Here is a 45,531-nt window from a genome sequence, read left to right on the forward strand (position 1 = left end):
TCCGGCATCACGGATATCCCGGCCTCCGCAAGCGACCTGCCATTCCTTTCCTTCCTGCCTTACGCCATTGCCACGGCGCCGTCTTTCCTTCCCTTCATCCCCTTCCTTCTCTCGTCGATACTCGTGCTCGGCGCCACAAGGCCCGGGACCCTGGCGGCGAAGGCGCCCGTGCCCAAATTCCGGCGCCTTATTCAGATCGTGTTTTCGATAATCGTCGCGGGGACCGCGATGCTCCTCGCCGGCCTCGCACCCGGGGGCATTTACGCCTTGGTCCTAAACGGCTTCGGGCAAATTGGGTACCCGATCGCCTTCTTCCATGACGGCGCGCTTACCACCACGACCGCGGGAAACGTCTTCACAGCCCTGCTTCTCGCGCTGCTTGCGGGCGGAACCTTGATATCCGTTTGCTCCGCCGTCCTATCGACCGCAACGAGGCGCGTCCTCGCGGGCCCCCTTACCTCCGCGCTGCTTGTCGCGGCCCCGGCATTCCCGTTACTGTCCGATTCGGCACTAGGGCATAACGCCGCGCTCAATCTCCTGCCGCTGCCCGTATTCTCGCCTATCGAGGCAACGGGTTACGTAGGATGCTTCCCGACAGAATTCATTGGCTCCTGTTCAGGCAGCGCATCGATGCTTGCCGTGGCCCTGGCATACGTCGCGGTCTTTTTTGCGGTCGGCGCCGTTGCGACACGTTCGCCCAGACAGCCTGGACCCGCGAAAAAGCACCATGGGCTCGAGCTTCTGGACGCGAGCGTGGGATACGGAAGCACGACGATACTTTCAATCGGGTCGCTTTTCCTGAGCCCGGGAACGGCGGCGGGCCTCGTTGCTCCCAACGGCTCGGGGAAAACCACCCTTCTTGAAGCGCTGTCGGGCCAATTTCCCACCCGCATCCGCTCGGGAAGCCTGGCGGCAGACGGAATCTGCCAACGTCGATCAGCAGAATTTGCAGAACTCGTCTACCTGAGCTCTTCGGGCAGCGCGGATCTCTATCCCACGCTATCGGCCATCGAGCACCTTGCTTTCGTTAGGGAGGCGTGGAAATCGGCCGCCGACATCGACTCGCTCTGCGACTCCCTCGGAATCTCCCCATATCTCGACAAACCGACCCGTAAACTCTCGACAGGAATGAAGCAGCAGGTAAAGCTTGCCATGGCGATAGCGACCGATTGCCCGTACCTCATCCTCGATGAACCGCTGAACGGCCTCGATCCGGGAAAACGGAAAACCTCCTGCGACGCGATGCGCAGCGAGGTGGCGCGGGGACGCAGCGTGCTCATTTCAAGCCATCTGCTCGACGACCTGGCAGACCTCACCAACTCGTTCTACTTCATCGAAGCCGGCACGCTCGTGGAAAAGATCAAGTCGTCCTCGCAGACGCTCAAGCAGGAATACCTCGATACATACGAGCGAGGTGAATGACATGATAGGCAAGAGCTATGCAAAGATAGCGATTGTTGGCTTTGTACTTTGTCTTGCAATGGTGCTATGTGCATCATTTGCGAGGTATAGGTCCGAGCAGTCGTTCATCGATGGCGCTGAAAATGGGTTTGGCATAGACGGGATGTATGTCAACGATGGCGCGACCAGGCCGTCTATGGCGATTCTTGCAGGCGAAGACATGGAATGGCAAATCTGTAATGACGATGGCTCTTGTCTGAGTGGTCGTTTGGCCGCAACGAGCGACCCGAATTCGTTCGATCTTCTCGACAATGATGGATCGGATTGCGGTTCAGTTCACCTGTCGTATGCATCACGAGATGGGATGGACGGCATTCTCTACGTCTCTCACGAGACTGGCGATTTCAAGATGCGCAGGGCTAACCGGGTGCCGGCTTTTATCGAGGAGTGATAGTTCCCGGCGGCCTGCCGATCAGGCCGCCGGGCTATCGAGCCCCGCATTCATCCGTACACACACGGATGAATGCGGGAAGTGTCCGGATGAAGTTGAGAATCAAGGAAACAAAGCCGATCTGCCTGGGACGGCTTTGGCTTGGACTTTAACTACAACATCGCAATCGACACTTATCAGTTCGCGCAACGCGCATGGCCAAATCTCGGACGCTGGTGCATGGAGGACCTTCGAGATTTACTGGACATCCAAAACGACGACGCGCACCGCGTGCTCGCCGACTGCGAAGACGAGATGGCTGTCTACAATGCGATCAGAAACGGCGTGAAGTCCGGAGAGCTTTCTGTGGAACCGCCGCGCCGTCGCGCGAGCCGACCGGGCAACCCGGGCAATCTGGTCCCGGCTCTCCCGGTCGTATTCCTACGATATCGCCCCTAGATCACCAATGTGTCAGATAAAGAATGAGGCAATGGCTATGATCACGCCTACGGCAGATGCAACGACTGCGCCTTTTTTCCTCTCCTTTAGTCCGACGAATAGGTTTGCCGTAAAGTAAAGGGCGGAAATGCAGGCTATGGCAAGCGAAACGAGTTCCTTGGGCGGTTTCAGCAAAAGGTCGCTAGCAAAGAGTAATGCAAGCAGGGCAAAGCCGATTGTGGTCAAGTATCTCGATTGATTTTGCGACAACATGGCAACTTCCTTTCAGAACATGCAAGTGAAAAGTCGGTACGATGTCATTGCGGTTGCAAAAAAGCCGCCGCTAGGACCGGTTGTCACGAGACCGGCGATAACTTCAGCGGTGCCAGCAAGGTAGGGATCGCGCAGGCAAGCCTCCTCCTTCGCGTTCAGCTTGACCTTGTGAGGGACGGTGCGGTTATTTGCAAATCCGTGAGAATCGCACCACGCCTTGGAATATGAATCCGTGCAGCGTCCGCGCTCAAAAAGGGATATATCGTATTTTTCGTCGTAGTTGTCTCCGACGTAGATCTCGCTGCTCTCGGCGGGAGACCCTTCGTCGGCATAGGCTGCCGCAACGGGCACAAATGGTGTCATGACAAGGGAGAGGCAAAGAGCTGCTGAGACGATGGAGGGCAGGCATTTCTTCATGGCTGGCTCCTTAATCTGGCCTTTGATAGTTACTTGATGTCGCCTCCTTCCGCTTTATATCCGTTGTATTTGGCGTATTTCTTTAATAAGGCAAGAGGTTCTTCCTCTCCTTCGGATAAGCCGATGATGTTTCCTTGATCATCCAGTATGAATACGGACGGAATATGCTCAAGTTCATATTGGTCATACACGGTCTTATCTTAATCTATGTATATGGGAAAGTCTCCTTCATGGACCGAGGCTTCTTCAATTGTGCTGTCCTCGGAAACAGTGAAAAGGTTCTTCCTTAAGGCTGCGAAATTATCAAGTTGTTGCATATCTTCTATGAGAGATTCGCAGTGCTGACACCACGATGCCCAGAACATCAAGATATTTTCCTCATTAGGTTTTAGCTTGTTAAAATAATTGACGTTTCGGCCGAGGCTGAAATTTTGGCCCATTTTAATGGACAAAGATGAGGGATAAGCATCGTGTTGCGGTTTGATATTGACGGCGATTAAGGCGGCGAAACACGTCAGAGTCGCCAGAGTCAGTAAGGCGATAACGCATTTTCTCGGTTTCCAGCTCATGACAGATCCCTCTCTCATGGTGAAACGTATACGTTTTGAAACGGGATACCGCTTCGATTCGTTCCGGACGCGGATGTGGACGTAACTGGTCTCGGTGCCAAGTGCGATTTCAGGGCTGTATATGACTTAACGGGAATGTCCGAGCAGTGCCGGAGTCTCCATCTGGATTGTTCCGACTGGAACATCAGCCCGAATACACTGCATAGCGACTCCAACAAGAACGTCCCCGGCGTAATCCTTCCCAAGGCATGGCAATAGACAAGTTCAAGTGAACGCATGAAGGTGGCTCCCGAACCATCGGGAGCCACCTTCGCAATTCAACCGATGGGAAAACCGACTGCTAATTCAATTTGACCCAGATGGCGGGGCGGACTCCGAGCAAGTCATCCTGCTCGCTCCCGTCATCGCCAAATTTGATATCGCCCATCTTGCACACGTAATTGGCTAGGGGCTGCCCGACATAGTAGAAATCACTATAGTCTGAGCTGCCGCTGTACTTCTCGACGGTAGAGGTCCACCAGTCCTTAACTTTATCGTCCTTCACTGACTTTGCGTACCGGAAATCGTCCGATAGCGCGGGTTCGCAAAGGAGAAAGGAGTTGAGAATCGTGACGTCTCCGTCGATGAGGCCCCGCTCGACATCGCTGAAGGCGAAATCCCTGAAGCTGCCGTTCAGATAGTCGTATAGCGAGCTGGACTTGAAATCGGTTGCGTCGCCTTGCGTATCGAACGCCATCTCGTCGATGCACTGCTGGGTTACGAGAAGGGCCCGTCCGTCCTCCTTGTCGACTACGATCCATCTGATCGGTCTGCCGGCGATTGCGGCGTCCTTGTAGGCCGCCAGCCCACCCGAATAGGTCCCGAACTCGACGGTCTGCCCAATCGACTTGCTGTCGATTACCTCCTGCTCCGCCTTCATGTCCGCCCGCGCTTCGAGCATGGACGGCAGGGGCGAGATGGCGACCATAACGGCAAGCAGGACGATGCCCGCGACAGCCGCGACGGCTATCTTCTTCCTCCTTTTCGAGAGGTTCGCAATCTTCGCGTCGGCCTCTCTTGCCTTCTCTCCCGAGTCCCCGTATCCCTGCTCGGCCAGCTTCTCGAGGCTTTCCTTGGCGGCCTCAGCTTCCTTCCTGTTGCCCTTCTCGAGTATCGCGACGCTCGTCTTGTAGACCCTGTCCCTTCTGGATTCATCCAGGAACGCGGCATCTTCCAGATCCGCCATTTTCTCGCGCACGGCGCCGCAGTTCCAGCAGGTACCGCGCTTGAGGTTCACCGCACCGCAGCCGCACTGCCACCACCCGTCGTGTTCGGAATGGACGCCCGCGCATTTGAAGGTATCGGCCCCCATCTCGGAGAGCAGGACATCGCGTTCCGACTCCTCGACCCCGTTGAGTGCGAGTGGCGCGGGGCTATCGATGTCGATCGGGTCGCCGAAGGAGGTCTCGCCGTCCGCTCGGGTCACAACGGCACGCGAGCCGGTGATAACAGACAGCTTGATTCTCACCGCCTTGGGCCTGAGCACCTCGCCGGCGGGCAGGTCGGCATCTAGGAGCGAGAAGTCGACGGTCTCCGTCTCCCCTCCCTCGCCCTCGAGCCCGACAGTGAACTCTATGCGGCTGATGGGTTTCGTCGATACGTTGATGATCTTTGTTTGGAGGAAGCAGGCTCCCGTCTCGGTGTCTCTGGAGACTTGGATGGCTAACATCCTGACAGGGCAAAGCTCCTGCCAGGAGGGGTTGGCGTCGCGGTAAACAATCTTGTATTTCGACATTACTACACCTCGGGCAGGGCGTCTTCGTCCCTTTGTGCGCTGGGCGCCGGTGCCGCTCGGTCGGGCAGAGCGCAGACGATCAGGCCGACCATGAGCGCCGTGCCGAAAAGGCCGATGAACCAGAGGATTCCCGCGCCATTGGTGTAATGCCCCTTGGCCCTGGCAATCTTAACGAGCTCCGCCACGCTGCAGATGTTGGCGGCGATCGCCAGGAAAGGCAGGAAGAAGATTATCAGCTCCAGGCTTCTCATTTTTGGTCCCTTTTTCTCGACCACCCGCTTCGACACCGGAGGTCCTCCGTTACTTCCGACATCACCAATTCTACTGTCCTCACCTGCGAATTTGTTGAGCAACAAATTCGATTGTGTGAGCGGTCGGTTGAGCTGCGCAGACGTTGAGCTAATTATTCTTTGCCGCTGCGGCAAGACCAGCACAACTTTTTGGAATAGTCCTACGCTCGGCAATGTATCTACAAGCCCTGAGCGAAGGGAGTCGCATATGCATGCAGCGGCAATTAACCTTCGGGGGGGGGGGTATCTCCTAGGAATACCCGCCTCCGAGGGCAGTCAATCATCGAGTACGTCCTGATCATCGCGGTCATCGGCCTTGTGATCGTGTTCGCGGGACCCGGCGTGGCCGGTGCCATCCGAAACCAGTTCAACCTGGTCGGCAACACGGTGAATAGCGGGGCCAGCGCTGGCATCGAGGGCGGCGGCGCATCCGGCGGAGGCTCCACTGGCGCCGATTCCGCGACCGTCCAGGCGGCGGTCGCCAAGGATGCCAAAGACTGGACGCTGGATGAGCAGAAGGCCGTGGCCGAGGACATCGCAGCCAAGGGCGAGGCGTCTCCCGCCTACGCCAAGGCGAAGGCCGCCATGGATGCGGGGACGAAGTTCTCCGTCAAGCTCACGAACCGAATCACGATGGAATATCGAATCATCGGCATCAACCACGACGACTTGGCGGACGGCACGGGCAAGGCTGGGTTGACGTTCGAGGCAATTAACAATGCAATAGGCCAACAGCGAATGAACGCCACCGACACCAACGCCGGCAGCTGGGAGAAGTCCGAGCTTCGTGGCCGCCTCAATTCCGGCGACCTCTGGGCTCTCCTGCCGTCCGAGCTCCAATCCAAGGCGAAGGCCGTCACGAAGATGACCGACAACAAGGCGGATTGCAACTACGGCGACCCCTCGGCCACGACCGATAAGGCCTTCCTTCTCAGCATGGCCGAGGTCTACGGAGATATCTATCGCGGCGGCGATCAGTACGAGTATTACAAATCGAGGGGCGTGACGGGCTCGAACTATTCCGGTGCTTCATCGGACTTTGGCCATCTGACACGCTCTGTGGGCGAGTTCAGCTCCACGACCTTCGACTGTGTCGCTAGTAGCGGTTACTTTGGCAGCTACGCCAAGGCATCGGGCCACGTCTGTGTGTTTCCAGCTTGGTGTTTCTAGTCTCATCTGCATCTACTGAAAGGCCCGTGCAATCCTGCTCGGGCCTTTCTTTTGGCGATTGCTCGAACAATTTGAGGTTCGTGGTGCAGGTAATCGGTCTGAGGAAGAATGGGGTCATACAGCGGCTCTAAGAGCGCCCACCGCACCCCCCCCCGCCATTACCCCTGCGGCGTCCTCATATGGAGCCCGTCCTGCTTGGCGTTTCGTTGCAACAGCCCACTTGTCCATCGATCAAGTGGACTACTGGAATAAATACAGCGACACGCTTGTTCGTTACAGTCGCTATATCTGTGTAAATCGCCGCGATAAATACAGCCCGTACTCGGCTGTATACCAGCTACGCGTATGTAGATTCATATCGCGTTAATAAATCGGCTCAACCGTGTGCAAAACGCGCAAGTAGCCGCAAAAGGCGGTTATCGCGTAGGTAGATTTTTGGCACCCTGTTGCTTAATCAAAATTAAGCAATTGCTTAAAACAAAAAAGGTCAGGCACTAGGTGCCTGACCTGCAAACTTCTGGTCGGGACGACTGGATTCGAACCAGCGACCCCTTGACCCCCAGTCAAGTGCGCTACCAAGCTGCGCCACGTCCCGAAGCTTTTGTTTGTTGCTCTGCTCTCGCTCGCAACAGGGAGTATATTAACCCGAAACTTTGCCCTTGTGCAAGAACTTTTTTACAAATTTTGAAGCAAGTCCAAAATTGTATCTGCGAGCTGGGGTTTTGTTAGAACGGGAAGTTCTTGCGTGCCCGCTGTGCTCACGATCCAGGCCTTGTTGGTATCGGTTCCGAAGCCCGAATCGGCGCGCGAGACATCGTTGGCGATAATGGCATCGCAACCCTTGCGGGCGAGCTTTCGCTGCGCGTACTCCACGACGTTATCGGTCTCGGCCGCAAAGCCGATCACGCACCGCTCTCCCTTTTGGCGCGAAAGCTCGGCCAAGATATCGACCGTCTCGACCAGTTCGATGCGATCCAGGCGCTCGTTGGCCTTTTTGAGCTTATGGTCGGCAGGGGCTGCGGGCGTGTAGTCAGCGACGGCAGCCGCACAAATGGCCGCATCGGCCGTCTGAAAGGCGCTCAGCGCCGCCTGCAGCATCTCTGCGGCGGTCTGCACGCACACGCACTCCACGCCGCGGGGAACATCGAGCGATGTCGGTCCCAGCACAAGTGTGACCGCAGCACCGCGGCGAGCAGCCTCCCCCGCAAGGGCGATGCCCATCTTGCCCGACGACCGGTTTCCGATGAAGCGCACGGGATCGATTGGCTCGTGTGTGGGGCCGGCGGTGATCACGATTCGCTTGCCCGCAAGGTCTTGCGGGACGGGGTACAGCACCTCGCAAACGTCCTCGACGATGTCCACGGGCTCGCTCATACGGCCCGTGTCCACGTCGCCGCAGGCAAGGTAGCCGCTGCCGGGTCCCACCACATGGACGCCACGGTCACGCAACGTGGCCATGTTGGCCTGCGTCGCCGTAGCCTTCCACATGCCGTTGTTCATAGCGGGTGCGATCACGATGGGTCGCGGCGTGGCAAGCAGCGTGGTGGAAATAAGGTCATCGGCGATTCCGTTGGCCATCTTTGCGATGATATTGGCCGTCGCGGGCGCCACGACCACCAGATCGGGCTCCTGCGCCAGCGAAATGTGGTGAATGGGGTCGGAGGGGTCGTCGAATAGACCAACGGCGACCGGCTCGTTGGTGAGCGCTCGGAAGGTGAGCGGGCCCACAAACTCGGTGGCATGCTCGCTCATAACGACCTTGACGCGCGCGCCGCGCTTTTGCAGCAGGCGCACGATATTGCACGACTTATAGGCGGCGATCCCGCCGGTAATACCCAGCAGGATCGTTTTTCCCTCAAGTTGCATTGAATTGTTGGATGCCGCCGTCATCATTTAGGCTTCCTTGTTGGGAAGCACCAGCAGGCGGTGGCAGTACGGGCAATGCGTAATCTCACTACCGTCGTGGTTGAGGTCGCTCATGGACGACGCCTGCAGTGCGGTGTGGCAAACCGTGGGGATGTTGCCCTTGATGGTCTCGACGGCCAGGCCGCGGAACTGCTTGAGCAGGCGCTCATAATCGGTGAGCACGTCGGTCGGCAGCGTGGCGGCAAGCGCGGTGCGCTCCTTGGTGGCGGCATCTATCTGGGCCTGGAGGTCGGCGGCCTTGGCGCGGGCGGCCTTGGTATCGGCCTTCACGCCCTCCTCGAACTTGGCGATGATGGCCTGCGCGCGAGCCTCGCGGTCGAGCGCCTCCTTATGGGCGACGACGACATCTTTGCGGGTGTGCTCGATCTTGTCCAGACGCTTTGCCAGGGTGGCAAGCTCATTCTCCAGGTCCTGCACCTCGCGGTAATCAGATCCGTCGACGTGACGCTTCTTGGCGGCCTCGATGGCGTTATTGGTCTGGATCTCGGTGGTGTTGAGATCGTCGAGTTCAATATCCAGGTCCTTGCGCTGGGCGTAGAGCTTGGTCATCTCGGCCTTGAGCTTAACGTAGGTCTTGCGCTTGGAAGCGAGCTCCTTGAGCTCCGGCATATTGGCAAGTTCGCTCTTGTTGCGGGCGAGCTCCAAATCGATCTGTTGCAGCTTGAGTAGCGTAGCGCCGGCGCTCATAGGTTCTCTCCTTTTGTCACAGTCCACCATTGGCAAGGGTTCAGTATTTTAATCGCATGACGGGGGTCGACCCCGGCGTCAACTGCAGAGTTCATCAATATATCAACGAACGGCTCCTCGGAGCGGTCGTGTCCGAGCAAGATCACCGGCAGCCCGCGCAAGGCAAGGTCTTGCGCCACGTGGTAGCCCGCCTCGCCCGTCACGACAACATCTGCGCCCGCGGCGATGGCGAGCTCTCCGAAGTCGCCCAGGGAGCCGCCCAAAATGGCGACGGTGCGGCACGGGCGATCGGCTTTGCCGCACACACGCGGGTCGCTGCCAAAGGCCGTGGCAGCACGGGTGGCAAGATCGCGCAGCGTGCACGAGTCGTTGAGCGTTGCAAGTGCGCCCAGGCCGGTGGCCTCGGGGTCGTCCACGTGCTCCAGTGAGCTCACGGGTGCGGCACCCAGCAGCTTGCTCAGGCAGACACGGGCTTCGTGCGAGCGGTCCAGGTTGGTGTGGAGCGAGATAATGCTCACGCCGCAACGCGCTGCCTCGTAGAGCGCCGCGCTGCATTGGGGGCGTGTGGCGTCTGCCGGACAAAAGGCCTCGGGCGCCTTGATGTATATAGGATGATGCGTCAACAACACGTTGGCACCGGCCTCCTGGGCGCGGTGCACGTTGGCTTCGGTCGCGTCGAGTGCGCAGGCCACGCCGGTAATTTCGGCGGCTGGGTCGCCAACGGATAAGCCTACGTGATCCCAGCCCTCGGCGTCCGTCTTGGGATAGCGTGCCAGCAGGGCGCGCTCGAGCTCGGCGACGATCATGCGGCACCTACGATCGAGAGCAGCGTCTGGGCAATCTCGTCCAGATCACTCGGATTCACGCGGTCATCGAACGAGATGCGCAGCGACCCCAAAGCCTGCTCGCGACCAATGCCCATGGCGCTGAGCACATGGCTCGGGTCCATGCTGCCGCTCGAGCACGCCGAGCCGGCCGAAACCTCAAAGCCGGCGGCATCGAGCTTGATGATGAGCTCCTCGGAGTCCATGCCGTCTACGTAGATTGAAACCATACCCGGCAGACGATCCGCCTGCGCGTAGTCGCCCATCGTGGCGTGAATGCGAGGATGGGCCGTAAGCGTGGCGTAGAGCTTGTCGGACAAGGTCTGCAGTTCCGCGCGCTCCTGGGCCACGTGGGGCGCCAGCGTGCTGGCGGCAGCGGCAAAAGCCAGCTGCGTGCGCAGATCCTGCGTACCGGCGCGACGGCCGGCTTCCTGTCCACCGCCAAAGATACGCGGACGCAGCGGCGTGCGGTTCTTAAGGTAGAGCGCGCCGGATGCCACAGGGCCGCCGATCTTGTGCGCGGCAACGGTCATAGCGTCGACGTCCAGCTCAGTGACATCGAGCGGAATATGCAAGTAGCCCTGGATGGCATCGGTATGAAACAAGGCGCCGGCGGCATGTGCGACGGCGGCCAGCTCGCGGATGGGCTGTACCACGCCGGTCTCGTTGTTGGCGACCATAATGCTCACGAGCGCAACGTCATCGCCTAGCAACTCGACAAGCGCGGCAGGCTCAATGTGGCCCGCGCGGCAGGGCTGCACCAGGTCGACGGTAAAGCCGGCGGCACGCAGCAGCGGCAGGTTGTCCAGAATCGAATCGTGCTCGATGGCCGAAACGATGACACGATTGCGCTTACGATCGCGTTGACGAGCTCCCTCGGCAAGACCGAGCAGTGCCAGCTGGTTGGCCTCGGTGCCGCCGTTGGTAAGGATGATCTCGGACGGGCGAACGCGAGCGCCAAAGCTGCGGGCGATCTCGCGACGGGCGACTTCCAGGCGTGCGGCGGCCTTGCGGCCAAGCGAGTGCAGCGAGTTGGGGTTGACGCCGGCAAGCTCACTGTCGTCATATTCGCGCTGCGCAAGGCGCGCCTCGGCGCGCATGGGCGTCGAGGCGGCATAGTCAAGATTCACTGGTATGCGGTTTTGACCTGCGGTCATAAGGGTTTATGCCTCCTGTGCGGCCTCGTTGCCCAGCTTCTGCAGCAGCGCAACCTCGGCGGCGGGATCTTCGGACTTAAATACAGCGGAGCCGGCTACGAGCACGTTGGCGCCGGCCTTGACGACCTCGGCGATGTTCTTGGAAGAAATACCGCCGTCGACCTCGATGAGGGGCGAAACGCCGTGACGCTCGCACATGGCCTTAAGCTCGTGCAGTTTGGCAATAGTACCAGGGATAAAGCTCTGGCCGCCAAAGCCAGGGTTCACGCTCATCAGCAGCACCATATCAACGACGTCGATGATGCTCTCGAGTACGCACACGGGGGTGGCGGGGTTGAGCACCACGCCGGCCTTGACGCCGCGCTGCTGCAGATGCGTGAGCGTGCGGTGCAGGTGTGTGGAGGCCTCGTAGTGCACGGTGATCATGTCGGCACCGGCGTCGGCGTACCAATCGACCGTCTCGTCGGGATTCGACACCATCAGGTGCGCGTCGACCGGTACATCGGTGGAGCGCTTGACGGCCTTGAGGATGTCAACGCCAAAGGTGAGGTTACCGGTAAAGTGACCGTCCATAACGTCGAAGTGCACGTAGTCGGCACCGGCGATCTTGTCGAGCTCGCCCTTGAGGTTGGCCATGTCGGCCGAAAGGACGGACGGAGCGATTTTGATGGAACCCATGGTAGAAGCCTTTCTGCGCTAGCCGGTGAGTCCGTAGAACTCTTGGGAGGGTACGCGATCGGTAAGGATCTCGAGCGCCCTATCCAAAGTAACACCGTTGTAGAGCGTTTGCTCCACGGCAAAGGTGAGCGGAATGTCTACGCCAAGTGAACGGGCGAGCTCGCTCACACTTCGGGCGGCAACGGCGCCCTCCACGACCATATACGTGCGCGTCTGGTACTCGTCGAGCGAAACGCCATGAGCGAACTCGTAGCCAAAGGTGCGGTTGCGCGAATGCTCGGAGGTGCAGGTGGCGATAAGGTCGCCCATGCCGGCAAGTCCCATGCAGGTCATGGCCTGGCCGCCGCGGGCGTGTACCAGGCGACTGATCTCGGCCAGACCGCGCGTCATGATGAGGGCAAGCGTGTTGTCGCCCGCGCCCGAGCCGGCAGAGATTCCGCATACGATAGCGATGACGTTTTTCATGGCGCCGCAGACCTCGACGCCGGTCATGTCTTGCGACAGGTAGATGCGGAAGGCCGTGGAAAGCAGCAGCTCTTTAAAGGTCTCCCCCACCTTCTGGTCCTCGCTGGCGATGACGGCGGCCGAAAGTCCGCCGCGGCAGATCTCTTCGGCATGGTTGGGGCCCGAAAGCGCCGCCACACGACGCTCGTTGCCGATCTCGCTGGCAATGACCTCGCTCATGAGCAGGCCGGACTCGGGCTCAATGCCCTTGGTGAGGCAGAGCACCGGGGTGTCGACGGCGATGCAGGGTGCCGCCTGATGGCATACACCGCGCAAGTGCGTGGAAGGCACGGCAAAGATGATGGCCTCGGCGCCGTCGAGCGCCTGGGCCAAGTCCGTCGTGGCGACAACGTTTTCCGGCAGCACGTAGTCCACCAGATAGCGCGGGTTGCGATGCTCGCAGTTAATGCCGGCGGCCGTCTGCTCGCTATGGGCCCACATGGTCACGCGCTCGGCTCGCGCGGCGGCAAGGCCAGCGACGGCGGTTCCCCAGGAGCCGGAGCCAATCAGCGCAACATTCATGACTCTCTCCTACTTATCGTCGGGCTCGGTGACGCGCTTGGTAAACGAAAGCTTGGACTCCTTACCCGTCATGAGCTTTTTGATGTTCGCGCGATGGGCCCACACCACGGTGATGCCGATCATCGCCATGCAAAACTTGAGGCCCAGGCTGCTGTACGGAAAGACCGCGCAGGCAGCGATGGGAAGACCGATGGCGGCGGCAAGTGAGCCCACCGACACGTACTTGGTGATGGCGACGGCTACGATAAACATGCCAAGCAGCGACAGACCAATGGGCCAGTACCAGGCAAGAATCACGCCCAGGCCCACGGCGATACCCTTACCGCCGTGGAAGTTGAGGTAGGGCGAGAAGATGTGTCCCCACACGGCAGCCAGGCAAATGACGCCGAGCATCCAGTCGCCGGCGGCGCCGGGGGCCATGATGCTCACGGGGAAGCCATAGCCCAAGTCGGCAATGAGCGGACGCGCGATAAGGACGCAGATGGCGCCCTTCAGGCAGTCGAGCAGCAGGGTGAGCGCGGCCACCTTGGGGCCGGCCACGCGCAGGGCGTTGGTGGTGCCGATGTTGCCGGAGCCCGCCTTGCGAATGTCCGTGTGGTTGAACACGCGGCCCAGGATCAGGCCAAACGGAATCGCTCCGATAAAGAACGAGACCACGGCGCAGATGGCGGTCAGCAGGATCGGATTAAGCATCCTTTTGCTCCTTCTTCCTAAAGAAGAGTCGAATGGGCGTACCGGTGAAGTCGAAGGTCGAACGCATGCGGTTCTCCACGTAGCGCTGGTAGGTGTCGTTGACCAGGTCGCTGTGGTTGACGAAGAACGTGAACGTCGGCGGGTTGACGCCCGTCTGAGTCACGTAATGCATGCGCAGGCGGCGCTTGCCGTCCACCACGGTGTGGCCAAACTCGCGCAGGTCGGTGAGGAACGTGTTGAGGCGCGAGGTGGAGATCTTTTGCGAACGCGTCTTCTCGGCGGCGTCGACCATCGCCCAGATTTTCTCGACGCTGCGGCCGGTCAGGGCCGAGATGCGCAGGTACTGGGCCCAGGGAGCCATGACGCCCAGACGGCGGTCGACGGTCTCCATGCAGGCCTCGCGCTTGCGGTCATCGTCGAGCAGATCCCACTTGTTGAGCAGCACGACGATGGCGCAGCCGCGCTCGATGGCCAAGCCCATGACCTTCTGGTCCTGCTCGGTTACGCCCACGGAGGCGTCGACGACGAGCAACGCCACGTCGGCGCGGTCGATGGCGCGCAGGCCGCGGACCATGGAGTAGTACTCGATGTTCTCGTACACGGTGCTCTTCTTGCGAATGCCCGCGGTGTCGACCATACGGTAGTGCTTGCCGTCGCGCTCGACGACGGTATCGATGGCGTCGCGCGTGGTGCCGGCGATGTTCGAGACGATGGAGCGGTCGGCACCCAGGATGCGGTTGAACAGCGAAGACTTACCGGCGTTGGGGCGGCCGATGATGGCGACGTTCAGGGCGTCAGGGAACTCGTCGGCGACCACGTCCTTTTCCTCCGGCAGCAGCGCCACGATGTCGTCGAGCAGGTCGCCCGTGCCATGACCGTGCAGGGCCGAGAGCGGCGTGGGCTCACCGATGCCGAGCGAATAGAACTCCCAGATGTTGTCATTCTCGCGATCGGGGTTGTCGAGCTTGTTCACCAGCAGAAAGACTGGCTTGTCGCAGCGCTTGAGCATACGGGCGACCGACTCGTCCTCCTCAGTGACGCCGGTGCGGCCGTCGACCACAAACAGGATGACGGCGGCTTCCTCGGCGGCGGCGAGTGCCTGGTCGCGGATGGACGTGGCAAAGACGTCGTCGCTCTTGAGCGGCTCGATACCGCCCGTGTCGACGATGGTGAACTCACGGCCGTTCCAATCGGCCGTGTGATACGAGCGGTCGCGTGTGACGCCGCGGGACTCGTGGACGATGGCGTCCGAGGTCTGGGCCAGGCGGTTGACGAGCGTGGACTTGCCCACGTTGGGGCGTCCGACGACGGCGACGATAGGTTTCATCTGCTCTCCTTTAATGGGTAGGGTTAGCGGAATTAGTAGAGTCGGCAGGCACAATGCCAAGGATGTGCTCCAGGGTATCGAGCAGCTCATGCGGCATGGTCGACACCACATGAACCTCGGCGCCGCGACTGGTAAGGCTTGCGAGTAAATCGTCACGATGATACTCGTCAAGCGTCATGCCGTCAGCGTTGAACATGAGCTTAGGCACAAAGAGCATAACCCCCGACAGGTCTTGTGGCAGCTGCTCCAAGATGTCGCAGGCGACGATAAGGCCGGTCACATCCACGTTGCCGCCAAAGTAGCGGTTCTTGATGGCTGTGACGGTGCCGGCGAGGCCGTGCGGCGATTCCACAAAACGCGCTACCGTATCGCGCGCGCTGGCGCCCGAGAGGCACAGCAAGCGCTGACCACGGGCGGCGATTCCCTCGCGAACGCGGGTCAGGCGCTCGGCATCGGCGGCGAGCACGTTGTCGGTCTCGTCCAGATACGAGCGAATCATGCCGATGCCGTCGTAGTACTGCGGGTAGCCGTCGTAAAAGTCCGCCTCGGGAGGCTCGATGCCGGCGTCCAGATAGAACTCGTCGCTCATCTGGAAGGTGTGGCGGCCAAAGCGCTCGAAGGCACGGTCCTGGAAGGGCCGGATCATGGCAATGGTCTCGCGCGCGAGCTCGGGCTTGTCGCTGTAGGACCAGCTAAAGCGGTTCTGATGCTTGGTAAAACCGAGCGGCACGATACCCAGACTGGTGATCTGTTCGTGATCCTCGCAAAAGCGAAGCGTCTTTAGCAGTTCTTCGCCGTCGTTCATGCCGGGGCACAGCACGATCTGCGCGTGGATTTCGATGCCGGCTGCCATAATGGCCTCGAGAACGTCCATGCCGCGCTGGGCGTTGCGGCCCATCATGCGGCGGCGAACGTCGGGGCTCACGGCGTGGACCGACACGTTCATAGGACTCATGTTGCGATCGATAACGTTTTGCACGTCCTCGTCGGAAAGGTTCGTAAGCGTGACAAAGTTGCCCTGTAAAAAGCTCAGGCGGTAGTCGTCGTCGCGAATGTAGAGCGTGGAGCGGCCGCCCTTGGGCAGCATGGTCATAAAGCAGAACACGCAGGCGTTGACGCAGGTGCGCATGCCGTCAAAGATGGGGCCATCGAACTCAAGCCCCCAATCCTCGCCGGGAAAACGGTCGAGCTCCACGGGGGTGACGGTGCCATCGCGTGGGTCGAAAACCTCCAACTCGACGGTGTCGTCGTCGGCTTCCCAAAGCCATACGATCATGTCGGTGAGCTGCTCACCGTTGACCGTGAGCACGCGCATGCCCGGCTCGATACCTACATCCCAGGCGGGCGACTCGGGACGCACGTTCTTAACGAGCGCGCCCTCACCCGGCTCGGGGTCGCGGCTGCGCCCGTAATCGGCCACCTCGGCGGCGTATGCGGGTACGGTCTGGTCCATGATTAGCGGCAAAGCTCCTTGATGCGCGCAACGGCGCGTTCGATGTGTTCTTGCGGGGTGGAGGCTCCGGCAGTGATGCCGATGTGGCGCGCGTCGGCAAACCACGCGGCCTCAAGCTCGGAAGCTTCCTCGATGTGATGCGTGTGCTCGCAGACATCGGCACAAATCTGCGCCAGGCGGCGCGTGTTGCCCGAATTCTTTCCGCCCACGACGACCATGCAATCACAGCGGTTGGCGAGGGTTGCCGCCGCCTGCTGACGCTCGCTTGTGGCGGCGCAGATGGTGTTGATCACGCGCAGTTCCTGCACGCGCGGAGTGATGGAGGCCACAACTTCAGCAAGGTTCTGCGCGGTTTGGGTTGTCTGCACAACGAGGCCCACCTTGCCCTTGAGCGTCAGCGCGTCGGCGTCGGCGGCACAGCTCACGACTTGAGCGTCATCACCGGCGTGGCCCAGAATGCCCTCGACCTCGGGATGGCCCGGCTCGCCCACGACGATCACGCGGTAGCCCTCGCGCACTAGGCGCTCGGCCGCCACATGGACCTTCTTCACGTAGGGGCAGGTGGCGTCGACCACGGTAAGGCCACGCTCGCGTGCGGCATCGATCACCTGCGGCACCACGCCGTGAGCGCGGATGATCACGGTGCCCGACGCGGCGTCGTCCAAGGTGTCTGCCAGACCAACGCCTGCCTCGGCGAGCTCGCGCACCACGATGGGGTTATGGATGAGCGGACCCAGCGTGTGGACCTGAGCGCTCTTCCCTGCCTGCGGCGCGGCGGCCAGTGCCATGTCGAGCGCGCGCTGCACGCCGTAGCAGGTGCCCGCGTGGGCAGCGATCTCGATGGTGGGGACGACCTCCTCAGCGGCGGCCGCAGCGGTATTCATGACGTTCTCACCCATGGCTAGAACCTGCCCGGGTGCTCGGCGCACAGGTCGTCACGCATGGCGTATACGCGGCTCATGGCCTCGGACTCAAACCATGCCAGGCGCTCCTTGCGCTTGAGCTCGGCCGGTGCGTCGGAAAGTAAGACGGCCTTGCCGGCACGGATCCAGCACTTCTTGGGGCGCATGAGCTTTTTGCCTTTGGGCGTGATGTCGGACCAGCCACAAATGGCGAGCGGGTTGACGGGCGCCTTGCCCATCTGGGCGATGAGTGCAAAGCCGCCGTGGACCTCGGGCTTGATCTCGCGCGAGCGGATACGCGTGCCCTCGGGGAAGATCAGGACGTCCTCGCCGCGCTGCAGCGCATGCTGGGCGGCACGCAGACACTTCATGTCGGCGGTGCCACGCTCGACGGGGATGCCGCCCACGCGGCTAAAGGCCCAGCGTACGATCTTGCTCTTGGCGAACTCGGACTTAAAGATGGGGCGGATGCGGCGGCCGCCAAAGAACAGCGCCGTCTCCACGGCCAAGAGTTCGGCCATCGAGGTGTGGTTGCAAATAACTACGCTGCCGCGGCCTTCCTGGCGCTCAAACAGCAGGTCGGCGTCTTCGACCTTCCAGCGCCACATGAGCTTGGAGAAGACCCACAGGATGCCCATGACTACGGCGACAGTGCCGCGGATGAGCGCCGGGAACTCGGCGTAGGGGGCGCTGTAGTAATCCTCGGGCGTCTGTTTAAACAGGCGCATGGGCTACCTCCTTTGGTTGATGAGATCCTCGATAATCGAAACGACCTCGTCGATGGTGTGTGCGGTAGAGTCGACGTGCACGGCGTCCTCGGCGGGCACGAGCGGTGCGACCTCGCGGCTGCTGTCGAGTTTGTCGCGCTGCTTGAGGGCGTCGAGGGTCTCGTCGACCTCGGCCTCGAGCTGCTCGGCAGTAAGCGGCTGGACGTCGTTTTGGTGGCGCTGCAGCACGCGGCGGCGAGCGCGCTCACGCGGGTCGGCGGTCAGGAACACCTTGACCTGCGCGTTGGGAAATACGACGGTGCCGATGTCGCGACCCTCGGCGACGATATCGCGATCCTCGGCGGCGCGGCGCTGGTGGATGAGCATGGCGGCGCGCACGCCCGGGTAGGCCGAGACCTTGGAAACGTTGGCGTCGACCTGCGGGGTACGAATGGCGGCCGAAGCGTCCTGGCCGTCAATGGTCAAACGCGTATCCTCGCCGGTGCCGTTGATAAAGCGAATCTCGATCTGCTCGGCGAGGGAGTCTATGGCCGCCTCGTCGTCCAGATCGATGCCGCGGTCGAGCGCGGCGAAGGTGACGGCGCGATACATGGCGCCCGTGTCGAGCTTGTTAAAGCCCAGCTGGCGGGCGATCTCCTTGGCGATAGTGGACTTGCCGGAACCGGCGGGGCCGTCGATGGCGACGATCATGCAATGCTTCCTTTCGGTGGTTGACGTGCTGGTATGGTTCGCGGGCGTTGGGGCGCGGCGGTTTGCCTAGCCAGTGTAGCGCTCGCGGTAGGTGTTGCGCTTGGGCGCGGAGCCGTGGCTGCCATGGTGACGCGTGCGGCTGGCGGACGTGTCTTGGGGCTTGCCGCCGTTGCTCTTTGCGCTCGCCTGTTTGGGCGGGATGCCGCCGGCCTTGAGGATCTGCACCTCGCGGTCGGTGAGCTCGCGCCACGAGCCCTTGGCCACGCCCTCGAGCTCAAGGCCGGCAAAGTTGCAGCGATGCAGACGGATTACCGGATGGTGAATCTTGCTCAGCATGCGCTTAACCTGGTTTTTGCGACCCTCGCGGATGATGATCTCCACGGCGGTGGTGCCGGGCTTGACGCCCTGGGGAGCTACAGCCTCGGCCTCGCGCGCGTTGATGACGCGGCAGATTGCCGGCTGGCATAGACCGTCGTCGAGCTCGATGCCGCTGCGGAGTGGTTCCAAGTCGCGGTCGGACAGCCGTCCGTCCACAAGCGCCTGGTAGGTCTTGTAGACGTGCTTGCTGGGGTGCAGCAGATCCTGAGACAGGTCGCCGTCGGTGGTAAAGAGCAAAAGGCCTGTGGTGTCGCGGTCCAGGCGACCCACTGGAAACAGGCCCGGAAAGCGGTCGCGGGGGACCAGGTCGGCCACGCAAGGGCGCTCCTGTGGATCGCTCATGGTGGTGAGGTAGCCGGTCGGCTTGTAGAGCATCAGGTACACGGCGCCCTGGTTGAGCTTGACGGGCATGCCGTCGACCTCGATATGGTCGCGGTCGACGTCGACCTTGGTGCCCAGCTCGGTCGCGACCTCGCCGTTAACGGTCACGCGGGCGGCGGTCATCAGGTCCTCCGAGCCGCGGCGGCTCGCCACGCCCGCGCGCGCCAAAAAGCGCTGCAGGCGCATGGTGTGCGGATAGACGGGCTGGGCGTCGGTGGTGGGTACTGCGATGCCCATGGCGCGCGTCTCCCCTACTTCGTTAGTCCTCGTCATGTAAATCCTCCGAGGTCTCGTCGACGACCAGAGCCTCCAAGTCCTCAACTGCCTCAACATTTTCAACATCGGTATCGAGCAGTTCGCGCTCTTCATCCAGGTCATCGGCCTGCTCCTCGAGCGTGGACTGAATGCTGCGGCCGCTCAGGCGCTCGCGGATAAACTGACGCGACTGCTCGTCGGGGGCAAACTGCTCCAGATCGGGCAGGTCGCGGGTGGAGCGCAGGCCGAACTTCTCCAAAAAGGCGTTGGTCGTGCCGTAGATGATGGCCTGACCGCGCTGGGGGTCGCGGCCGAGCTCGCGCACCAGACCTTTGTCCACGAGCGACGCGATGACGCCGTCGGAATTGACGCCGCGGATACCCTTGACCGCCTCGCGCGTAACGGGCTGGTGGTATGCGATGACGGCCAGTGTTTCGAGCGCCGCCTGCGACAGCTTTTGCGTGTCCCAGCTCAGCACATAGGCCTCGACCACGTCGTGGTAGGCGGGGTGCGTGAACAGGCGCCAGCCGCCGGCGACCTCGCGCAGCTGAAAGCCGCGATTGGCCTCCTCGTACTCAACCTTGAGCTCTGCGAGCAGTGACGCACACTCACCCGGGGCGATATCCAGCGCACCTGCCAGTGCAGGCGCGCTCACGGGGTCACTCGACACCAGCAGCAGCGCCTCGAGGGCGCCTTTGAGACTGTTTGCCTCCAGCGTGGAAAGGGTTGACATGATTGCGGCTCCTATTCGGTGAGTTCGGGGCCCTCGCCGGGCACGTATGCCTCGGCGCCCTCGACTCGGTTGATGCAGATGGTTCCAAAGATCTCGTCCTGGCTCAGCGTGAGCGAGCCGCGCTTGGCGAGCTCCAGCATGGCCAGGAAGGTGACGACGAGCTGCTCGGTCGTGGCGTCGCCGTCCAGCAGCTCGCGGAAGGTGCAGGTTTGGTGCGCCATGGTAAAGCGGTCGACTGAGGCCACGGTCAGGTCGAGCGGCACGCGATGCGGCGCCACGTGCTCGGCCTCCAGTAGGAAGGTCTGGCGCTTGCCGTCCAGGTCGGCACAGATGACGGCGAGACCGCGCAGGGTAATGCCGGCCAGATAGTCGGGCATGAGGCCCAAGAACTCGGGATCGGGGCCGGCCACACGCGGGTGCATGCGGCTTTCGGCCTGCATGCGCGCGCCAAGGGCCGCCGCCGCGCCCTTAAACTGCTTGTAGGCGATCAGGCGCTGGATCAGGACCTCACGCAGGGCATCGCCGTCGAGCGCGCTGAGTTCCTCGAGTTCATCGTCGTCCTCGTCATCGTCGTCGGTTTTACGCGGGGCCTCCTGCGGCACCAGAGAGGCGGCCTTGATGTCCAAAAGGGTTGCCGCGACCAGCAGAAAGTCGCTCGCCACGTCCAGGTCCAGCGCCTCGATGCGCTCGGCCTCGGCAAGGTACTGATCGGCCACCTCGCTGATGGAGATGGCGCCGATATCTACTTTTTGGCGGGTTACCAGCTGCAGTAGCAGGTCGAACGGTCCGCTGTAGACCTGCGTCGACACGCGATACGACATCTTCGACCTCCTTTGACGGCGCCTTCGCGGCGCGGTTTGGGTGCATGTTGAGACCGTTTTGCACGGTCGACCTGTAAGTTTACCCTAGATGCCGGCGATTGCGAAGTTGAGCAGCCGCTCAGCCAGCGGATACACGGTAACGTCGAAATAGCGGCCGATTACATCGATGCCGGTCCACATAGGCAGCAGGTACAGCACCAGGATGAGGATGGGCATAGCGTATTGCTGCAGACGGTAATAGTTGTTGAGCGCCTTGCCTTTGAGGAACGGCACGATGATCGACGAGCCATCGAGCGGCGGGATCGGGATGAGGTTGAAGAACGCGAGCGACAGGTTGACCACGATGAACGCGGCGCCGAAGTTCATGATCTGTGACGCCAGGGCAAAGGACATGCTGGTGTAGAGGCTGCCGTAGGTTGCGTGCATGAGGACGGCCGCGAGGCACGCGAGTGCGATGTTCGACGCGGGGCCGGCCGCGCTCACCAGGACCTCGTCACGCTTGGGGTGCTTGAGGTTGTTGAGGTACACGGGCACGGGCTTGGCGAAGGCGAATACCGGGCCGCCGGCGGCAAGCATGAGCAGCGGCAGGATGATAGTGCCAAACGGGTCGATATGGTTGAGCGGGTTGAGCGAGACGCGCCCGCGCGAACGGGCCGTCTTGTCGCCGAGCGCCCAGGCTGCGGCAGCGTGCGCGCTCTCGTGGATGACGATACCCACGATGACGGCAACGGCGCTCGCGAGCAGGTTCATGAGGTAGCTGCTGGACATAGCGCTCCCCTAGCGGACGCGGCGCGAGGCGCGTGTGAGCAGGTAGTCGGCTACAAACAGAATTACGGCAACGATGGCGTAATCCAGGCGGAACACGCCGCCAAAGGGCGACGTGATGACGCCGTAGCCGGCGATAGCGCTCGGCAGCGCGCGCGAAAGCTCAACGACAAAGCCCACGATCTGCAGCTTGGCGGTGAGGCCGCTAAAACACAGCAGCACGGTCATCGCGCTCATAAAGATGCCGCAGATGCGACAAGCGATGGCGATGATGCTCATCGCCACGGCAGTGGCCTTACGAGAGTTCACGCGCGGTCTCCTCTTCGATCTGGGTGGAAAGCTCGAGCCATTCGTCCTCGAGCTTGGGTAGCTCTTGCTTAAGGCCGTTATATTCCCCCAGCGCGGCGTTGAACTTATCCTGATCGGCATAAAGCTCTTCGCTGGCCATCAATTCCATAAGCTCGTCATAGCGGGCGCGCTTTTTGTCGAGCTCCGCTTCGATCTTCTTAAGCTGGTTGCGCACGCCCTTGAGCTTTTTGTTGAGCGCGGCGCGGGCCTGGGCCTCGGCGCGCTTTTGCTCCTTGGTCTTTTTGCCCTCGGCAGGCTTGGAAGCGGTGGCGGGGGTGTCGGGCTGGGCCGCGGTGACCTTAGCGGACTTGGTCGCGGCAGGCGCGCTCTCCCCTGCCGCCTCGGCGGCGGCGCGCTCCGCAAGGTCCTCGCGCTTGTAGAGGTAGTAGTCGTAGTCGCCGTCATAGACCGTGACCTTGCCGTCACGGATGTCGATCACGCGGTTGGCCACGGCGCGCACCAGGTGCTCGTCGTGGCTGATCAGCACGATGGTGCCGGGGAAGTTTTGCAGGGCGTTCTCGAGCATGTCCACCGAGTCGATGTCCAAGTGGTTGGTGGGCTCGTCCAGGCACAGGAGCGCCTCGGGGGCAACGAGCATCTTGGCGAGCGCCAGGCGCGCCTTTTCGCCGCCGGAGAGGACGCGAACCTGCTTCTCGATGGAATCGTTGTCGCTAAACAGGAAGGCGCCCAGCAGGCTGCGCTGCTGCGGCACGGTCCACTTGGGCGTGACGGTGTCGATCTCTTGCAGGACAGTGTTGGACTCGGTCATGCCCTCGAGCGCGTGCTGAGCGTAGTAGGCGACGCCCACGTTGGTGCCCAAGTCGCGCGTGCCGGTGGTGGGCGGCTCCAAGCCGGCGATGATCTTCATGAGGGTAGACTTGCCGGCGCCGTTGGGGCCGACGAGCGCCACGTGCTCGCCGCGGTAGAGTTTGAGGTCGATGTCGCTGTAAATGTGCTTGTCGCCGTAGGACTTGGATACGACCTCGAGGCCCACGACCATGTCGCCGGAGCGCGGCGGGTCGGGGAACTTAAAATCGATGTGCTTGTGGCCCTCGGGCAGGATGACGAGCTCCTTTTTGATTTGCTCGATCTTGCGGATGCGCTCCTGGGCCTGCGCGGCTTTGGTGGGCTTGTAGCGGAACTTGTCGACGAAGACCTGCATATGGGCGATATCGCGCTCCTGGGCGGCGCGCTTGGCACGCATCTGCTCCAGGTTGTCCTCGCGCTGCTTGAGGTAGCTGCTGTAGTTACCGGTGTAGGTGGTTACGCGGCGGTTTTCGAGGGCGGCGACGTGGTCGACGCAGGCGTCCATGAAGGCGCGGTCGTGGCTGACGATGAGGACGGCGCCGTCGTAGTTCGCGATAAAGCCGCGCAGCCACTGGACGCTTTCGAGGTCCAGGTGGTTGGTGGGCTCGTCCAAAAGCAGCAAGTCGGGGTGGCGCAGGAAGAGCTTGGCCAGCGCGATGCGCATCTGCCAGCCGCCCGAGAACTCGGAGCACGGGCGCTCAAAGTCGGTGACCTTAAAGCCCAGGCCGGACAGGATCTTGCGGGCGTTGCTCTCAAGCTCGTAGCCGCCCAAGTGCTCAAAGCGGTCCTGGACCTGGCCGTACTCGTTAAGGAGTGCGTCGACGTCCTTGCCCTGCTCGGAGAGCTCGGTGATCTGGGCCTGCAGCTCGTTGGCGCGCTCGCCCATGCGACGGATTTCCTTGGCGGCGGCCATGACCTCGGCAAGGATGGTGGTGTCCTTTTGCTCCAGGTTGGTTTCCTGCTCTAGGTAACCCACCTGGCAGTCCTTGGCGTACTGGACCTGGCCGGCGTCGGGGCTGTCGATGCCCATGATGATCTTGAGCATGGTGGTTTTGCCGGCTCCGTTGGGTCCCACGAGCGCGAAGCGCTCGCCGGGGGTGATCTGAGGGCCGGTTTCGTGGCGGCGTCATCGCAGGCAGCCGACCGAGGACGCCCGGAAATGAGCAAGCAGGTTATTTGCAAGTGAAAACCACTGCTATGAAAAAGAAAACAGACCAGACATATTGCCTGGCCTGTTAAAAAACTGGTGGGCCCTCCGGGATTCGAACCCAGAACCCAGGGATTATGAGTCCCCTGCGCTAACCGTTGCGCCAAGAGCCCTTGTAATGCGGCGGATGTGATAGAGGTCGCCAGAACGCCCCGCCCATCTTGAGCCACGACGTGAAATACTACCATGCACGCGGCACCCGTTCAACGCACGATCTTGTCGACCAGGAGGATCATGGTGCCGCCTTTGACCTTGTGTGCCTATATGAAAAAAGGCCCCAACTTGCGTTGGAGCCTCATTCAATGCTCGGGTGGAGACGAGGGGGATCGAACCCCTGACCTCTTGACTGCCAGTCAAGCGCTCTCCCAGCTGAGCTACGCCCCCGTGCGAAGAAGTACTATACGGGAACCCCCCCGCCGATGCAAGGACAATTTTGGAAAATATTCTGCGGCGCGCGGAACGGGCACGAGGCCGAAGAGGCACACGATGCCCGAAATTGCCCGCGGGGCGCGCCCCGCGGGCGGCGGCGTGGCCGCCGCCCTCCTTCCCGGCACCCGCCCGGCCGCCCCCGGGGACCTCACGCCACGGATGCGGCCCATCTACTACGTTTGGCCCACATCCCCCGACCATGGCGTCTCGGGCAAAAATAAAACCGCAGGTAGACGGCCTGCGGTTTTCGAGAAATACGGGGTATGGTCGAGGAGTCGGGGCTAAACGTAGTAGATGGGCCGGTTTCGTGGCGGCGTCATCGCAGGCAGCCGACCGAGGACGCCCGGAAATGAGCAAGCAGGTTATTTGCAAGTGAAAACCACTGCTATGAAAAAGAAAACAGACCAGACATATTGCCTGGCCTGTTAAAAAACTGGTGGGCCCTCCGGGATTCGAACCCAGAACCCAGGGATTATGAGTCCCCTGCGCTAACCGTTGCGCCAAGAGCCCTTGTAATGCGGCGGATGTGATAGAGGTCGCCAGAACGCCCCGCCCATCTTGAGCCACGACGTGAAATACTACCATGCACGCGGCACCCGTTCAACGCACGATCTTGTCGACCAGGAGGATCATGGTGCCGCCTTTGACCTTGTGTGCCTATATGAAAAAAGGCCCCAACTTGCGTTGGAGCCTCATTCAATGCTCGGGTGGAGACGAGGGGGATCGAACCCCTGACCTCTTGACTGCCAGTCAAGCGCTCTCCCAGCTGAGCTACGCCCCCGTGCGAAGAAGTACTATACGGGAACTCCCCCGCCGATGCAAGGACAATTTTGGAAAATATTCTGCGGCGCGCGGAACGGGCACGAGGCCGAAGAGGCACACGATGCCCGAAATTGCCCGCGGGGCGCGCCCCGCGGGCGGCGGCGTGGCCGCCGCCCTCCTTCCCGGCACCCGCCCGGCCGCCCCCGGGGACCTCACGCCACGGATGCGGCCCATCTACTACGTTTGGCCCACATCCCCCGACCATGGCGTCTCGGGCAAAAATAAAACCGCAGGTAGACGGCCTGCGGTTTTCGAGAAATACGGGGTATGGTCGAGGAGTCGGGGCTAAACGTAGTAGATGGGCCGGTTTCGTGGCGGCGTCATCGCAGGCAGCCGACCGAGGACGCCCGGAAGTGGGCAAGGCAACCGTCTAGCGACCGATTTCCAGCCAATTGCACAGGACGTTGGCTCGTAACTCCATTTCCGTTGTCTTTTGCGCTTTAGTTTTGCACCTATAGCGCAAACCCAAGCGCGAGCAAAGACTTCGTACGATCGCATCAAGCTGCTCGGCATCGTTAAGCATGTCGTGCGTAACCAGGAAGACGTCATGCCCCATACTTTGCAGCGCCGTCATGCGTTTGGCATCGTGGTCGAGCACAGCGCCTGATCCGTGGATGACCTCGCCCTGAATCTCCACGATGCCTGCCTTCGTTATGGTTGGATTCACGATCACGATATCCCCGTAGCAGACTTTTTGCCCTGCAATGCTCTGCGCCGATGCGGTAAGCGGCGTAAGGTCGTTGACGTAAACGTTTCTAAAGCCGGCACCGCCGCGAGAGCGAGGAAGCGATAGCAATAAAATTCCTGCAACTTCGAGCGGAGAAGCGGCTATACCCGTCACCAGCTGCGCGGCGTTGTAAAACTTCGTCCCCCACTTTCGTTTTTTCATCTTACTGGCGTACTCATGAAGCTCGTGTAATTCGATGAGTGGCTTTCTCATCCAGAGCGAAGTGCCCTTTAGTTTTGTGACCTCATTCGTCTTCTTTTGTCCGTTGGTCCCCTTCGTATTTACCTGTTCCTTGACTTTTATGCGAGCATAAACGCGTTTCCATTGTGGCTCGTCTTGACTTTCATCGAGGTCAAAGAGGGATTCGGTCGTTGCATTCTCGGCAGCGTCTTTGGCTTTGTCTAGTTCCGCTTCTGCTGCGGCGGTGGGCTCAAAGACTGAGAACCATCCGCAGAATTCGTACATGGCAAGGACAAGATCGGTTGGAGACACAAAGCGCGCCATGGTAAATAGCGTCGCAAGTGGATTGGTAACCCTAAAGCTCATCGCGGTTTCCAGCGTGCTGTCCACCCCAGAAGCATCATCGCAGTGGATAGTTGTCCGTAATCCCGAATGGTAGTTAACGCCACCGGGAACTGTTGTGGTAATAATCGGGGTCTTGAGGACGTCGACTACAAAGGGCGATTGAGATAGGGCACGCCAGCCGTCTTCGGAGTTGGGCAGGCGCGGGTAGAGATCGCGCACCTGAGGCGGGCAACGCCAGTAGCGGAATGCGGTGTTTGCGCAGACGATTTCGTCCATTTGCGTCTCCCCTGGTATCGGCCATTGACCGCGCGGATTGCGGACATCGACGATTATCTACTGGGGCATCATGCGGGTAAGTACCGGAAGCTGACCAAACGCTGACCAAAAAATGGATGGGATGTGTTGAAAGGTTGTCACGAGGCGTGAATGTGCTGGTACGAGCCGTGAGTCAGTGGTCTCTGTCTCCACAATTGCGTATGAATCATGCAAAGAATTCATTGAAAGAGCGCGTGATCTTTCTTCGAAATGGTCAATGACGTCACCTAATGTTAGTCAACGAACGGAATCTTTATTCAATATGTAGGAATTGTGAAGGGGACATGATCAATAAAAAACGGGACCCCATTTTAATAAAAATCAAAAATTTGGTGTCAGTTTTGGTGTCACCCTTGGTGTCAAAAAGAAAAAGGCCAGAGACTTAACACCTCTGACCTGTGCTTTAGATGGTGGGCGATACAAGATTCGAACTTGTGACCCCATCCGTGTGAAGGATATGCTCTACCCCTGAGCCAATCGCCCGTCGCCTTTCGGCAAAAGAGATACTATCATAGCCGCGCGTGGTTTACCAAGAACTTTTTGCCTTCGATTTGAAATTCGTGGGTTCAAGCCAAGCAGAAGTAAGCAAAGCAATCGACAAACCAGCAGCTTAACCACCCTTTATCGCTTGATCCACGAAGTCTCGGGGCGGCAGATCAGTCGCGCATTGTTGTAGGCCATGTCGAGCGTGAGGCAGGTGCGCGCGGCGTAAAAGCCGTCCTCGCGCTGGATGGTCAGCGCCAGCTCGGGCTTATCGCCGGTCAGGCACAGCGGCGGCAGCAGCTGAATCCGGCCGCCATAGAACTGCGGCACCGCGAGCGTGTAGTTGGCGGCGGCGCGGCGGGCGGCCTCGACGACGGCGCCCTCAAAGGCGCGGCGCAGCAGCAGCGAGTTGCCCTCCCCCATCAGGCTGGCGGGAATACGCGTAAGGTTTTCCTCGTCGCCCAGAATGTGGTCGATGTTGGAGCGGATTGGCAGGCGGTAGTCAAAGACCAGCTCGGATGGGTCCTCGGCAAAGCGTACGCGGCACGGCAGGTACTCAAACGAGACCAGCATAGGGTCGCTCTCCTTAAAGAAGCCCTTCAAAAACCAGCGCTGGCGCGCGTCGGGCTTGGTGTTAGGCTCAAACAGGCCGTAGATGGTCTCGTAGCGGTGCGTGTACAGGCCGGTGTTAAACAGGCAGCGGTCGTCGTCGAACACCAGCGGCAGGTTGGACTGCGCAGTCTGATTCACGTCACGCTCGGTCAAAAACACCGCGCGGCTAAACGAAAACGACAGGTAGTTTTTGAGGATGCGGTTGCTAGAACCCCAGTCCTCGGGGTCAGCAAGGTCGGCTAAGCGTTCGTAGCAGGGCTTGGGGCAAAACGCGAAGTCGTACACATTGCTGCACAGAGTGCTGGGGATCTCCATATGGCTTCCAATCAAGATAATGGCATGCGTGCGGATGCTTAGATTCTATACGTGTGATGTAATACCGGGGAGCCCAAAAAAGTGGCATTAGGAGTCGTACTCTAGGGCGATCGGTTGCCAGACGAGGTCTTCGATGGCGCAGCTTAGGGTGTTTGCGAGCGCCAATGCCGAGGAGACCGAGGCGCGGCGCAGGTCGAGCTGGTCCTGCTCGTAGAGTTGTATGGCGCGAAGTTTAACCCCCGATTGGGCGGCGAGCTGTTTTTGCGTTAGGCCGGCAGCCTTTCGCGCCGCTTTGAGGCCCTTTTTGTCTGCCTGGGCATCGTTCCATTTATCAATGACAATCTGGGCGAATTTGTCTTCGGAGGCCTCGTGGAGCGGATGATACGAGCCGATGATCCAATCGAGCGGAGCGACTTCGAATAGTTCATCAAAGCCCAAGCTGCACATCCATTGCGCATAGGCCAAAACCCAGCCCGCCCAATACTGAGGCGAACGGTCGAACGGATAGGTCTCCCTGCGTTCGACGGGGGTCAGTCCCGCATGGGCGATAATATCGCGCGCGAGCTCGTCGCCCGCCATGCCGCAGACGACGCGAGGTATACCGCACTCAAACTGTTTCATCTCAAAAGCGTTCGACAGGATCGCCGTCAACTCGACTGAAGTCAACCCTTGGTCACAGAGGGCAAAGTCGACCGCCTCGCCCAGCGTTCTCATGGCATCCTCGAGATACATCTCACTGTAGGCGTGGGTCATCGCCCGTCATCCCCTCTCGAATGATATCGACGATACGAATTCCCTCAAACGGATTTTCGGCAAGTAGCTCCCGATATTCAATACTGGCTTCTAAGGCTCGCCGAGTCCGGAAGTGCGGGAAAAACCGAGTTCTACCGACCAGACCCCGGCTTTTCGCTTCCGCGACCTGCGGTTTTGTTGGCAAAAATCGCGTTGTACTCGGCGATTACTGATTTTTCCCACACTTCCGGAATTCGCATAAAAATGGCGAGGTACGTACCTCGCCAGTCTGACACTTCCGAGACAATCTCCTCTTCGGTGATTGAATTCTCTCACACTTCAGGGGCTTTTAGAGCCACATCGATTAGGGCGGCGGCATTGTCGAAGCGGCCGGGATTCCCCCCTGGCAAAGAACGCATCGCTCTCGTGGATTGCCTCAAGGCTTTCCGTGTTGGGCTCGGCGTGCGGAATGAGCCGTGGGATGGTATCTGTAAGCTCCTTGTCACGTTTACTTCGCTTCATAGAGACGCACCTCATCCTGTTCGAGATTTTTGCGGAAGGGCGGGCGCATGTGCTCTGGTGGGTTGGTGACGATATCAACCTTTCGCCCAAGCTCCTTTTCCAGCTCAAGTGAAAGTTCATATAGCGTGCCGAACGTCATGGTGTTGCCACAGACTAGGCACAAGTCAATATCGCTATCGGGCGCTTGCTCGCCTCGGGCGAACGAGCCAAACAGATATGCCTCGCGGACGTCGTAGCGAGCCAGCATGCGGGAGGCCGCAGTGGATATGTCGGTAGGCGAGATCATGGATAATTGCCGCTCAACAGTAAAACATCAAGGGACCAGCGCCGAAACCGTCGGTCCAGCTTTTTGGCGCTCGGCGAGCCCAAAGATAAACGGGGCGTTTGATCTAACAAATTCAGTCAAGAAATTGAGGTCATCAGCATTAAATCCTTCGACATTGAACCATTTAACCGCAGGCAAGAAGCATTCCGCATGGTCAAAGCCAAAGTCAACCGGGCACTCGACGGCTACGTGAACGGTTCCGTCTTCTCTGGTCTCTGAGTAGGCAAACTGGGTGCCATCATCGAGCTGAACATAGCTCCAAAACATGACTACCCCCTTAGTGTTTATATCCGAGTAAAAAGAGCAGACTGGATGTAACGCGGCGTGAATTGAATTATTCCTATAAGACACGAACTCTGACAACAGGCCATCTCCGAAAGTATGCGGCAAATCTCAGACTTGTTGACTACACCGGAAAGCGGCAGCACTTCCACCTGCGGTTTCTTTACGTTAGAAGGGGTTGTGGTCGGGGGTTCCGGAATTTGCCGCATACTTCCGTTATGCGATTCCGAAAGTGCGGGGAAACCCGAGATCTGCCGACCAGACCCCAGTTTCGAGCTTCCGCGACCTGCGGTTTTGTTGCTAAAAATCAAGTTGTGCTCGGCGGTTTTAAATTTTTACCCGCACTTCCGAAAATCGGGTCATTCAGCAACGATATGCGGTGCCCAAGAGTGCTATGCGAGGTAAGAAGAGCGTTAAGAAAATTGCGCCCGAGCCATCCGACCCCCCCCAGCCTTGCGTCCATTATGGCATCCGATAACCACAACGCGCCTGAACCAAGGTATTCACACTCAATTTCATCGTCAATAATTTCCTAAAACAAGTGAATTACTTTTAGGCGGGTCGAATCTAAATTTTATACCTAGTTATCTTTTTCCATTCGGCTGGGAAACCCATGGCCTCAAGGAGGCGCTCCTCGCCGATGCTCTCATCCAATGACAAGTATCCGTTAACGCACTTGACGAGCTTAGCCTTGAATGCCTTGAACTCATCGTCGCGCAGGAGGTATCGAAGGGTGATCACTGCCGAGAAGACGTCTACCTTGCCGCAAACGTAATCCGGCCCAATCTTCTCGATGCCGAGCTTGGCGTGCAAGGCCGTGTCAGGAATCTCAACGTGGCACCTGTGGGAGAAGAGTCGCTCGCCATGTGCGCAGACGTTCCTGTAGAGGGCGAGTACGCGGATAAACGACGAGAGTTCTTTCGGGTTTCCGACCCCGAACCTCTTAGCAATCTTGGCCTTCTCGCTGTCCCTGAGCGCCGTGAGCATTTTTGAAGTCTGTCCGAAGGTCATGGCGTTCACGACGACCTATAGAGGCACGTTCTTATATGCCCCGCGGTAGTAGACAAGGCATTCGTGGCTGGTATCCTTGTTGGCGATATAGTCAAGCATGTTCAGCAGCTTTGGGAGAACTCGCTTCGCGCCCTTCGACGTCGCGTAGCAGCGGGCGTCTAGATACTTGCTCTGGGACTCGCCATATGCAGCGCAGAACTCGTAGGCCAGCGCCGACCTGATCTTCGCCTCGACCTTGAGCAGCGCATCGAGCATTATCTCCCTAAGATCCACGTCGAACTCGTAAAGCGCTAGGATGTCTCCAAAAGTGGCACCTTCGCGGTATACCCGGGTGCTCGGGTCGCGGAAAAACGACTGGTAGCCGTTCACGACCGGGAAATAGCCGATGTCCGCAAGCACCCTTCGGCAAACCTCTTCGTCCTCGATTCTGAGGCCGGAGCTTCTGAGCTTCTCCATCTGCTGCTGGTAGGTAAGGAATTCTTTGGGCATCGTCGCTCTTCCCGAAAATAAAAGGGGAACCCGCAGGCTCCCCTCCGGTTCCAGGCATCGAAAGCTTCTGGACCCTAATCACTGACATGATACTATCTTCAAACTTGCGCGCTGTCAAGCACATGCACTGAGTATCCTCCGGCAAACATTACCAGCACGTCCGGTATTGCTCGCATGAAAAAGGCAACACTCCTTCACTGAAAGCGTTGCCTCTAAAGCGTCTACAGAACTCCTACATTTAAGCCAGATGATCCTCACCACATCAGCAACTATGTGAGGTGGTGAGGAACGCTGTGCCAAGCAGAAATAGCGTTAGGGACACGGCGATCCAATTTGTGTCGCTGGTTTTGGGGAGTGACGAGGGGGTCTTGGTGGTGGCCTTGGGCCTAGAGGTCTTGGCGGCCGTGGTCTTGGCCACTGTGGTCGTGGTCGTGGTCACCGTCTTAGTCGCGGCCGCTGGCTTCAGAGTGGGATTCGTCGACGGATCCGTAGCTGGCTCTCCGGTAGCGGGGTCAGTGCCAGGGACGGAAGGACCATCCCCCGGCACATCGCGCGCATCGCTCTCCCCCGCCGGGCCAGCAGCGCCCTCGGGCTCGATCGTCACACGCGCTGCCACGGACCCGTCGGCATTCACCACGCCGCCCGCACCAAAGGCCCCGCCCGCAGGCGCCACAAAGCGTGCGGATGCAAGCGACCCGCCCAGGCAGGCGACGCCACCGTCGGCGCCCGACGCATCCAGCCAGGACGCATCGACGGTAAGCTGCCCGGCCGCGCCACCGCCGGCAGCCCCGCCCAGCAGACACACACCATAGGTGCGCACGCCCGCCCCGGAGCCCGCGCCTGCGGCGACAACGCGCCCACCGCCGCGAACGGCAAGACCGTCCGCGATCACGCCGGCCACCCGCGCATCCGCGATGCCGGCGCCGTCGGCCCGCGCGTCAACCTTGCAGCCGTCCACCGCGAGCGTCCCCGACACGTAGATTCCGCACTGCGAGCCCGTGGCCACCAGCGACCCGGTGCCGCGGAGCGTCAGATCGCCCCACACCTCCATGCCGCACCGCGAGATGTCCACGTCGGGCGCGCTCGTCTCGACAACAGTGTTCTGCCCGGTCAGCGTCACCACCAGTTCGCCGTCGGCGCCGATGGCCTCGCCCGTGTAGCCGTTAAGATGCAGATGGTCGACATCGGTCCAGACCCAACCGGGGCCCGACACACCCGGCTCGTAGTACGTGGCGCCCGCGATGAACAGGCTGTCCGCGCCCGCGGCATAAGAAGGCCCGCCCAGCAAAACGCATAGGCAGGCCATGGCAGTAAACAGGATGTAGTGACGGCTAGTGTGGAACGCGGCAGCAAACATAACCGCTCCGATCTTCGCAAGAGCCAATGGGGGCTGCGCCAGAAAACTACCTGGTAGCAGCAGTTATTAGTGTAGCGAGATCAGGCGAGTGGCGAACGAATTAGCTGTAAACGAACCCCAAAATTAGGTGTAAATCGTTTTGCCAGTCGGTGAAAGGAAGATTCACGTTAGGCAAATATGCCGACCGCTGATTCCAAAATTAGCAGCACAGGGAAATTGACAATATCAAGTTACCAAAACCTTTCCTCAATGACGCCCCATGTCGTGTCCTCGCAAGTTGGATACCGTTGTAGCAACACCTTAGTAATCGGGTAAATAGTTGAGAATCTATTCACGGAGTTCACTACGATTGAAGGATTTAAATAATGCGCCAACTAATAATTCTTGGAAATGGATTCGACTTGACCTGCGGACTGAAGTCAAAGTTCTCAGATTTTTATCGCAATAGGATGAACGCAGCATGCTCAATTGAATCGATCCCTAAGGACGAAAGAAATGTCTGGGATGTCATTCTTTCTGAAATCGGTGAAAACGACCCATTGTGGTGCAATATAGAAAGCCTTATTTCAGCGTATGTGTTCCATGATGACGACTTGGGTTCAAGATTGGACCACATGTATGAGCAACTGGTGTGGACAATTGATCCGTCAAAACCAAATCGTTCTGAACATCCAGATAACGCCGTATACAATTACGTTTCAACTAGTCTGGGTAAGGAAAACGTTTCCCAGGATGAGCTCACCCATTTCCTTCTAACCTCACTAAAAGATTACGAGCACATCTTTGCGAGCTATCTAGAAAAACAAGTCGATAATAACAATAAATACAGGGAAAAGGCTGTGGAGTATTATGCAGCCATTCGCAATGCCTGCATTAATAAGGCCCAGCAAAAGAACTATGAAACATCTATCTTAAACTTTAACTATACAACCCCATTAAAATCGGAAGATCAGCAGCTGGGAATTGTTGCTGCCCGGAATATTCATGGCTCACTGGACAAAACGGACACAATATTTGGCATTGACGGAAAAGACGTCGCTGAAGACCATCCGGCGGTGCCGTTTACAAAAACATATAGGCTTATGTCATTAGTGCCATACGAAAGCGAAACTGCAAAACTCTGCGACAGCAATACCCGTTTCATCAAGATATCCGGACACTCGCTTTCTCGGGCTGACTATTCCTACTTCCAATCGATTTTTGACACCGTCAATCTATACGGTGGAGTTACTAAGCTTGTATTTCTATACAAAAAATATCCAAACAAGTCAGATAAAACAGTTGATGAGCAGGCAATTCGAGAAGATCTGTACTCACGCATATCGCATCTTCTGTATGAGTATGGAAGCACACTCGACAATAAAGACCATGGAAAGAATCTCATGCATAAACTTCTTCTAGAGCAAAGGTTGCTCATTAAAGACGTTGACGAGAATATATCAGTCTTACCTTCCAATATATATTTGCTTTAACACCTAATCCAGATTCGGCTCCCTGAGGTGGTAATTGAAGAGTAGGACCGGAGAACGTACGTATATCTATAAAAGCGTAATCAAAGGCTAATGGGACTTGTTTAACCAAAAGAGGGTGTATCGGTTTGCGCCGATACACCCTCTTTTCAATAATTGGATTTATGCACAAGGACAGAGTCGCCGCAGCCGTCAGCTCTCCCCTATTCCCTCTTAAACAGATCCCTCGTGTACACCTTGTCCGCCACGTCCGTGAGCTCGTCGCTCCAGCGGTTGGCGACGATCACGTCGCAGCCGGCCTTGAAGGCCTCCAGGTCGTGGGTCACCTCGGAGCCGAAGAACTCCGGCGCGTCCAGCGTGGGCTCGTAGACCACCACGGGCACGCCCTTGGCCTTCACGCGCTTCATGACGCCCTGGATGGAGCTCGCAATCCTAGCCTTGTCCTCCTGCTCGGCCTCGAGCTTGCAGATCTTGTTGTCCACCGTCTCGGGCTTCCAGCGCGAGCGTTCGGGCCACGCGGCGAGCTTCGCCTGCCTCTGGGTTCTGCTCGCAACGCGCTCGTGGCAGTATGTCTCGTGACGCGGGTTCGCCAGCGGCTCGTCGGCGTCCAAGCGTCACCTCCAATCAATCGCGCCCCGCCGCGAAAAGCGGGGAGCCGCCCCGGAGGGCGGCCCTGATTAGTCGTAGGTGTTTCCGCTTCCTGCTAGTTGTAAGCTGGCATAGGGATGAAGAATCTCGCGAAGACCGCGGCGGCGAGGAAGACGAGGGCGATGAAGTTTGCGATCTTCACGATCTTGGCCAGGTCAGGGCATTCAACTCTGGTCACCTTTCCCAGGAACGAGAGCAGGATCGCTATCGTGTCGAATAGGAATACTCCTATCACTGTCGCCATCGCGCATAGCCTGTAGATGCTCGCCCTGTCGATGCTCTGCAGGATGGATGAGGAGAAGGTCAGGCCCGCGACGAAGGCGACGACGATGCCGGTGAACACGCCGAGGACGGACACGTTTTCACGCTGCGCCTCTCTCTTTTCCTCCTCAATTCGCTTCAGCGAGTCATCTTCCAGACGTTTGATTTCGCTTTCCGTCTTTTCCTGCTGCTCTTTGATTTGCTCGTCGAGTTGCGTGCTCCTTTCCTCGAAGGAGCACATCATCTTCATCTGCTCCGTGTAGTGGAGTAGGCGCGTCTTCTCAAGCTCGATGTGGTCGCACAGCTTACGTACACTATCGGCCTGCTCCGAGCGGGGTCGGTCTTCCAGCATGCTTGTCAGGACCTTGCCCATGTTGTCGGCCAAGCGGCTTACGGGGTATGGGACGTTCGTCGGGTCGAGCTCGCAATCCTTGTAGTCAAACACGACGTTGCAGACGTCCGAGTATCTATGGCGGAACTTCACCTGCCCGCCGTACAGCTTTTCGAAGAAGGCCTTGACGTCGGCGATGTTTTCATCCGAGAGGGAGAGGCCTGGGTCGTCGGACGCTAAGGTTTCCAGAAGTTTGGTCAGCGCATCCCTTTTCTGTGTCTCATCGGAGTCCGCCTCGACGTCGGGAACAATGAGCATCGATTTCTCAAGATAGTCGCCGTTTGCGGCTTGGAGAACGCTCGTCAGAATCTCAAGGGCTCTTTTCATGCCGGCGGGCACTTCTTGATTCTCAGCCATTCTGGTCCGCCTTTGCGGCCGCGACGATGAGACCGTTTGGGATGATTCCCTTGTCTTGTCCGCGCCTATTGTAGACCTCATCCCACGGGGACCCCTTCGCATGGGAGACCCGTACGAGGTTCCAGGGAGAAAGTCCTCGCAGTTTTTCGATGATGGTGTTGATGAAATCTTCCTGCTCGTCGTTCTCGAAGCGGACTGCGTCAGGGAAAATCATCTTTATGGGCGAACCGCCGAACTCGGAGAACTTGACGTATACGTCGCGGATGACCGGGCCGTACTGCCATGCCTCGAACGTGTCGTCGAACAGGGGCGAGTCGTACCCCTTGATGAAAGTTAGTTGCAAGAAGTACAGCATCTTCTGTAGCTGTAGGTTGCTGACTGGCTTGTTGTCTTTATAGCATTTGTCAACTACGTATTTGGCGATTCCCATGGCGGTGTAGCTTGCGGTCGTGTTCATAATCTCCTCCTTTTGCCCATCATACCAGTGATGTGCTTCCCATCTGCGCGTATCGCGATAAAAGCATCTCAGCTCGCCCGGACAAAAAACGGACGGCCCGGACGGCCCCTCCAACGGGGGGTTTCGGTCTCGGACGCGCCCCCTAGTCTTCCACGGCCCCGGCACCAGGACGACCGGCACGAGCGCCAGAAACGCCACGAGCACGAGCGCCGTGACCGCAATGCACAACGCCCATTTCACGTCTTCGCCCATCACTTCACATCCTTCCGCTCGAACCTGCAGAAGCGCCCACATGCGGCCAAGGTCGCTACCGCGTATCTCGCGGTCGCAGCACCCCCCCCCGCTGATGGCGCGGGCGCGCTCCCTGTACACGCCGTCCACGCGTGCCGCTGCGGCGAGCCTGGTTCTGCAGTCGGCGAGCCCGGACTCGAGCTCCCAGCTCGTCACCGATCAGATCGGGGGGGTCTGCCCCAAGGCCGCCGAGGTGCTCGAGAAGGCCGAGGCCGACGCCCTGGGCTACCTGGACTTCCCCTGCGAGCACCACGTCAGCCTGCGCACCAAGAATGTGCAGGAGCGCACCGACCGCGAGCTCAAGCGCCGCAGCCGCGTCATACAGGTGTTCCCGAGCAGGAAGTAGCCCATCAGGATGATGGGCGCCGTGTTCGCCGAGATGGACAAGGAGTGGGTCGGCCGCCGCTGGTTCAACGACGACTCCATCGGCAGGGCCGTCGAGGGCGCCGTCGCCGAGCACGTGGCCAGGTTCATCGCGCTCGTCGTGGCCGACAGCCCGATTCCCGGCGGGAAGACGGCGTGACATACGCTAGGATGACGGCATTCTAGGCGATTCTCGGTTCCTCGGGTCGACTCCGGCTACCCTTGAGAACCGAGACCTACACCAACGATCGCGACACTACCGCACGCTTCGTGCCATCTGGATTGTTTTGGAAAAGAAAACGCCTCATGCTAGGCGCGTACAGGCTCTTCGTGTCAACGTGTATCAGCCTACCATGGAGCGGCGTTGCAGTGCGGCATGGAACGGCGTAGCAAAACTGATGCAATAATCAGCGAATAATCACAAGACCGGAATGGGGCCATGGCGACCTTCTTCAAAGGAGAAGGCCGCCATGGCAAGTCGAAATTCAACTCAGGGATTACTGAGCTCTTCGGAGAGAGTTCACATTCCGAAGACCTAAAGTATCAGTTCGTTAATGTGACCCTTGGAAACTTTCAAGAGTTGTTCAACGCGGTAGACAGATTGCTCGACGAGAGAGGCATCGTTCTGTCTGCCTAATATTATCCTATTGCTTTGTATGTAGCAGGACGGCCATCAGGCAATTATGCACGATGGCCGTCCATTCTATTAACTCCGTGCCTCAAGACGCGGCTCAATCCTGAGCTTGATTGGCTGCAAGTTGCGATACTCCTGGAGCGTACTGTTGTAAAGACTGCCATTGTAGCCTGGAGCATCGACCGTCACGACCACATAGTAACGAGTGAGCGCATCGGGATCGTTATTATTACGGAATAAGGATTGGAGCGTCAGCTTCGGGTCATACAATGAGCTTGATTTCATGCGCTGTGTCCTGCTAATGACACTGTCCCACTTCATATCGTTGGCTCGTAACTCTGACTCTTCCCAGTACTTCTTTGCAGGCTTGCTCACCGGCAAGGTTGATGAGGTGTAGCCCTGCAGTTCAAGTTCAGCTGCCTTGATACGCCCCTCCTCGGTGGCGAGATTCACCGTATGCCTATAGCTTGTACCTTTGAGCGAGTACGTGTATTTGTTGGCATGAGGAATGAGGGTATCTACTATGCAGCTTGAGGTGTATGCATCCGAATCATTGGGATTCGTTTCGCAGACTGCAACGATGGTCCAGCTGATTGTGATAAGCCCCTTCGCCGACTCGATGCCGGGGGCAAATATCGGCAGCGAGACAAGCTGCTTAGGTCTGAGCATGCCTTGATATAGCGTGGTGACGCGGTTGTCGTCACAGCTCAGACAACTCGATGGATCATCTGGGGCAATGCCGAAACCGTACTCTTCTCGAACAAAGCTATCACTGTGCTTCGAATTGTGGAGGACCAGAGCCCGGGCGAGATGCTGTGAGATATCCTCGCTTCGCGACATCATTCTGCCAAGCTTGTGGACGAGTAAAGGAGATGCAAAGCTGGTACCCGCGCTTGCGCCTAAAGCATTTCCGCTTGAGGCAACCACCACGAATGGCTTGTTGATGTCCCCTCCATACTCAAGGAGGTCGGGCTTGATTTTGGCACCCTCTCTTCCCGGACCAACACAGCTATACGGAGCGCGTGCCTTCGTACCATCAGGCAATATACAAAACGCGCCAACTCCGATGCCGTTGACCAGATCCGCTGGTGACTGCACACGATTATCTGGGCTTGGCAAATCGCCGTCATTGCCGGCCGCAATGCAAAAGAGGGGCGGCTCGGCATCGCGGTTGTACGACAGCACATCAAGCGCATAAGTGAAGCGGCTGATGTCATCGTCGAGAATGGGGCCAGCGGGGCCAAATGAGAGATTATACAGTTGGATGTCAGGATTATGCCCGACTACGTACTCGATAGCGTCGATCGATTCGTAGAGGTCAATGTCGATGGGATCGCTCGGTGGCAGCACTCGAAAGCTCTCAACCTTCACCTCGGGCGCAGGAAGGACGTCACTAGCTCCCTTACCAGAAAGCTCGCCATGCAGCACGGCTCCGCATACACCCGTTCCATGGTCGATGCCGTCTTGGTCGGGCAGCGATGCAACGGCATCATGCGCATTGACATAGCCGGAGAGGAGCGGGACATTGGGATTGCATCCACCATCGAAGACGCCGACGGTCACAGGTGGGACATTCTGGGCCGCAGCAACCTGCGGTGCTGGTGCGCTCATCGCGCTCCGTATCGGCTCGAAGGCGATTCTTCCCATCGGGTGAACCGTGCGCAGCGGGTTGATTCTCGCTGCTGCCATAGTAGCTTCCCTGCTCAACTGTGCGGCGATGAATGTAACGCCGTCTTTGTATGACCGTACCTCGATTTCGTCACGACCGAGTCCTGCTGCCTTGCAGAACAGGTCTACGGCATCCTCGGCGCTTTCTTGGAGCGGATGAAGCACGGCTTCGACCAGGCCCTCTTTCCATTCCGCATCGAAGCCAAGTATCTTTTCGCCCGGCTCAAGCAGGTCGAAGGAACGGATGGACATTACCTCGTTGCGCCATGCGTCCGATTCGTTTGACCCGGTGCGAAGCGCGTTTTCAAAATCGGCAAGACCCTTTGAGGTCGTGCGCAGGAAGTAGAGCTTTGCGAACTCGAACTGCTCTCCTGCATCTTCGTCATTACTGTTCTTCTGAGGTTGCACGTTACCTGTCTTGTATCTCCTGCCGCCGATGACTTGCAACTCGTCCGAAGAGGTGAGCACCGACGAGGGTGCATAGGACTTTGCTTCGAACTTGGGCTCCATACGTATACAGACCACCTTTTCCTCGAGGTAGGAATCAGGGTCGGTCTGCATCTGCCTGGACACAGCGCCGATATTAGCAAGGAGGCGGTTCCTAGCCTCTTCGTACTCGTGTGGCCGTGGCTTGGAACCTCCACCGGTTTTCTTCTGAACTGGCTGAGCATATGATTCGCCGTGAGCAAGGATTGGCAGCGGGTCGGACATGGCTTATGCCTCCTTCATGTAGCGGGAGACCGTCGAGGCGCCGACTCCGACGATCCGCGCAATGTCTCGCACGGTAAGGGCTGGGTTAATTTCTCTGAGTTTTATGCACGCCTCACTCTTCTCCTGCTTCGTTTGAGGTTTGCATTTGGAGTACAGCTCGCTCAGAGAAATGATCTCTATGCTCTCGCCCGGATTCATCACTGATTGGCGCTTAATGTGCTCGCAAAGCTTGCAAATGTCTGCGGCGCTCATGCCCGCGCTCTTCTCGACCATGAGGAAGAGCATCTCTTGCGAGAGCGTGAAGCGGTCGCTGGGCAAGTGTCTCTCGAAGAGTCGCATGCGTTCGTTCTCCTCGGGAAGCGGCACCTCTATAACTCTGTCGAAGCGCCGCCAAATCGCCCTATCCAACAACTCCGGATGATTTGTAGCTGCAAGCACGATGCTGCCCTTAGGGCATGTCTCGATTTCTTTGAGAAGAACGTTCACTAGGCGCTTCAATTCGCCGAGGTCACCCTCGTCATCACGCCGCTTCGCAATTGCGTCGAACTCGTCCAGGAAGAGCACCGCAGGCTGTGCGCGGACATAGTCGAAGACGCTCTTGATGTTTTGTCCGGATCGACCGAGATAGCTGGATATCGAAGTTGCGAGGTCGAGCGTTATGAGCGGAAGAGCGAGCTTGTATGCAAGCCAGTTGGCCGCGTATGTCTTACCCACGCCCGGAGCGCCAATGAAGAGGATACTGTTCGAGGGTTCGATCCCATCCTCGAAAAACCGCTGAATCAGACCTCTTTCCTTGAGAAAGTCGGCAAGCTCTTTTGTGGTTGCAGCATCAAGAATGGGGTCCGGTAGCTCGATTGGCTCTATGAACTCTACGAGAGAGAAGCGGGTCTCTCGGTCGATCGGTAGCGGGTTTATCTCGGCTGCACGGGTAGCCTCGCTTCTCATGTCAGATGCTGCAAGCGCCCCAGCGATCTCCGAAGCGAGATCAGGACGATCACGTCTCAGCTTGCGGGACACCGTGAGCGAGACTGACTCTACGAGTCTTCTGTCATTCTCTAAACAGGCTCTCACCAGCCTAGGTATGTAGTCTATTGCCTCCATATACCATTTCCTCTCTATTGCGGAAAATTGGAACATGCTTAGGATAGCAGATTTACAGCTGCTACCTTATAGATTGTGCTAAAGCTTTGAGCTCTTCGAAAGTGGCACAATACTAAATGTGATTTAGTTCGAGCTGACTACGCTCTTGTGACAGAGAAATACCCTGCTCCTAACATGCATTCGGGCGGGCTCCTGCCTGCGTGATTCACGAAAGTGGTTCCCATGAAGGAGGACACCGATGTGGGCAGACGACGGAGACGCAGCAGCACCCGCAAGGGTAAACAGACGAACAAGTGCAGCATGCGGTAGAAGAAGTTGCCGCCACCGACGATGGCCCCGACGAGTTCAAGGTCCTTCTCGCCAAGCAAGAGGTACGTATCAAGGAGCTTGAGGGCCAGGTGGCCGAGGCCGCCAAGACCGCAGAGGCAGCCGATGCCCTACGCGGCGTGATCGAGCAGGTGAAGGCCCGGGCGGCAGACGAGCGCGCAGAGTAGGAGCTGCGGCTGGCAGGCCGTACGCAATGTGAACTAGCGCGAGGTCGCCTTACTCGTGGAATAGGGAGGATTCAACATGGCTGACAACAGCATTGTCAGTGCCGACTGAATTTACCCACATGGGGCTACAAACAACTTGCGGAGGAAATCGGCGACCCGTCGGGCTGCGTGGCGGTAGGCATGGAGGGGACGACGTCGTATGGCGCCGGTCTATGCTCCTACCTCATGGAACGCGGCTATGACGTCTTCGAAGTACTTCGCCCCAAGAGGGAAAAGAGGCGAGTCGGAGAGGGCAAAACCGATGGCATCGACGCCGAGCACGCCGCCCGCGCGGTGGCTGCCGGAAAGGGCATAGTGCCGAAGTCCCACAACGAGTGGGTTGAGGGCCTGCGCGCCCTTACGGTGGCGAGATCCATACACGTCAACACCATGACCAGCGTATCCAACGCCATAGGCTCCCTCTTGGTGTCGGCCCCGGAGCGGGTCAGGACCAAATACCGGCCGCTCAAGGGAGCGAGCCTGTACAGGAAACTGGGGTCTTGCCGCCCGAATGCGGAAGACGACGTCGCCGGGCCGCTGCTTGCGTCCCCGAGGGCGCTCGCCAGGACCTGGCTGGAGCTCGATGAGAAAGCAGGCCAATTGGAGGGCGCCATGCATCGGCTCATCGAGGCCAATGCGCCAGCCCTCCTGCAGGTGAAGGGGTGCGGCACCGTCAACGCCGCGGAACTCGCGATCGCCGCGGGCGACAAACCGGAGCGCATCCCGAGCGAGGCAAGTTTCGCTTCGATCTGCGGCGTGTCCCCCATTCCCGCCTCCAGCGGAAAGACCGACAGGCACAGGCTCAACCGCGGCGGGAACAGGCAGGCCAATAAAGCTCTCCACATGATTGCCGTAAGCAGGATGAGCGGGGACGAGAGAACGCTCGCCTACATGGCAAAGCGCAAGTCCGACGGCAAGACGAAGCGAGAGGCCATGCGCTGCCTAAAGAGATTCATAGCCAGGGAGGTTTACTCGACGTTGCGGCACCCCATGAGGCTGAAGTACGCCCGGGGCGAGGAACTTGCGGCGATGAGAAAATCGCTCAGCCTGACCCAGCAGCAGATTGCCCGAGAGCTTAACGTGCCGAATGTAAGACTCAGCGAAATAGAAAGAGACGTATGCCCCCACGAGGAAATCAGACGCGAATACGACCGCTACCTGAATGCCAAAATGTCGGCCAGTAAAGGACTTGACAGCCCATAGGAGCGTCATTCGGGACGCTACCCTGTAAGTGACACGTCGGACTCCCTGGTGGAGTGGCGGTTGCGCGGCCCGGAGGGCATGGGCGGGTGCGCCACTCGCTCTCCAGCCAGGAACACCTCGACCGTCGACTCGGTCACCCTGATGTTGACCTCCCTTCCGACGAGCAGGTGGCTCACCGAGCAGCAGTTCCACCTGTAGGAGACACACACGACCTTGAGGCGTTCAAGAGGGGTGCCACGTGATTGTCACCAAACGTTGGGCAACGAGCTCGCGGACGTTGCGGACAAGGTGTAGACTCGCAATTTGTTTAAGAGACTAGAAGGGAAGGCCTTGTGCAACATCTCGCATTCCTCTTAGCCGGCAGTGCCGATACTCTCATTGGCGGGTTCATAGGCTTCTTTAGCAGCTTTGTAATTATGCTCATTACAAGGTGGCTTGATCGCAAGGGAAAGCTTAGAATTTACGCTAAACGCACGGTCGTTGACAATAAGAAGAGATGGGGATTTCACGAGGACGGCGGGCAATCTTTGCTTGTTGTGCCGCTCAAGCTCGAGTTCCAGAACACGACGGGACGTTCGCGGGTGGTCCGAAACGTCGATGTTGTTCCCTACAGGAACGGCAAGGAAGTCGCTAAAACTGTGCAAATCGAATACACAGAGAAAAAGCGAGCTGCGGGGGAAAAGGTTACTGAAGCGACAACTTCAGAGTATGGCGAGGAGGATGCCCATAACTCGTATTCTTTCACGCTGCCTCCCAACAGCATCGTGAACAAGAAGTGCCTTTTCTGCCTAAAGCATGAAAACGTGCCCGATTTCGACGAGCTCAGACTCGATTACTTTGACGAGCGTGACAGGCGCATATCACTGCACATCGACGAAATCGCCGGGGATTGGAAGCCGCGCGTGTTCGAGCCCGACCTCGATTGGGTGCTGCTCAAGAAGCGGTAGCAGCAAATAAAGATGGACTTGGTTTTGGAGCGCCCGAGAATTTTTCGGATGCTCCATTGTTTGACGGCGGGCTTCATGAAGTGGCCCCGTGTGGGGGCGACAGCGTTTACGGCGCGTCCGCGCGAAGCTGTGTTGTTCTCGAAGACCCTTTAATTTGGCCACAGCGCCTGCCGCCCGGAGCCGCCACACGCAGGTGCTTGCCCGTCGAGGGTTGGGCCGCGAGCGCGGCCCGTGCTTCGTTGGCAAGGGCACGCGCCACCTCGTCTTTATCAACGGCCTCCTTGCCGACGACCAGACCCATGACGCGTTGCAGGAACGCGACCTGGGCTCCCGCTATGAACCCGTATTCGCCGGCATTGGCCCCCACGATCACGAAGTCGCGCGTCACAGCGTCGAAGCTTTTCACGAGGATGCGGCGCGCGAGGAGACGGTCAGCACGTCGTAGTAGGAGTCCCCCGAAAGCGCGGCCCTCGCCATAATCACGAAGCGCTCAGTCGCAATTCTGTTGATCGGCTTCTCGGGGTGCTTCTTGATGCGGTCGCTGGAGAAGTAGCCCAGGGGGATGTCGCTAACGGGCCCGTCGCTGTTGGCGAACGCGGCCACATTGACCGTCTTGCGCCTGAAGAGGGTCTCGAGGGCCTTGGTGAGGAGCTCGGCGATGGCAAGCATGGCGCGGCCTCCCTACGGACGACGGAGATTGAATTGGGGTTTTGATGCCCGGCTATGATAGCGCTGCCCTCCCGTTCCGAGTGTCAGCTTTCGATGCCCAGACGGCCATATTTCGCGAGCATAACATGCCAAAATAATCATTGACATATACATTTTGATAAATACTATTGCGCCAACGACCGGTAAGGCACCCGCTGTCATGGAAAGTGGCGTCGCGACGAACGAATGATATGCACAACGCCTCCATGGCTTGCCCTAAACAAGAAAGGCCCCCAGCCACCGTGAACTGCGCCCCAATTCTTGGACGGGCTAATAAGCGGCCTACGCCGCACAT

General features: G+C 58.9%; 46 protein-coding genes, 6 tRNA genes and 1 pseudogene. 10 read left to right on the plus strand and 43 right to left on the minus strand.

The window, feature by feature from the left end:
• The 3 genes from DWY05_RS07980 to DWY05_RS07990 all read left to right on the plus strand — a co-directional run.
• On the plus strand, positions 1 to 1,422 hold a 1,422-nt coding region (locus DWY05_RS07980; protein WP_147343288.1), incomplete at its 5' end, for an ABC transporter ATP-binding protein.
• Between the two features lies 1 nt (position 1,423).
• Positions 1,424 to 1,852 carry a hypothetical protein gene (locus tag DWY05_RS07985; RefSeq protein ID WP_117821510.1) on the plus strand — a complete coding sequence of 143 codons (429 nt, stop codon included), beginning with the start codon at positions 1,424 to 1,426 and terminating at the stop codon, positions 1,850 to 1,852.
• Positions 1,853 to 1,993: 141 nt separating this feature from the next.
• A complete protein-coding gene (locus DWY05_RS07990; protein ID WP_117821509.1) occupies positions 1,994 to 2,290 on the plus strand; it encodes a hypothetical protein in 297 nt (98 codons plus the stop codon).
• Positions 2,291 to 2,302: 12 nt separating this feature from the next.
• Here DWY05_RS07990 and DWY05_RS07995 read toward each other — a convergent pair whose 3' ends face one another.
• The 5 genes from DWY05_RS07995 to DWY05_RS08015 all read right to left on the minus strand — a co-directional run bounded on the left by DWY05_RS07995 (position 2,303) and on the right by DWY05_RS08015 (position 5,553).
• Positions 2,303 to 2,542 (minus strand): hypothetical protein, encoded by a 240-nt coding sequence (locus tag DWY05_RS07995; RefSeq protein ID WP_117821508.1) that lies wholly within the window; start codon positions 2,540 to 2,542, stop codon positions 2,303 to 2,305.
• Between the two features lie 12 nt (positions 2,543 to 2,554).
• Positions 2,555 to 2,959, minus strand: coding sequence for a hypothetical protein (locus DWY05_RS08000; RefSeq protein WP_117821507.1), 405 nt, complete (start codon positions 2,957 to 2,959; stop codon positions 2,555 to 2,557).
• A gap of 200 nt (positions 2,960 to 3,159) precedes the next feature.
• Complete coding sequence (locus tag DWY05_RS08005) at positions 3,160 to 3,528, minus strand: hypothetical protein (RefSeq protein ID WP_117640871.1); 369 nt, start codon at positions 3,526 to 3,528, stop codon at positions 3,160 to 3,162.
• Between the two features lie 340 nt (positions 3,529 to 3,868).
• A complete protein-coding gene (locus DWY05_RS08010) occupies positions 3,869 to 5,302 on the minus strand; it encodes a hypothetical protein (RefSeq protein ID WP_117821506.1) in 1,434 nt (477 codons plus the stop codon).
• A gap of 2 nt (positions 5,303 to 5,304) precedes the next feature.
• Positions 5,305 to 5,553 carry a hypothetical protein gene (locus DWY05_RS08015; RefSeq protein WP_117821505.1) on the minus strand — a complete coding sequence of 83 codons (249 nt, stop codon included), beginning with the start codon at positions 5,551 to 5,553 and terminating at the stop codon, positions 5,305 to 5,307.
• A 381-nt stretch (positions 5,554 to 5,934) separates the two neighbouring features.
• On the opposite strand from DWY05_RS08015, the gene DWY05_RS08020 reads away from it, so the two are divergent.
• Positions 5,935 to 6,762, plus strand: a complete 828-nt coding sequence (locus DWY05_RS08020; RefSeq protein WP_147335222.1) for a DUF6273 domain-containing protein — start codon at positions 5,935 to 5,937, stop codon at positions 6,760 to 6,762.
• Between the two features lie 518 nt (positions 6,763 to 7,280).
• On the opposite strand, the gene DWY05_RS08025 is transcribed toward DWY05_RS08020, so the two are convergent.
• The 31 genes and pseudogenes from DWY05_RS08025 to DWY05_RS08180 form a co-directional block, all read right to left on the minus strand.
• Positions 7,281 to 7,357 (minus strand) — tRNA-Pro (locus tag DWY05_RS08025).
• A gap of 80 nt (positions 7,358 to 7,437) precedes the next feature.
• A complete protein-coding gene (gene coaBC, locus DWY05_RS08030; RefSeq protein ID WP_233504077.1) occupies positions 7,438 to 8,652 on the minus strand; it encodes a bifunctional phosphopantothenoylcysteine decarboxylase/phosphopantothenate--cysteine ligase CoaBC in 1,215 nt (404 codons plus the stop codon).
• 3 nt (positions 8,653 to 8,655) lie between these two features.
• Entirely contained in the window at positions 8,656 to 9,375 is a 720-nt protein-coding gene (locus tag DWY05_RS08035) for a zinc ribbon domain-containing protein (RefSeq protein WP_117646532.1), read from the minus strand.
• A complete protein-coding gene (locus DWY05_RS08040) occupies positions 9,372 to 10,181 on the minus strand; it encodes a Nif3-like dinuclear metal center hexameric protein (protein WP_117821503.1) in 810 nt (269 codons plus the stop codon). Before DWY05_RS08040 ends, DWY05_RS08035 begins: the two co-directional genes overlap by 4 nt.
• Positions 10,178 to 11,356: a cysteine desulfurase family protein gene (locus DWY05_RS08045; RefSeq protein ID WP_117821502.1), complete on the minus strand. Its 1,179-nt coding sequence runs from the start codon at positions 11,354 to 11,356 to the stop codon at positions 10,178 to 10,180. Before DWY05_RS08045 ends, DWY05_RS08040 begins: the two co-directional genes overlap by 4 nt.
• 6 nt (positions 11,357 to 11,362) lie before the next feature.
• Complete coding sequence (gene rpe, locus DWY05_RS08050) at positions 11,363 to 12,034, minus strand: ribulose-phosphate 3-epimerase (protein WP_022095090.1); 672 nt, start codon at positions 12,032 to 12,034, stop codon at positions 11,363 to 11,365.
• 18 nt (positions 12,035 to 12,052) lie between these two features.
• Complete coding sequence (locus DWY05_RS08055) at positions 12,053 to 13,060, minus strand: NAD(P)H-dependent glycerol-3-phosphate dehydrogenase (protein WP_117821501.1); 1,008 nt, start codon at positions 13,058 to 13,060, stop codon at positions 12,053 to 12,055.
• Positions 13,061 to 13,069: 9 nt separating this feature from the next.
• Positions 13,070 to 13,753 carry a glycerol-3-phosphate 1-O-acyltransferase PlsY gene (plsY, locus tag DWY05_RS08060; RefSeq protein ID WP_117821500.1) on the minus strand — a complete coding sequence of 228 codons (684 nt, stop codon included), beginning with the start codon at positions 13,751 to 13,753 and terminating at the stop codon, positions 13,070 to 13,072.
• Positions 13,746 to 15,080, minus strand: a complete 1,335-nt coding sequence (gene der, locus DWY05_RS08065) for a ribosome biogenesis GTPase Der (RefSeq protein WP_117821499.1) — start codon at positions 15,078 to 15,080, stop codon at positions 13,746 to 13,748. The genes plsY and der overlap by 8 nt, the downstream gene beginning before the upstream one ends.
• A 10-nt stretch (positions 15,081 to 15,090) precedes the next feature.
• Positions 15,091 to 16,533, minus strand: coding sequence for a DUF512 domain-containing protein (locus DWY05_RS08070; protein ID WP_117821498.1), 1,443 nt, complete (start codon positions 16,531 to 16,533; stop codon positions 15,091 to 15,093).
• A 2-nt stretch (positions 16,534 to 16,535) separates the two neighbouring features.
• Positions 16,536 to 17,432 (minus strand): 4-hydroxy-3-methylbut-2-enyl diphosphate reductase, encoded by an 897-nt coding sequence (locus tag DWY05_RS08075; protein WP_117821497.1) that lies wholly within the window; start codon positions 17,430 to 17,432, stop codon positions 16,536 to 16,538.
• A gap of 2 nt (positions 17,433 to 17,434) precedes the next feature.
• The gene (locus DWY05_RS08080; protein WP_117821496.1) at positions 17,435 to 18,163 is read right to left on the minus strand and encodes a lysophospholipid acyltransferase family protein; all 729 of its coding nucleotides are present in this window, start codon (positions 18,161 to 18,163) and stop codon (positions 17,435 to 17,437) included.
• 3 nt (positions 18,164 to 18,166) lie between these two features.
• The gene (cmk, locus tag DWY05_RS08085; protein ID WP_117821495.1) at positions 18,167 to 18,853 is read right to left on the minus strand and encodes a (d)CMP kinase; all 687 of its coding nucleotides are present in this window, start codon (positions 18,851 to 18,853) and stop codon (positions 18,167 to 18,169) included.
• A 66-nt stretch (positions 18,854 to 18,919) separates the two neighbouring features.
• The gene (locus DWY05_RS08090) at positions 18,920 to 19,885 is read right to left on the minus strand and encodes a pseudouridine synthase (protein WP_370448092.1); all 966 of its coding nucleotides are present in this window, start codon (positions 19,883 to 19,885) and stop codon (positions 18,920 to 18,922) included.
• A complete protein-coding gene (gene scpB, locus DWY05_RS08095) occupies positions 19,872 to 20,600 on the minus strand; it encodes an SMC-Scp complex subunit ScpB (RefSeq protein ID WP_117821493.1) in 729 nt (242 codons plus the stop codon). The genes DWY05_RS08090 and scpB overlap by 14 nt, the downstream gene beginning before the upstream one ends.
• An 11-nt stretch (positions 20,601 to 20,611) precedes the next feature.
• Complete coding sequence (locus DWY05_RS08100) at positions 20,612 to 21,421, minus strand: ScpA family protein (RefSeq protein ID WP_117821492.1); 810 nt, start codon at positions 21,419 to 21,421, stop codon at positions 20,612 to 20,614.
• An 84-nt stretch (positions 21,422 to 21,505) separates the two neighbouring features.
• A complete protein-coding gene (locus DWY05_RS08105) occupies positions 21,506 to 22,189 on the minus strand; it encodes a site-2 protease family protein (protein ID WP_117821491.1) in 684 nt (227 codons plus the stop codon).
• A gap of 9 nt (positions 22,190 to 22,198) precedes the next feature.
• On the minus strand, positions 22,199 to 22,495 hold the full coding sequence (locus DWY05_RS08110) for a hypothetical protein (RefSeq protein ID WP_055250169.1): 297 nt from the start codon (positions 22,493 to 22,495) through the stop codon (positions 22,199 to 22,201).
• The gene (locus DWY05_RS08115; protein WP_233511297.1) at positions 22,482 to 24,386 is read right to left on the minus strand and encodes an ABC-F family ATP-binding cassette domain-containing protein; all 1,905 of its coding nucleotides are present in this window, start codon (positions 24,384 to 24,386) and stop codon (positions 22,482 to 22,484) included. Before DWY05_RS08115 ends, DWY05_RS08110 begins: the two co-directional genes overlap by 14 nt.
• 199 nt (positions 24,387 to 24,585) lie before the next feature.
• Positions 24,586 to 24,661, minus strand: a tRNA-Ile gene (locus DWY05_RS08120).
• Between the two features lie 198 nt (positions 24,662 to 24,859).
• Positions 24,860 to 24,932: transfer RNA gene (locus DWY05_RS08125), tRNA-Ala, on the minus strand.
• A gap of 479 nt (positions 24,933 to 25,411) precedes the next feature.
• Positions 25,412 to 25,487: transfer RNA gene (locus DWY05_RS08130), tRNA-Ile, on the minus strand.
• 198 nt (positions 25,488 to 25,685) lie between these two features.
• Positions 25,686 to 25,758, minus strand: a tRNA-Ala gene (locus DWY05_RS08135).
• A gap of 411 nt (positions 25,759 to 26,169) precedes the next feature.
• Positions 26,170 to 27,327: a hypothetical protein gene (locus DWY05_RS08140; protein ID WP_117821469.1), complete on the minus strand. Its 1,158-nt coding sequence runs from the start codon at positions 27,325 to 27,327 to the stop codon at positions 26,170 to 26,172.
• A 447-nt stretch (positions 27,328 to 27,774) separates the two neighbouring features.
• A tRNA-Val gene (locus DWY05_RS08145) sits at positions 27,775 to 27,849 on the minus strand.
• 138 nt (positions 27,850 to 27,987) lie between these two features.
• The gene (locus DWY05_RS08150) at positions 27,988 to 28,776 is read right to left on the minus strand and encodes a DUF3825 domain-containing protein (protein WP_233504072.1); all 789 of its coding nucleotides are present in this window, start codon (positions 28,774 to 28,776) and stop codon (positions 27,988 to 27,990) included.
• A gap of 87 nt (positions 28,777 to 28,863) precedes the next feature.
• Positions 28,864 to 29,529, minus strand: coding sequence for a helix-turn-helix domain-containing protein (locus tag DWY05_RS08155; protein ID WP_117821468.1), 666 nt, complete (start codon positions 29,527 to 29,529; stop codon positions 28,864 to 28,866).
• A gap of 487 nt (positions 29,530 to 30,016) precedes the next feature.
• Complete coding sequence (locus tag DWY05_RS08160; protein ID WP_199409629.1) at positions 30,017 to 30,277, minus strand: nucleotidyltransferase family protein; 261 nt, start codon at positions 30,275 to 30,277, stop codon at positions 30,017 to 30,019.
• A 66-nt stretch (positions 30,278 to 30,343) separates the two neighbouring features.
• The gene (locus DWY05_RS08165; RefSeq protein ID WP_117821466.1) at positions 30,344 to 30,622 is read right to left on the minus strand and encodes a hypothetical protein; all 279 of its coding nucleotides are present in this window, start codon (positions 30,620 to 30,622) and stop codon (positions 30,344 to 30,346) included.
• Between the two features lie 582 nt (positions 30,623 to 31,204).
• Positions 31,205 to 32,137 (minus strand): annotated as a pseudogene (locus DWY05_RS10135) (Abi family protein).
• Between the two features lie 262 nt (positions 32,138 to 32,399).
• The gene (locus tag DWY05_RS08180) at positions 32,400 to 33,494 is read right to left on the minus strand and encodes a hypothetical protein (protein WP_117821463.1); all 1,095 of its coding nucleotides are present in this window, start codon (positions 33,492 to 33,494) and stop codon (positions 32,400 to 32,402) included.
• Between the two features lie 365 nt (positions 33,495 to 33,859).
• Here DWY05_RS08180 and DWY05_RS08185 point away from each other — a divergent pair, with 365 nt between their 5' ends.
• A complete protein-coding gene (locus DWY05_RS08185; RefSeq protein WP_117821462.1) occupies positions 33,860 to 34,966 on the plus strand; it encodes an AbiH family protein in 1,107 nt (368 codons plus the stop codon).
• Between the two features lie 200 nt (positions 34,967 to 35,166).
• Here DWY05_RS08185 and DWY05_RS08190 read toward each other — a convergent pair whose 3' ends face one another.
• The 3 genes from DWY05_RS08190 to DWY05_RS08200 form a co-directional block, all read right to left on the minus strand.
• Positions 35,167 to 35,445: a hypothetical protein gene (locus DWY05_RS08190; RefSeq protein ID WP_199409627.1), complete on the minus strand. Its 279-nt coding sequence runs from the start codon at positions 35,443 to 35,445 to the stop codon at positions 35,167 to 35,169.
• 221 nt (positions 35,446 to 35,666) lie between these two features.
• Positions 35,667 to 36,620, minus strand: coding sequence for a hypothetical protein (locus tag DWY05_RS08195; protein WP_117757184.1), 954 nt, complete (start codon positions 36,618 to 36,620; stop codon positions 35,667 to 35,669).
• Complete coding sequence (locus DWY05_RS08200; RefSeq protein ID WP_158558735.1) at positions 36,613 to 37,329, minus strand: Panacea domain-containing protein; 717 nt, start codon at positions 37,327 to 37,329, stop codon at positions 36,613 to 36,615. The genes DWY05_RS08195 and DWY05_RS08200 overlap by 8 nt, the downstream gene beginning before the upstream one ends.
• 94 nt (positions 37,330 to 37,423) lie before the next feature.
• On the opposite strand from DWY05_RS08200, the gene DWY05_RS08205 reads away from it, so the two are divergent.
• Positions 37,424 to 37,714: a transposase gene (locus DWY05_RS08205; RefSeq protein ID WP_117803213.1), complete on the plus strand. Its 291-nt coding sequence runs from the start codon at positions 37,424 to 37,426 to the stop codon at positions 37,712 to 37,714.
• Positions 37,715 to 37,735: 21 nt separating this feature from the next.
• Complete coding sequence (locus DWY05_RS09970) at positions 37,736 to 37,891, plus strand: hypothetical protein (RefSeq protein ID WP_158558734.1); 156 nt, start codon at positions 37,736 to 37,738, stop codon at positions 37,889 to 37,891.
• 546 nt (positions 37,892 to 38,437) lie between these two features.
• Here the strand turns inward: DWY05_RS09970 and DWY05_RS08215 are convergent.
• Together DWY05_RS08215 and DWY05_RS08220 are read right to left on the minus strand one after the other, a co-directional pair.
• Positions 38,438 to 40,744, minus strand: coding sequence for a S8 family peptidase (locus DWY05_RS08215; RefSeq protein WP_117821460.1), 2,307 nt, complete (start codon positions 40,742 to 40,744; stop codon positions 38,438 to 38,440).
• A gap of 3 nt (positions 40,745 to 40,747) precedes the next feature.
• The gene (locus DWY05_RS08220) at positions 40,748 to 41,845 is read right to left on the minus strand and encodes an ATP-binding protein (RefSeq protein WP_158558733.1); all 1,098 of its coding nucleotides are present in this window, start codon (positions 41,843 to 41,845) and stop codon (positions 40,748 to 40,750) included.
• Positions 41,846 to 42,138: 293 nt separating this feature from the next.
• Between DWY05_RS08220 and DWY05_RS08225 the strand changes: the two genes are divergently transcribed.
• From DWY05_RS08225 to DWY05_RS08235, 3 genes are all read left to right on the plus strand, one after another.
• Positions 42,139 to 42,339 (plus strand): hypothetical protein, encoded by a 201-nt coding sequence (locus DWY05_RS08225; protein WP_117821458.1) that lies wholly within the window; start codon positions 42,139 to 42,141, stop codon positions 42,337 to 42,339.
• A 105-nt stretch (positions 42,340 to 42,444) separates the two neighbouring features.
• On the plus strand, positions 42,445 to 43,581 hold the full coding sequence (locus DWY05_RS08230; protein ID WP_117821457.1) for an IS110 family transposase: 1,137 nt from the start codon (positions 42,445 to 42,447) through the stop codon (positions 43,579 to 43,581).
• A gap of 332 nt (positions 43,582 to 43,913) precedes the next feature.
• On the plus strand, positions 43,914 to 44,528 hold the full coding sequence (locus DWY05_RS08235) for a hypothetical protein (protein WP_117821456.1): 615 nt from the start codon (positions 43,914 to 43,916) through the stop codon (positions 44,526 to 44,528).
• A gap of 106 nt (positions 44,529 to 44,634) precedes the next feature.
• On the opposite strand, the gene DWY05_RS08240 is transcribed toward DWY05_RS08235, so the two are convergent.
• Both DWY05_RS08240 and DWY05_RS08245 read right to left on the minus strand, forming a co-directional pair.
• A complete protein-coding gene (locus DWY05_RS08240) occupies positions 44,635 to 44,916 on the minus strand; it encodes a hypothetical protein (RefSeq protein WP_117860055.1) in 282 nt (93 codons plus the stop codon).
• A 14-nt stretch (positions 44,917 to 44,930) separates the two neighbouring features.
• A complete protein-coding gene (locus DWY05_RS08245; RefSeq protein ID WP_117821455.1) occupies positions 44,931 to 45,197 on the minus strand; it encodes a hypothetical protein in 267 nt (88 codons plus the stop codon).
• Positions 45,198 to 45,531: the final 334 nt, after the last annotated feature.

The sequence above is a fragment of the Collinsella sp. AF23-4AC genome (genome assembly GCF_003462685.1).
Classification (GTDB): domain Bacteria; phylum Actinomycetota; class Coriobacteriia; order Coriobacteriales; family Coriobacteriaceae; genus Collinsella.

Coding starts and splice junctions, on each gene's coding strand:
- DWY05_RS07985 (WP_117821510.1), top strand. CDS start 1,424: ATGATAGGCAAGAGCTATGCAAAGATAGCGATTGTTGGCTTTGTACTT.
- DWY05_RS07995 (WP_117821508.1), bottom strand. CDS start 2,542: ATGTTGTCGCAAAATCAATCGAGATACTTGACCACAATCGGCTTTGCC.
- DWY05_RS08000 (WP_117821507.1), bottom strand. CDS start 2,959: ATGAAGAAATGCCTGCCCTCCATCGTCTCAGCAGCTCTTTGCCTCTCC.
- DWY05_RS08005 (WP_117640871.1), bottom strand. CDS start 3,528: ATGAGCTGGAAACCGAGAAAATGCGTTATCGCCTTACTGACTCTGGCG.
- DWY05_RS08010 (WP_117821506.1), bottom strand. CDS start 5,302: ATGTCGAAATACAAGATTGTTTACCGCGACGCCAACCCCTCCTGGCAG.
- DWY05_RS08015 (WP_117821505.1), bottom strand. CDS start 5,553: ATGAGAAGCCTGGAGCTGATAATCTTCTTCCTGCCTTTCCTGGCGATC.
- coaBC (WP_233504077.1), bottom strand. CDS start 8,652: ATGACGGCGGCATCCAACAATTCAATGCAACTTGAGGGAAAAACGATC.
- DWY05_RS08035 (WP_117646532.1), bottom strand. CDS start 9,375: ATGAGCGCCGGCGCTACGCTACTCAAGCTGCAACAGATCGATTTGGAG.
- DWY05_RS08040 (WP_117821503.1), bottom strand. CDS start 10,181: ATGATCGTCGCCGAGCTCGAGCGCGCCCTGCTGGCACGCTATCCCAAG.
- DWY05_RS08045 (WP_117821502.1), bottom strand. CDS start 11,356: ATGACCGCAGGTCAAAACCGCATACCAGTGAATCTTGACTATGCCGCC.
- rpe (WP_022095090.1), bottom strand. CDS start 12,034: ATGGGTTCCATCAAAATCGCTCCGTCCGTCCTTTCGGCCGACATGGCC.
- DWY05_RS08055 (WP_117821501.1), bottom strand. CDS start 13,060: ATGAATGTTGCGCTGATTGGCTCCGGCTCCTGGGGAACCGCCGTCGCT.
- plsY (WP_117821500.1), bottom strand. CDS start 13,753: ATGCTTAATCCGATCCTGCTGACCGCCATCTGCGCCGTGGTCTCGTTC.
- der (WP_117821499.1), bottom strand. CDS start 15,080: ATGAAACCTATCGTCGCCGTCGTCGGACGCCCCAACGTGGGCAAGTCC.
- DWY05_RS08070 (WP_117821498.1), bottom strand. CDS start 16,533: ATGGACCAGACCGTACCCGCATACGCCGCCGAGGTGGCCGATTACGGG.
- DWY05_RS08075 (WP_117821497.1), bottom strand. CDS start 17,432: ATGGGTGAGAACGTCATGAATACCGCTGCGGCCGCCGCTGAGGAGGTC.
- DWY05_RS08080 (WP_117821496.1), bottom strand. CDS start 18,163: ATGCGCCTGTTTAAACAGACGCCCGAGGATTACTACAGCGCCCCCTAC.
- cmk (WP_117821495.1), bottom strand. CDS start 18,853: ATGATCGTCGCCATCGACGGCCCCGCCGGTTCCGGCAAGTCCACTATC.
- DWY05_RS08090 (WP_370448092.1), bottom strand. CDS start 19,885: ATGACGAGGACTAACGAAGTAGGGGAGACGCGCGCCATGGGCATCGCA.
- scpB (WP_117821493.1), bottom strand. CDS start 20,600: ATGTCAACCCTTTCCACGCTGGAGGCAAACAGTCTCAAAGGCGCCCTC.
- DWY05_RS08100 (WP_117821492.1), bottom strand. CDS start 21,421: ATGTCGTATCGCGTGTCGACGCAGGTCTACAGCGGACCGTTCGACCTG.
- DWY05_RS08105 (WP_117821491.1), bottom strand. CDS start 22,189: ATGTCCAGCAGCTACCTCATGAACCTGCTCGCGAGCGCCGTTGCCGTC.
- DWY05_RS08115 (WP_233511297.1), bottom strand. CDS start 24,386: ATGCTCAAGATCATCATGGGCATCGACAGCCCCGACGCCGGCCAGGTC.
- DWY05_RS08140 (WP_117821469.1), bottom strand. CDS start 27,327: ATGGACGAAATCGTCTGCGCAAACACCGCATTCCGCTACTGGCGTTGC.
- DWY05_RS08150 (WP_233504072.1), bottom strand. CDS start 28,776: ATGGAGATCCCCAGCACTCTGTGCAGCAATGTGTACGACTTCGCGTTT.
- DWY05_RS08155 (WP_117821468.1), bottom strand. CDS start 29,529: ATGACCCACGCCTACAGTGAGATGTATCTCGAGGATGCCATGAGAACG.
- DWY05_RS08160 (WP_199409629.1), bottom strand. CDS start 30,277: ATGCTGGCTCGCTACGACGTCCGCGAGGCATATCTGTTTGGCTCGTTC.
- DWY05_RS08165 (WP_117821466.1), bottom strand. CDS start 30,622: ATGTTTTGGAGCTATGTTCAGCTCGATGATGGCACCCAGTTTGCCTAC.
- DWY05_RS08180 (WP_117821463.1), bottom strand. CDS start 33,494: ATGTTTGCTGCCGCGTTCCACACTAGCCGTCACTACATCCTGTTTACT.
- DWY05_RS08185 (WP_117821462.1), top strand. CDS start 33,860: ATGCGCCAACTAATAATTCTTGGAAATGGATTCGACTTGACCTGCGGA.
- DWY05_RS08195 (WP_117757184.1), bottom strand. CDS start 36,620: ATGGCTGAGAATCAAGAAGTGCCCGCCGGCATGAAAAGAGCCCTTGAG.
- DWY05_RS08200 (WP_158558735.1), bottom strand. CDS start 37,329: ATGGGCGAAGACGTGAAATGGGCGTTGTGCATTGCGGTCACGGCGCTC.
- DWY05_RS08205 (WP_117803213.1), top strand. CDS start 37,424: ATGGCGCGGGCGCGCTCCCTGTACACGCCGTCCACGCGTGCCGCTGCG.
- DWY05_RS08215 (WP_117821460.1), bottom strand. CDS start 40,744: ATGTCCGACCCGCTGCCAATCCTTGCTCACGGCGAATCATATGCTCAG.
- DWY05_RS08220 (WP_158558733.1), bottom strand. CDS start 41,845: ATGGAGGCAATAGACTACATACCTAGGCTGGTGAGAGCCTGTTTAGAG.
- DWY05_RS08245 (WP_117821455.1), bottom strand. CDS start 45,197: ATGCTTGCCATCGCCGAGCTCCTCACCAAGGCCCTCGAGACCCTCTTC.